The 57,522-nt window shown below is 53.5% G+C and carries 52 protein-coding genes and 1 riboswitch; of the genes, 22 read left to right on the top strand and 30 right to left on the bottom strand.

Going from position 1 to position 57,522, the window contains the following annotated elements; all coding sequences use genetic code 11:
* Positions 1-187 precede the first annotated feature (187 nt).
* Together lexA and L2097_RS23250 are read right to left on the bottom strand one after the other, a co-directional pair.
* Complete coding sequence (lexA, locus tag L2097_RS23255; protein WP_047372190.1) at positions 188-802, bottom strand: transcriptional repressor LexA; 615 nt, start codon at positions 800-802, stop codon at positions 188-190.
* Between the two features lie 108 nt (positions 803-910).
* Complete coding sequence (locus L2097_RS23250) at positions 911-1,279, bottom strand: diacylglycerol kinase (RefSeq protein WP_047372191.1); 369 nt, start codon at positions 1,277-1,279, stop codon at positions 911-913.
* 130 nt (positions 1,280-1,409) lie between these two features.
* Between L2097_RS23250 and plsB the strand changes: the two genes are divergently transcribed.
* A complete protein-coding gene (gene plsB / locus L2097_RS23245; RefSeq protein ID WP_047372192.1) occupies positions 1,410-3,830 on the top strand; it encodes a glycerol-3-phosphate 1-O-acyltransferase PlsB in 2,421 nt (806 codons plus the stop codon).
* Between the two features lie 115 nt (positions 3,831-3,945).
* Here the strand turns inward: plsB and ubiA are convergent, their stop codons facing one another.
* From ubiA to malK, 5 genes are all read right to left on the bottom strand, one after another.
* On the bottom strand, positions 3,946-4,815 hold the full coding sequence (gene ubiA, locus L2097_RS23240) for a 4-hydroxybenzoate octaprenyltransferase (protein WP_047372193.1): 870 nt from the start codon (positions 4,813-4,815) through the stop codon (positions 3,946-3,948).
* A gap of 12 nt (positions 4,816-4,827) precedes the next feature.
* On the bottom strand, positions 4,828-5,325 hold the full coding sequence (gene ubiC, locus L2097_RS23235) for a chorismate lyase (protein WP_047372194.1): 498 nt from the start codon (positions 5,323-5,325) through the stop codon (positions 4,828-4,830).
* Positions 5,326-5,504: 179 nt separating this feature from the next.
* On the bottom strand, positions 5,505-6,470 hold the full coding sequence (gene malM, locus L2097_RS23230; RefSeq protein WP_047372195.1) for a maltose operon protein MalM: 966 nt from the start codon (positions 6,468-6,470) through the stop codon (positions 5,505-5,507).
* A gap of 108 nt (positions 6,471-6,578) precedes the next feature.
* Positions 6,579-7,889 (bottom strand): maltoporin, encoded by a 1,311-nt coding sequence (locus L2097_RS23225; protein WP_047372196.1) that lies wholly within the window; start codon positions 7,887-7,889, stop codon positions 6,579-6,581.
* A gap of 248 nt (positions 7,890-8,137) precedes the next feature.
* A complete protein-coding gene (gene malK, locus L2097_RS23220; protein WP_047372197.1) occupies positions 8,138-9,247 on the bottom strand; it encodes a maltose/maltodextrin ABC transporter ATP-binding protein MalK in 1,110 nt (369 codons plus the stop codon).
* A 369-nt stretch (positions 9,248-9,616) separates the two neighbouring features.
* Between malK and malE the strand changes: the two genes are divergently transcribed.
* From malE to malG, 3 genes are all read left to right on the top strand, one after another.
* Positions 9,617-10,807, top strand: coding sequence for a maltose/maltodextrin ABC transporter substrate-binding protein MalE (malE, locus tag L2097_RS23215; protein WP_047372198.1), 1,191 nt, complete (start codon positions 9,617-9,619; stop codon positions 10,805-10,807).
* A gap of 121 nt (positions 10,808-10,928) precedes the next feature.
* Positions 10,929-12,473: a maltose ABC transporter permease MalF gene (gene malF / locus L2097_RS23210; RefSeq protein ID WP_047372199.1), complete on the top strand. Its 1,545-nt coding sequence runs from the start codon at positions 10,929-10,931 to the stop codon at positions 12,471-12,473.
* 14 nt (positions 12,474-12,487) lie between these two features.
* A complete protein-coding gene (malG, locus tag L2097_RS23205; RefSeq protein WP_047373420.1) occupies positions 12,488-13,378 on the top strand; it encodes a maltose ABC transporter permease MalG in 891 nt (296 codons plus the stop codon).
* Positions 13,379-13,716: 338 nt separating this feature from the next.
* On the opposite strand, the gene psiE is transcribed toward malG, so the two are convergent.
* Positions 13,717-14,130, bottom strand: a complete 414-nt coding sequence (gene psiE, locus L2097_RS23200) for a phosphate-starvation-inducible protein PsiE (protein WP_250353778.1) — start codon at positions 14,128-14,130, stop codon at positions 13,717-13,719.
* A 145-nt stretch (positions 14,131-14,275) separates the two neighbouring features.
* Between psiE and L2097_RS23195 the strand changes: the two genes are divergently transcribed.
* Positions 14,276-14,788 (top strand): GNAT family N-acetyltransferase, encoded by a 513-nt coding sequence (locus L2097_RS23195; RefSeq protein WP_250353762.1) that lies wholly within the window; start codon positions 14,276-14,278, stop codon positions 14,786-14,788.
* Positions 14,789-14,797: 9 nt separating this feature from the next.
* On the top strand, positions 14,798-15,256 hold the full coding sequence (locus L2097_RS23190; protein ID WP_047372201.1) for an acyltransferase: 459 nt from the start codon (positions 14,798-14,800) through the stop codon (positions 15,254-15,256).
* On the opposite strand, the gene L2097_RS23185 is transcribed toward L2097_RS23190, so the two are convergent.
* From L2097_RS23185 to pgi, 6 genes are all read right to left on the bottom strand, one after another.
* Positions 15,251-15,682, bottom strand: coding sequence for a hypothetical protein (locus L2097_RS23185; protein ID WP_250353761.1), 432 nt, complete (start codon positions 15,680-15,682; stop codon positions 15,251-15,253). The two genes, L2097_RS23190 and L2097_RS23185, sit on opposite strands and share 6 nt — an antisense overlap.
* A gap of 119 nt (positions 15,683-15,801) precedes the next feature.
* The gene (locus L2097_RS23180; protein WP_047372202.1) at positions 15,802-17,898 is read right to left on the bottom strand and encodes a YjbH domain-containing protein; all 2,097 of its coding nucleotides are present in this window, start codon (positions 17,896-17,898) and stop codon (positions 15,802-15,804) included.
* Positions 17,898-18,638 (bottom strand): capsule biosynthesis GfcC D2 domain-containing protein, encoded by a 741-nt coding sequence (locus tag L2097_RS23175; protein WP_250353760.1) that lies wholly within the window; start codon positions 18,636-18,638, stop codon positions 17,898-17,900. Before L2097_RS23175 ends, L2097_RS23180 begins: the two co-directional genes overlap by 1 nt.
* Positions 18,635-19,273, bottom strand: a complete 639-nt coding sequence (locus L2097_RS23170) for a YjbF family lipoprotein (RefSeq protein ID WP_085005896.1) — start codon at positions 19,271-19,273, stop codon at positions 18,635-18,637. Before L2097_RS23170 ends, L2097_RS23175 begins: the two co-directional genes overlap by 4 nt.
* Before the next feature lie 65 nt (positions 19,274-19,338).
* Positions 19,339-19,581 carry an exopolysaccharide production protein YjbE gene (gene yjbE, locus L2097_RS23165; protein WP_047372205.1) on the bottom strand — a complete coding sequence of 81 codons (243 nt, stop codon included), beginning with the start codon at positions 19,579-19,581 and terminating at the stop codon, positions 19,339-19,341.
* A gap of 388 nt (positions 19,582-19,969) precedes the next feature.
* Positions 19,970-21,616, bottom strand: a complete 1,647-nt coding sequence (gene pgi, locus L2097_RS23160) for a glucose-6-phosphate isomerase (RefSeq protein ID WP_047372206.1) — start codon at positions 21,614-21,616, stop codon at positions 19,970-19,972.
* A 243-nt stretch (positions 21,617-21,859) separates the two neighbouring features.
* Positions 21,860-22,055: riboswitch (Lysine riboswitch) on the top strand.
* Positions 22,056-22,169: 114 nt separating this feature from the next.
* Between pgi and lysC the strand changes: the two genes are divergently transcribed.
* Positions 22,170-23,531 (top strand): lysine-sensitive aspartokinase 3, encoded by a 1,362-nt coding sequence (lysC, locus tag L2097_RS23155; protein ID WP_103280835.1) that lies wholly within the window; start codon positions 22,170-22,172, stop codon positions 23,529-23,531.
* 161 nt (positions 23,532-23,692) lie between these two features.
* Here lysC and L2097_RS23150 read toward each other — a convergent pair whose 3' ends face one another.
* Genes L2097_RS23150 through L2097_RS23140 form a run of 3 tightly spaced genes read right to left on the bottom strand, consistent with a single transcriptional unit; the run spans position 23,693 to position 26,844 of the window.
* Positions 23,693-24,484, bottom strand: coding sequence for a nucleotidyltransferase domain-containing protein (locus L2097_RS23150; protein ID WP_047372208.1), 792 nt, complete (start codon positions 24,482-24,484; stop codon positions 23,693-23,695).
* 4 nt (positions 24,485-24,488) lie between these two features.
* Positions 24,489-25,715 (bottom strand): RtcB family protein, encoded by a 1,227-nt coding sequence (locus L2097_RS23145; protein ID WP_250353759.1) that lies wholly within the window; start codon positions 25,713-25,715, stop codon positions 24,489-24,491.
* A gap of 4 nt (positions 25,716-25,719) precedes the next feature.
* Entirely contained in the window at positions 25,720-26,844 is a 1,125-nt protein-coding gene (locus L2097_RS23140) for a slipin family protein (protein WP_250353758.1), read from the bottom strand.
* Positions 26,845-27,302: 458 nt separating this feature from the next.
* Between L2097_RS23140 and rtcR the strand changes: the two genes are divergently transcribed.
* The 3 genes from rtcR (at position 27,303) to L2097_RS23125 (ending at position 30,360) form a co-directional block, all read left to right on the top strand.
* On the top strand, positions 27,303-28,883 hold the full coding sequence (gene rtcR / locus L2097_RS23135) for an RNA repair transcriptional activator RtcR (RefSeq protein WP_250353757.1): 1,581 nt from the start codon (positions 27,303-27,305) through the stop codon (positions 28,881-28,883).
* 122 nt (positions 28,884-29,005) lie between these two features.
* A complete protein-coding gene (panS, locus tag L2097_RS23130; RefSeq protein WP_047372212.1) occupies positions 29,006-29,947 on the top strand; it encodes a ketopantoate/pantoate/pantothenate transporter PanS in 942 nt (313 codons plus the stop codon).
* A gap of 140 nt (positions 29,948-30,087) precedes the next feature.
* Positions 30,088-30,360, top strand: coding sequence for a YjbD family protein (locus L2097_RS23125; protein WP_250353756.1), 273 nt, complete (start codon positions 30,088-30,090; stop codon positions 30,358-30,360).
* Here L2097_RS23125 and rluF read toward each other — a convergent pair.
* On the bottom strand, positions 30,357-31,235 hold the full coding sequence (gene rluF, locus L2097_RS23120) for a 23S rRNA pseudouridine(2604) synthase RluF (protein WP_250353755.1): 879 nt from the start codon (positions 31,233-31,235) through the stop codon (positions 30,357-30,359). The two genes, L2097_RS23125 and rluF, sit on opposite strands and share 4 nt — an antisense overlap.
* A 347-nt stretch (positions 31,236-31,582) precedes the next feature.
* Between rluF and L2097_RS23115 the strand changes: the two genes are divergently transcribed.
* The 8 genes from L2097_RS23115 to L2097_RS23080 all read left to right on the top strand — a co-directional run bounded on the left by L2097_RS23115 (position 31,583) and on the right by L2097_RS23080 (position 38,229).
* Positions 31,583-32,530, top strand: coding sequence for a sugar-binding transcriptional regulator (locus L2097_RS23115; RefSeq protein WP_250353754.1), 948 nt, complete (start codon positions 31,583-31,585; stop codon positions 32,528-32,530).
* Between the two features lie 67 nt (positions 32,531-32,597).
* Positions 32,598-33,404 (top strand): SDR family oxidoreductase, encoded by an 807-nt coding sequence (locus L2097_RS23110; RefSeq protein WP_047372216.1) that lies wholly within the window; start codon positions 32,598-32,600, stop codon positions 33,402-33,404.
* Between the two features lie 9 nt (positions 33,405-33,413).
* Complete coding sequence (locus tag L2097_RS23105) at positions 33,414-33,821, top strand: mannose/fructose/sorbose PTS transporter subunit IIA (protein ID WP_047372217.1); 408 nt, start codon at positions 33,414-33,416, stop codon at positions 33,819-33,821.
* Positions 33,821-34,315 carry a PTS sugar transporter subunit IIB gene (locus tag L2097_RS23100; RefSeq protein WP_047372218.1) on the top strand — a complete coding sequence of 165 codons (495 nt, stop codon included), beginning with the start codon at positions 33,821-33,823 and terminating at the stop codon, positions 34,313-34,315. The genes L2097_RS23105 and L2097_RS23100 overlap by 1 nt, the downstream gene beginning before the upstream one ends.
* A gap of 61 nt (positions 34,316-34,376) precedes the next feature.
* A complete protein-coding gene (locus tag L2097_RS23095; protein WP_085005904.1) occupies positions 34,377-35,177 on the top strand; it encodes a PTS mannose/fructose/sorbose transporter subunit IIC in 801 nt (266 codons plus the stop codon).
* 11 nt (positions 35,178-35,188) lie between these two features.
* Entirely contained in the window at positions 35,189-36,013 is an 825-nt protein-coding gene (locus tag L2097_RS23090) for a PTS system mannose/fructose/sorbose family transporter subunit IID (protein ID WP_085005905.1), read from the top strand.
* Positions 36,014-36,194: 181 nt separating this feature from the next.
* Entirely contained in the window at positions 36,195-37,424 is a 1,230-nt protein-coding gene (sorE, locus tag L2097_RS23085) for an L-sorbose 1-phosphate reductase (RefSeq protein WP_250353753.1), read from the top strand.
* A complete protein-coding gene (locus L2097_RS23080) occupies positions 37,417-38,229 on the top strand; it encodes a shikimate 5-dehydrogenase (protein WP_250353752.1) in 813 nt (270 codons plus the stop codon). The genes sorE and L2097_RS23080 overlap by 8 nt, the downstream gene beginning before the upstream one ends.
* Before the next feature lie 29 nt (positions 38,230-38,258).
* Here L2097_RS23080 and L2097_RS23075 read toward each other — a convergent pair whose 3' ends face one another.
* The 4 genes from L2097_RS23075 to L2097_RS23060 all read right to left on the bottom strand — a co-directional run bounded on the left by L2097_RS23075 (position 38,259) and on the right by L2097_RS23060 (position 41,206).
* On the bottom strand, positions 38,259-38,576 hold the full coding sequence (locus L2097_RS23075) for a CcdB family protein (RefSeq protein WP_250353751.1): 318 nt from the start codon (positions 38,574-38,576) through the stop codon (positions 38,259-38,261).
* Entirely contained in the window at positions 38,576-38,869 is a 294-nt protein-coding gene (locus tag L2097_RS23070; protein WP_250353750.1) for a type II toxin-antitoxin system CcdA family antitoxin, read from the bottom strand. Before L2097_RS23070 ends, L2097_RS23075 begins: the two co-directional genes overlap by 1 nt.
* Before the next feature lie 99 nt (positions 38,870-38,968).
* Positions 38,969-40,600 (bottom strand): Na/Pi cotransporter family protein, encoded by a 1,632-nt coding sequence (locus L2097_RS23065; protein WP_047372225.1) that lies wholly within the window; start codon positions 40,598-40,600, stop codon positions 38,969-38,971.
* 159 nt (positions 40,601-40,759) lie between these two features.
* Complete coding sequence (locus tag L2097_RS23060; protein ID WP_250353749.1) at positions 40,760-41,206, bottom strand: hypothetical protein; 447 nt, start codon at positions 41,204-41,206, stop codon at positions 40,760-40,762.
* 298 nt (positions 41,207-41,504) lie between these two features.
* Here L2097_RS23060 and L2097_RS23055 point away from each other — a divergent pair, with 298 nt between their 5' ends.
* Entirely contained in the window at positions 41,505-41,945 is a 441-nt protein-coding gene (locus tag L2097_RS23055) for a helix-turn-helix domain-containing protein (protein WP_047372227.1), read from the top strand.
* Positions 41,946-42,027: 82 nt separating this feature from the next.
* Here L2097_RS23055 and L2097_RS23050 read toward each other — a convergent pair whose 3' ends face one another.
* The 3 genes from L2097_RS23050 to metH form a co-directional block, all read right to left on the bottom strand.
* The gene (locus tag L2097_RS23050) at positions 42,028-43,395 is read right to left on the bottom strand and encodes an L-serine ammonia-lyase (protein WP_047372228.1); all 1,368 of its coding nucleotides are present in this window, start codon (positions 43,393-43,395) and stop codon (positions 42,028-42,030) included.
* Positions 43,396-43,458: 63 nt separating this feature from the next.
* Positions 43,459-44,742 carry an HAAAP family serine/threonine permease gene (locus tag L2097_RS23045; protein ID WP_047372229.1) on the bottom strand — a complete coding sequence of 428 codons (1,284 nt, stop codon included), beginning with the start codon at positions 44,740-44,742 and terminating at the stop codon, positions 43,459-43,461.
* A 408-nt stretch (positions 44,743-45,150) separates the two neighbouring features.
* Complete coding sequence (gene metH, locus L2097_RS23040) at positions 45,151-48,834, bottom strand: methionine synthase (protein ID WP_250353748.1); 3,684 nt, start codon at positions 48,832-48,834, stop codon at positions 45,151-45,153.
* Between the two features lie 193 nt (positions 48,835-49,027).
* Between metH and iclR the strand changes: the two genes are divergently transcribed.
* Positions 49,028-49,861 (top strand): glyoxylate bypass operon transcriptional repressor IclR, encoded by an 834-nt coding sequence (gene iclR, locus L2097_RS23035; protein WP_110295224.1) that lies wholly within the window; start codon positions 49,028-49,030, stop codon positions 49,859-49,861.
* A 1-nt stretch (position 49,862) separates the two neighbouring features.
* Positions 49,863-50,267, top strand: coding sequence for an ASCH domain-containing protein (locus L2097_RS23030; RefSeq protein ID WP_120785469.1), 405 nt, complete (start codon positions 49,863-49,865; stop codon positions 50,265-50,267).
* Positions 50,268-50,281: 14 nt separating this feature from the next.
* On the opposite strand, the gene aceK is transcribed toward L2097_RS23030, so the two are convergent.
* The 4 genes from aceK to metA all read right to left on the bottom strand — a co-directional run bounded on the left by aceK (position 50,282) and on the right by metA (position 56,384).
* Positions 50,282-52,024, bottom strand: a complete 1,743-nt coding sequence (aceK, locus tag L2097_RS23025) for a bifunctional isocitrate dehydrogenase kinase/phosphatase (protein ID WP_085005912.1) — start codon at positions 52,022-52,024, stop codon at positions 50,282-50,284.
* Positions 52,025-52,125: 101 nt separating this feature from the next.
* Positions 52,126-53,430: an isocitrate lyase gene (aceA, locus tag L2097_RS23020; protein ID WP_103245891.1), complete on the bottom strand. Its 1,305-nt coding sequence runs from the start codon at positions 53,428-53,430 to the stop codon at positions 52,126-52,128.
* Between the two features lie 157 nt (positions 53,431-53,587).
* Positions 53,588-55,189, bottom strand: a complete 1,602-nt coding sequence (gene aceB / locus L2097_RS23015; RefSeq protein WP_047372234.1) for a malate synthase A — start codon at positions 55,187-55,189, stop codon at positions 53,588-53,590.
* A gap of 265 nt (positions 55,190-55,454) precedes the next feature.
* Positions 55,455-56,384 carry a homoserine O-acetyltransferase MetA gene (metA, locus tag L2097_RS23010; RefSeq protein WP_047372235.1) on the bottom strand — a complete coding sequence of 310 codons (930 nt, stop codon included), beginning with the start codon at positions 56,382-56,384 and terminating at the stop codon, positions 55,455-55,457.
* A 155-nt stretch (positions 56,385-56,539) separates the two neighbouring features.
* On the opposite strand from metA, the gene L2097_RS23005 reads away from it, so the two are divergent.
* The gene (locus tag L2097_RS23005) at positions 56,540-56,980 is read left to right on the top strand and encodes an acetyltransferase (protein WP_079498821.1); all 441 of its coding nucleotides are present in this window, start codon (positions 56,540-56,542) and stop codon (positions 56,978-56,980) included.
* Positions 56,981-57,001: 21 nt separating this feature from the next.
* On the opposite strand, the gene L2097_RS23000 is transcribed toward L2097_RS23005, so the two are convergent.
* Positions 57,002-57,385, bottom strand: a complete 384-nt coding sequence (locus L2097_RS23000; protein WP_047372237.1) for a YjaA family stress response protein — start codon at positions 57,383-57,385, stop codon at positions 57,002-57,004.
* Positions 57,386-57,522: the final 137 nt, after the last annotated feature.

Here is a 57,522-nt window from a genome sequence, read left to right as displayed (position 1 = left end):
ATTATTGTAGTTAAGGATAGCGACCATGAATCTTTATTCGGAATTTTTAACCATCAGAAGGAAAATTGCCGGACAGATATGCAGACCAAACCTAAGCGAGATCAGGAGGATAAGGGAGAAGTTAAAGCTTTGTCAGGAAAGGAAAGCAACCGTGACAGCAGATCAGCCGCCACGGCTCAGAAAGGTATTACAGCCATTCACCATTGCGGATAACGCCAACCGCAAGGCCTTCAATGGTGAAGTTGTGCTCACGCAGGTTAACCACAATTGGGGAAAACTCACTGTTTTCAGGCAGTAACTGCACCGTATTACCCTGTTTTTTCAGGCGCTTGACCGTAACTTCATCGTCAATACGCGCAACAACAACCTGCCCGTTACGAACATCCTGAGTTTTATGGACAGCCAGCAGGTCGCCATCCATGATGCCGATATCTTTCATCGACATACCGCTTACGCGGAGCAGGAAGTCAGCGTTAGGTTTGAAGAGAGAAGGATCGACCTGATAGTGTCCCTCGATATGCTGTTGCGCCAGCAAAGGTTCGCCAGCAGCGACACGCCCGATAAGCGGCAGCCCGATATCCTCTTCTTCTTCAAGCAACAGACGAATACCACGAGACGCACCCGATACAATCTCAATAACGCCCTTACGCGCAAGCGCTTTCAGGTGTTCCTCTGCCGCGTTTGGGGAACGGAACCCCAACTGTTGCGCGATCTCCGCACGCGTCGGCGGCATACCTGTCTGGTTGATTCGATCGCGAATAAGATCGAACACCTCTTGCTGCCTGGCCGTTAAAGCTTTCATTCCGCCCCCTGGGTGTATATACAGTTATGCTGTGAGTATATACAGTTAAAGGTGATTTTGAAACCAAAATTAAGCAAAAAACGCGGACTTAACGCATTTCTGGAAGCCTTATCGAAAATAGCCCCACAGCAGAGAAACCCAGGTAAACAGTGCCAGAAGAATGGCCATTAATACTGCCGCAGACCCCATGTCCTTCGCACGTCCTGAGAGTTCATGAAATTCAGATCCAATACGGTCAACCACCGCTTCAATCGCACTATTGAGGATTTCCACTATCATCACCAGCACAACAGAACCAATCAACAGAACACGCGTAATCGCGTCAACATCCACAAACGACGCAATGATGATGGCAATAATGACCGCAACACCTTCCTGACGAAAAGCAGCTTCGTTAATCCACGCTGCGCGCACCCCTTTCCATGAATAGCCTGCCGCTTTAATGATGCGGGTAATTCCAGTGGTATTGTTGGCCATGAAAAACAACCTTTTTATGTAATGAACGTCAATGTCTATGTAAGCTTATAGAGGTAGAAAAGAAATTCTGCGGACTTTCTGATATTCTTGCCGCGCAATGGCATTATTAACCAGAGGCTTTACATCGTTTATGTCCGGCTGGCCACGAATTTACTACAAATTACTAAATTTACCATTAAGCGTCCTGGTAAAAAGCAAGTCTATCCCGGCGGAACCCGCCCAGGAATTAGGACTCGATACGTCACGCCCTATTATGTACGTTTTGCCTTATAATTCGAAGGCAGACTTGCTTACCTTGCGCGCTCAGTGTCTGGCACACGATTTGCCCGACCCCCTCGAACCGCTTGAAATCGACGGAGCGGAGCTGCCGCGTTATATCTTTATTCACGGCGGGCCGCGCGTCTTTACCTGGTACACGCCTAAAGAAGAGTCGATCAAGCTGTTCCATGACTATCTCGATCTGCACCGCAGCCATCCCGATCTGGATGTTCAGATGGTGCCTGTATCGATGATGTTCGGCCGTTCTCCAGGTCGCGAAAAGGGTGAAGTCAACCCGCCGCTGCGTATGCTAAACGGTATTCAGAAATTTTTCGCGATCTCATGGCTTGGCCGCGACAGCTTTGTGCGTTTCTCGCCGCCGGTTTCGCTGCGTCGTATGGCAACCGAGCACGGGACAGACAAAACCATTGCGCAAAAACTGGCACGCGTAGCGCGTATGCACTTCGCCCGCCAGCGCCTGGCCGCAGTGGGGCCGCGTTTGCCGGCCCGTCAGGACCTGTTTAATAAGCTGCTCTCCTCCAAAGCCATCGCCCGCGCCGTCGAAGACGAAGCGCGCAGCAAGAAAATCTCCCATGATAAAGCCCAACAAAACGCAATTGCGCTGATGGAAGAGATTGCGGCGAACTTCTCGTATGAGATGATCCGTCTGTCAGACCGTATCCTCGGCTTTACCTGGAACCGTCTGTATCAGGGCATTAATGTACATAACGCGGAACGTGTTCGTCAGCTCGCCCATGATGGTCATGAAATTGTCTATGTGCCCTGCCATCGCAGCCATATGGACTATTTGTTGCTCTCCTACGTGCTCTATCATCAGGGGCTGGTACCGCCGCATATCGCTGCCGGCATCAACCTGAACTTCTGGCCGGCGGGTCCCATTTTCCGTCGTCTGGGCGCGTTCTTTATTCGCCGTACTTTTAAAGGGAACAAGCTCTATTCGACGGTTTTCCGCGAGTATTTGGGTGAATTGTTTAACCGCGGCTATTCAGTGGAATACTTTGTGGAGGGTGGGCGTTCTCGTACCGGCCGTCTGTTGGATCCAAAGACCGGCACGCTCTCAATGACGATTCAGGCCATGCTTCGTGGGGGCACGCGTCCGATCACGCTGGTGCCCATCTACATTGGCTATGAGCACGTCATGGAAGTGGGCACCTACGCCAAAGAGCTGCGCGGCGCGACGAAAGAGAAAGAAGGTTTTGCCCAGATGGTACGCGGTTTAAGCAAGCTGCGTAATCTCGGTCAGGGCTACGTCAACTTTGGCGAGCCCATTCCGCTGATGAACTATCTGAATCATCGCGTGCCGGAATGGCGCGAATCCATCGATCCCATCGAGGCTGTCCGTCCTGCCTGGCTGACGCCGACGGTGAATGCTATTGCTGCTGATCTGATGGTGCGTATTAATAATGCCGGTGCGGCAAACGCCATGAACCTCTGTTGTACTGCGCTTCTGGCCTCACGTCAGCGTTCACTGACCCGTGAACAGCTCACCGAGCAACTGGACTGTTACCTCAACCTGATGCGCAATGTGCCCTATGCTGCCGACACAACGGTGCCCACCGTCAGTGCGGACGCGCTTATTGAGCACGCCCTGCAGATGAACAAGTTTGAGGTTGAGAAAGACACGATTGGCGACATCATCATTCTGCCGCGCGAGCAGGCGGTGCTGATGACGTACTATCGCAACAACATTGCGCATATGCTGATGTTGCCATCGCTGATGGCGGCCATTATTACCCAGCATCGTCATATCTCTCAGGACGAAATGCTGCGCCATGTTGAACTGCTCTACCCGATGCTGAAAGCCGAGCTGTTCTTGCGCTGGGAAAAAGAGGAACTGGCCGGCGTACTGGAGAGCCTCGCACAGGAATTACTGCGCCAGGGGCTGATCACCATGAAAGATGGCCAGCTCTATATCAATCCGGTACATTCCCGTACTCTGCAACTGCTGGCGGCTGGCGCGCGCGAAACGCTGCAACGTTATGCCATCACGTTCTGGTTGCTGAGCGCAAATCCGGCGATGAACCGCAGTACGCTGGAGAAAGAGAGCCGTACGCTGGCGCAACGTCTGTCAGTGCTGCACGGCATCAATGCGCCGGAATTCTTCGACAAGGCGGTTTTCAGTACTCTGGTGCTGACGCTGCGTGATGAAGGGTATATCAGCGATACCGGCGATGCCGAGCCCGAGCAGACGCTGGCGGTGTATCAACTGTTAGCAGAGCTGATTACTTCTGATGTGCGTTTGACTATCGAGAGCGCAACGCAGGCGGAGTGAGTAAAGCGCCGCATCCGGGAGTAACTTCCCTGATGCGCTTCGCTTATCGGGGCTACTCTGGGCTATACGCTTACAGTAGCCCCGATAAGGCAACGCCACATCCGGCAAAATCGCATTACGCCAGGTAGCTTGTCGCCAGGCCGATAAACAGTACCAGCCCCACATAGTTATTATTCATAAACGCTTTAAAACAAGCGTCGCGATCGCGATTCACAATGAGCTTCTGCTGATAAACAAACAGCGCACCCGCGATAATGACCGACCCGTAGAAGTGCCAGCCTAAGCCATTGAGCGCGCCAATCGCCACCATCAACGCCAGTACCGCCACCTGCAATATGCCAATGATCAACTTATCGTGGCGCCCAAACAGAATGGCGGTCGACTTGATACCAATTTTCAGGTCATCGTCGCGATCAACCATGGCGTACTGCGTATCGTAGGCGACCGCCCACAGAATATTGGCGAGAAACATTATCCAGCAACTCAGCGGCACGGATTCGCTTACCGCGGCAAATGCCATCGGGATCGACCAGCCAAACGCCGCCCCCAGCACCACCTGCGGCAAATGGGTATACCGCTTCATAAACGGATATACCCAGGCAAGCAGAAGCGCCGCAACGGAGAGCAGAATGGTCATGGCGTTAAGCGTCAACACCAGCGCAAATGCCAGCACCACCAATACCACAAACAGTATCCGCGCTTCGTTTTCCGTGACCGCCCCGCTGGGCAGCGGACGATTGGCAGTGCGTTTTACATGGCCGTCGAATTTACGGTCCGCATAGTCATTTACCACACAGCCTGCCGCACGCATCAGCCAGACCCCTGCCACAAAAACCATCAGGATCCACAGGGGAGGAACACCAGGCGTTGCCACCCACAGCGCCCACAGCGTTGGCCAGAGCAACAACAACGCGCCAATGGGCTTGTCCGTGCGCATGAGTCGATGATAGGCCAGCAGCTTATCCTGCGAGAGACTCCACTCCATTCTTTTTTCCTCTTAGTACAGCGGTGACGCAGGCAAAAACAGTTCAGTCAGCAGGAGAGGTTTCCCTCCCAGGCGCAGGCGGGAGCGTCTTCCCCACAGCGCGTCATAGCGACCAACTTCAATAAAATCTCGTGTCAGCGTAGATGATGTAAAGAGATAACGCCCAAGCGGCGTGGTACCCAGCTTCTGCAGCGCAAGTTCCGGCCCGGTCAGCGTAGACTCTGGCACCACGGTTCGTCCGGCAAGCCAGGGTTCGCCGTCAGCGCACAACAGGATCTCCCGCAGCCAGTACCTCGCGTCGTCAGGCAGCAAGTGGCGCTCGCCATCGAGCATATCGGACGTCACAAATCCTTCCTGGATAAGCGTCACGGATACCTGTTTACCCTGTTGCTCAAAACGTTTCGTCATGGAATCTTCCAGCAACAGCCAATCCAGTTGCTGCGGGTCGAGCGCGGGAAGTGCGTCAAAATAGCGCAGCGCACGCAATTGCGTAAGCGCGGGGTGTGACATGCCTTACTCTCCAATACATAACGTCACATTATTGTATCGCAGAACAGGCTGTTCCGGCGGGGAAACTTCATTCAGTTTTCATAAGCGCAACAGATATGCAACAGCGTCGTTGCGCCAGAAAAAAGGGTGCGTCAGGCGACGCACCAGTTGTTGCAAACATCAGCATTGCGGGGAGACGGTCACCCCTTGCCTTTTACACTGCTGATAAAGGTTTTCCGGGCGGATGTGGACCCGAGACGCTCAGCTTCATTCAGTAACTTCAGGGCCTTATCGATATCCCCTTTTGCGGCGGCCTGTTTAATGGCCTGGTTGAAATAGCTTTCAGTATCATTCAGCATCGGCTCACTTTTCGCGGCGGATGCAGGCGCAGAGGCCGGTGCGGCAGCCACAGCAGCAGGTGCAGCTGCCGGTGCGCTATAGGCCGTGGCAGGCGCGGCAGTGTTACCTACCGTCACGGGCCCTGGTCCGGATGAACCGAACAGCGGGCCTACCAGCACGCTGGAACCGCTACTGGTTTTCACTTTCAGTTTCACCACACCCTCAGTAACGTGACGGGCTATCGGATCGGGGATATCCGGTACCGCGTTACCCGTTCCTTTGGCGTAGGATTTGGCCGGGTCCATCAGTTTGGTGGTCTGGCGCAGATCGTTCTCGGTAGTGAAGACCAGCAGATAGATCTTTTGCTGGCCCAGCGCAGGCGTCAGGCGCATCACCCCTTCCAGCCTGTCGGCACTCATCACTCCCGGCTCCTGATACGTAAAGAAGCTGCTGGGGAAGTAAGCGGCAGGTGACATGTTCTGGTCAAGAACCAACACATTGGGCGCAAAAACGCTGGTTTGTTTATTCACTTCACTGCTGAGCGTGAGCGTCAGTTCACCGATGTTAGCCGGGACACTGTATGCGGCCACCGGGCCGCTGATACCCGCCACATTCAGGCGTTGGCCCATGGTGGCAAGTTCGGTCGTTTGTGTTTTGCTTTGATCGACAGGCGTCCAGCTCAGTTGCTGGAGTGCGGAGGCCGGAATGGCCGGGGCCGCCGTGGTATTTTGCGGGACAATGTTAACATCAGCGAAGCTAACCCCAGGCGCTGCGGCGAGTAAACCCGCGGTCAGGCACAGGGCGACGAAACTTTTTTTCATTTTCATTGTTATCACCTTCTTTACGAGAGACAGCTAACGCCCGGCAATAGCGCACTGTCTCGAAGAATTGAGGGGCTTGCGCCCCTCTTGTTTCGGTACGTCAGGTGGTGAGAATTACCACCAGATTTCCATCTGGGCGCCGAAGCTCCATTCGTCGTTATCACCACGGCTGAAGGTTTTCGCGGAAGTATCGCGATACGCTAAGCCAGAGGTGTAAGCGGCACCGGAATCGCTGTTGGCATAGCCCCATTTCTCATCCCACTTCGCGTAGGTTGCGAAAACACGAATCGCCGGACGAGACCAGATGCTGTCGCCAGCCTGCCACTGTTGAGCAAGGGTGATTTTGTACTGGTTGTTGGTTTCGCTGGTGCGCTGGGATTTGACGTTGTCATAACCCACTTCCAGCAGGGTGCTCATGATCGGCGTCCATTTGTACATAGGACGTACGCCCACGGTCCACCATTTGGTACCGTTGTTGTCGTCACGGTTGATATCCTGGTACATACCGACATACATCAGGTCCCAGCTTTCAGCGAGGTTGATTGCACCGTGATCCAGCACGCGCCACAGTGAACCGTTGTTGTTGATGCTGCCGCCCTGCGGAATACCTTTACCGTTAGAGGTCATGGAGTCTGTTGCGTACTGCAGAACAAACTTGTTGTAACCCTTCATCATGCTCTGGGTATGTTCAGCGGTGAACATCCAGCCATCTTTCGATGCGCCCGGTGCCAGGTCATATTTGTCCGGCAGGTTGGTGTGACCGTAATCCACACCGAACTCCAGCGTACCGCCAGGGTTGACAGCCATTTGCGCTAAACGCACGTCGAAGACATCATTCGGCACCAGGTTGTCATACACGCGATTACCCAGCGAGTCACGGTCAGCAAAAGTACCGGAACCGCCCGCTTCAGATGAACGGGTTGCCGCTAAAGAGAGTTTACCGAAGCCAACGTCAACGTTTTCAAGACCGGCACCAGGACCAGAGATATCCCAGTAGTAGAAGTCGATCATGTGAACGTCATGACGTTGATAGAAGCGTTTACCTGCCCAGATGGTGGAGCCCGGCAGCGCGTCGATCAGGTTTTTACCCTGAACGTTGGCTTCACGGAACGCAGGGCTGGTCGCTTCCCAGTCATTCCGTTGGGCAACGGAGTAGGCTACGTTGGTATCGAAGTAGAAGCTCTTGTCGCCTTCTTTCCACACTTCCTGGCCCAGTTTCAGTTCGGCGTAGGTTTCGCATTCGTTACCAAGACGATACTTACTTTGAGCACCGGTGGCCTGGAAGCACTGTTGCTCGCCGCCGCTGCCGGTCCAGCCAATACCCGAACGGGCATAGCCTTTAAAATCGACAGCGCCCGCCTGGGCAGACAAAATGCCCGCGGCGATGGCGATTGCCAGTGGGACTTTGCGCAGAGTAGTCATCATTCTATCTCCTGAGATCATTGCTTTTCTTTAAACGCGCCGCCCTTCGGACTGCCTCTTCGTTGGCTGCACTCCTTCACCCCCCGGTCACGTACTCGCCGTACGATCCCGACAATGAAGGAAGGACATCCCTGTCCCTCACCGAAGGCAGCCTTCGGCTGTTCAAATTCGTTCCTGACGAATTTGTCATTCGCTTACCGCGTCGATGCCGTCGCGAATGGTTTAGCGTTTTGCTTTTTTAATGGGAGACCTTAAACGCCCGGCTCTTTATGCAACCGACGACAGGCGGTGCCATCTTCACGGAAAAGATGACAGCGCTCCGGTGGCAGACCGATAGCGAATGTGGCCCCCTCTTCTACCAACACCACGTCATTCTGGCGGTAGACCAGGTTTTGACGGATGGCGGGGATCTGGATGTGAATTTGTGTTTCGTGACCGAGCTGTTCAACGACCTGAACCTCACCTTCCAGGGTGACATCGGCGATGTCGCTGGGCAGCAAGTGTTCAGGGCGAATACCGAGTGACATATTGCTGCCGACCTGCACATTGGCGCTGTCGACAGGCAGCCAGACCTGCTGGCGGTTAGGCAACTCGACCTGGACTTGTTCAATGGCGGTAGCGGTAACCTTCACCGGCAGGAAATTCATTTTTGGCGAACCAATAAACCCGGCGACAAAGCGGTCTGATGGGTAGTGGTAAAGCTCAAGCGGTTTGCCCACTTGAGCGACGCGACCAGCGTCCAGCACCACAATTTTGTCGGCCAGCGTCATCGCTTCCACCTGATCATGGGTGACGTAAATCATCGTGCGACCCAGACGCTTATGCAGGCGTGAAATCTCGATACGCATCTGTACACGCAGTGCGGCATCAAGGTTGGATAACGGTTCATCCAGCAGAAAAACGCGCGGTTCCGCCACCAGCGTACGGCCAATCGCCACACGCTGACGCTGACCGCCAGACAAGGCTTTCGGTTTACGCTCCAGTAAATGCGCCAGTTGCAGGACTTCTGCTACCTGCGTTACTCGCTGGTTAATGACCTCTTTTTTCGCCCCGGCCAGCTTTAAGCCAAATGACATGTTCTCCGCCACGGAAAGGTGGGGATAGAGTGCGTAAGACTGAAACACCATGCCCACGCCGCGCTCGGCGGGCGGGATATCGTTCATGCGGGCATCGCCAATAAACAAATCGCCGCTGGTAATGGTTTCCAGACCCGCAATCATGCGCAGCAGCGTCGACTTCCCACAGCCTGACGGACCGACAAACACCACGAACTCTCCTTCGTGGATGTCGAGATTGATGTCTTTTGACACCACCACATCGCCCCAGGCTTTCGTTACATTCCGCAGCTGTACGCTCGCCATGCCCTTCTCCCTTCGTTACAACCTGTCACTTACAGAAACATTCAAGATGGGCTGACTATGGGCTATTGATAACGCTGGCGAATCCTCCACCCCCTCGCTTTTTTATGGGGGAGGAGACGGGAGGATGAGAGGGACGAGTCTGCCCCGGGGCGCCGGAGGCCAGGGCGATTTTCGTGACGCAGGCGGCAAAAATCGGTGGTTTTTTATGTGCGCTGACACACATAAAGAAACTTTATGTAACAGAGATCACACAAATACCCCCGGGGGCGTAGGTTTGAGGAGGATGAGAAGCGCTTGCCAACAAAGGAGACTACACCCCGTTAGACCACCAAACATATCCACGAGCACATCACCTAAAGGACGGGATATATGAAATTCAAAACAGGCGCACGCATCCTCGCATTGTCCGCACTGACGACGATGATGTTCTCCGCTTCTGCCCTCGCAAAGATTGAAGAAGGTAAGCTGGTTATCTGGATCAACGGCGACAAAGGCTATAACGGCCTGGCCGAAGTGGGTAAAAAATTCGAGAAAGATACCGGTATTAAGGTCACCGTTGAGCACCCGGATAAGCTGGAAGAGAAATTCCCGCAAGTTGCGGCCACCGGTGATGGCCCGGACATTATTTTCTGGGCCCATGACCGTTTTGGCGGCTACGCGCAGTCTGGCCTGCTGGCAGAAGTGACCCCGGATAAAGCCTTCCAGGACAAGTTATTCCCGTTCACCTGGGATGCAGTGCGTTATAACGGCAAGTTGATCGCCTACCCGGTCGCCGTGGAATCCCTCTCACTGATTTACAACAAAGATCTGGTGCCGAACCCACCTAAAACCTGGGAAGAGATCCCCGCGCTGGATAAAGAGCTGAAAGCGAAAGGTAAGAGCGCGCTGATGTTCAACCTGCAAGAACCGTACTTCACCTGGCCGCTGATTGCTGCTGATGGCGGTTATGCCTTCAAGTTTGAAAACGGTAAATATGACGTGAAAGACGTCGGCGTGGACAGCGCAGGCGCGAAAGCAGGTCTGGGTTTCCTGGTCAAACTCATCAAAGACAAACATATGAATGCGGATACGGATTACTCCATCGCCGAAGCCGCGTTTAACAAAGGCGAGACTGCGCTGACCATCAACGGTCCATGGGCGTGGGGCAACATTGATAAGAGCAAAATCAACTACGGCGTAACCTCTTTGCCAACTTTTAAAGGCAAAGCGTCCAAACCGTTCGTTGGCGTGCTGAGCGCCGGTATTAACGCCGCCAGCCCGAACAAAGAACTGGCAAAAGAGTTTCTGGAAAACTACCTGATTACCGATCAGGGCCTGGAAGAAGTGAATAAAGACAAACCGCTCGGTGCAGTAGCGCTGAAATCCTTCCAGGAGCAGTTAGCGAAAGACCCACGTATTGCGGCAACGATGGATAACGCCCAGAAAGGCGAAATCATGCCGAACATCCCGCAGATGGCCGCCTTCTGGTACGCCACCCGCACCGCGGTTATCAACGCTGTGAGCGGTCGTCAGACTGTCGATGCCGCGCTGAAAGACGCACAGGGCCGTATTACGAAGTAAGTCAGGCTGTTCCCCCCTCATCCCGGCCTTCTCCCTCAACGGAGAAGGAGAAAACCACCACCTCTCCCTCAGGGAGAGGGTTGGGGTGAGGGTTGTTTAATTGTTGTAGAGGAAGATCCCCATGGATGTCATTAAAAAGAAGCACTGGTGGCAAAGCGACGCGCTGAAATGGTCAGTGATAGGTCTGCTAGGCTTACTGGTGGGATACCTTGTAGTTTTAATGTACGCACAAGGGGAATACCTTTTCGCCATCACGACGCTGATCCTGAGCTCGGCTGGCCTGTACATCTTCGCTAACCGTAAAACCTACGCCTGGCGTTATGTTTATCCGGGCCTGGCAGGGATGGGGCTGTTTGTCCTGTTCCCGTTGATTTGTACCATCGCCATTGCGTTTACTAACTACAGTAGTACCCACCAGCTCACGCAAGAACGCGCGCAGCAGGTGCTGATGGACCGCTCTTATCAGGCGGGCAAAACCTATAACTTTACCCTTTTCCCGTCAGAGGGAAGCTGGCGACTGGCGCTGACCGACGGTGAAAGCGGCAAAAACTTTCTTTCGGACGCCTTTAAACTCGGGGGCGAGCAAAAAATCGTCTTAAAAGAGACGGATGCCCTACCTGCGGGTGAACGTGGCACCCTGCGTGACGTCACACAAAACCGCACCGCGCTCAACCAGCTGACCGCCGTGTTGCCAGATAACAGCAATGTTGTGATGAGTTCGCTGCGTCAGTTCTCAGGTACCACGCCGCTGTACAGCATGGCGGAGGACGGCACGCTCACCAACAAGCAGAGTGGTGTGAAATACCGTCCTAATAACAGTCTGGGTTTCTACCAGGCGGTTAACGCCGATAACAGCTGGGGTGATGAAAAGCTCAGTCCGGGATACACCGTGACCATTGGCTGGGATAACTTCATGCGCGTCTTTACCGATGAAGGTATCCAGAAACCGTTTATTGAGATTTTCGTCTGGACGGTGGTCTTCTCGCTGCTAACCGTCGTGTTGACCGTTGCCGTCGGCATGGTGCTGGCCTGTCTGGTGCAGTGGGAATCGCTGAAAGGCAAGGCCATCTACCGCGTCCTGCTGATTCTGCCTTACGCCGTACCGTCGTTTATCTCGATTCTGATCTTCAAGGGGCTGTTTAACCAGAGCTTCGGTGAGATCAACATGATGCTGAGCGCGCTGTTTGGCATCAAACCGGCGTGGTTTAGCGACCCGACCACGGCACGTTCGATGATCATTATCGTCAACACCTGGCTCGGTTATCCGTACATGATGATTCTGTGCATGGGGCTGCTGAAAGCGATTCCGGACGATTTGTATGAAGCCTCGGCAATGGATGGCGCCGGGCCGTTCCAGAACTTTTTCCGCATCACTTTGCCGCTGCTGATCAAGCCGCTCACGCCGCTGATGATTGCCAGTTTCGCCTTTAACTTTAATAACTTCGTGTTGATTCAGTTGTTGACTAACGGTGGCCCGGATCGTATCGGCACCACCACGCCTGCGGGCTACACCGACCTGTTGGTCAGCTACACCTACCGCATTGCCTTTGAAGGTGGCGGTGGGCAAGATTTTGGCCTCGCCGCCGCTATCGCCACGCTGATTTTCTTGCTGGTTGGCGTGCTTGCCATCGTCAATCTGAAAGCCACACGCATGAAATTTGATTAAGGAGGGCGATGATTATGGCTATGGTCCAGGCGAAATCGCAAAAGTTAAGGTTATTCGTTACCCATTTATTATTGCTGGTGTTCATCGCCGCAATCATGTTCCCGCTGCTGATGGTGGTCACTATCTCTCTGCGCGAAGGTAATTTCGCCACCGGGAGTCTGATTCCGGAAAGCATCTCGTGGGAGCACTGGAAACTGGCGCTGGGCTTTAGCGTGGAGCACGCCGATGGTCGCGTAACGCCTCCCCCCTTCCCGGTGCTGCTGTGGTTGTGGAACTCCATCAAGATCGCCGCGATTACCGCCATTGGTGTGGTAGCGCTCTCGACGACCTGCGCCTATGCCTTTGCCCGTATGCGCTTTCCCGGCAAAGCGACGCTGTTGAAAGGGATGCTGATTTTCCAGATGTTCCCGGCGGTATTGTCGCTGGTTGCCCTGTACGCCCTGTTTGACCGTCTGGGCCAGTACCTTCCGTTTATCGGCCTGAACACCCACGGCGGGGTTATTTTCGCCTATATGGGCGGCATCGCCCTGCACGTCTGGACGATTAAAGGTTATTTCGAAACCATCGACAACTCGCTGGAGGAAGCGGCTGCGCTGGATGGCGCGACGCCGTGGCAGGCATTCCGTCTGGTACTGTTACCGCTGTCGGTGCCGATTCTGGCGGTAGTGTTCATCCTGTCGTTTATCGCTGCAATCACCGAAGTACCCGTAGCATCGTTGCTACTGCGCGATGTCAACAGCTACACCCTGGCCGTTGGCATGCAGCAATATCTCAACCCGCAAAACTATCTGTGGGGCGACTTTGCGGCAGCAGCGGTGCTGTCAGCCATTCCGATTACGGTTGTCTTTCTGCTTGCGCAGCGCTGGCTGGTTAACGGCCTCACCGCGGGCGGTGTAAAAGGTTAATTTTTATCGTCATACTCTAAATAATTCGCGTGGCAGGAAGGCGGCAAATGAGAGAGTCCCCGGGAGCTTACTGGAGTAAGTGACCGAGGTGAACGAGTGTAGCCAACGCATCTGCAACGTGAAGTATGACGAGTATATATGCCACTGTAGTCCTCATTGGAATATTGACCCGAAACTCTAAATAATTCGGGTTGCAGGAAGGCGGCAAGAGAGAGCATCCCCGGGAGCTTACTGAAGTAAGTGACTGGGGTAAACGAGCGCCGCCAACGCACCTGCAACACGAAGTATGACGAGTTAACTTGTGACTGTTGTTAGGCGCTCCCCGGAGCGCCATTTTTTTACTCGCGTTTCAGTCGCTTAGAGTTACACAGCCAAAGAGTGATCACTAACAGCAGGATCGCGCCCGAATAAATCAGCACATCCATCGGGGATTTATGATCGACGATGATCAGCCGCACAATCGCGGTGATCCCAATGTAGATAAAATAACGTAGCGGGAAGTGAAAACCGGACTGAAAGTACTTCACAATCAGTGCGATAAATTCAAAGTAGAGAAAGTAAACCACCAGCCCTTCCACCAGCGCATACTTGCTGGTTTGTTCAGGCGCGAAAAGGACATCCGCCAGATGCAGCGTCTCCTTACCCAGAAAGACAACCAGAATCATGCCAAGACTCAACAAACCCAGATTCAGCACGGTCTGGAGAACGGTGGAGATAAACTCAACGCGTGGACGAACAGTTAGCGATGGCATTGTCATACCGGCACCTCATTCTCTGTGGCGAGCTTTCTGTATAACGCAAAAATGTGATCCAGATCTAGATTTTTTGCTTATATTTTGTGCTTTCTCGTGATGACATATCCCCCTGCAAGCATGCAAACAGGGAGTGACAAATCTAATGCTTACAATCTGTAAGGCGCAGGTTGATGATGCCGAACGGCTCCATGATATGGCGTACGCCAGCTACACCTATCATTTCGCCCATTTGTGGCAGGAAAAAGATGAACTGGCGAATTTTCTCGCACAGGAATATGCGCTGCCCGTTTTGCAGCAGAGTGTGCAGGACAAGCGATGCTGCTGGCTGATCGCTCTTTCTGACGGTATCCCGGTCGGCTTTGCCAAATTTAGCTGGCATGCTGCCGCTGGCCCCCAGGGCCCGTCAGGGACGCTACTGCATAAACTCTATTTTTTGCCGCAGGCGACCGGCAAAGGTTATGGGGAACAGGTTATCCAGGAGGTCATCCGTCGCGCGCGGGCGCATGGTGAACATTTTCTTTGGCTGGAAGTGCTGGATGCCAACCCGCAGGCCCGTCGATTCTATGAACGCCATGGTTTTCAACATCTGCGTGATACCGTCTTCAGTACCGCCTCGCAGCAGAGCACGCTGCATATTCTGGGCAAGGCCATTTAAGGAGCTGTGATGAGTGCGAATATTCGGCAGGCGACCATCCGTAACGTGATATGCGGCGAAAACGTGGTGATTTATGACCCGGTGAACCTGTATGACTGTGAACTGGCAGAAGACGTTTTCATCGGACCTTTTGTTGAAATTCAGGGACATTCGAAAATCGGTAAGGGCAGCAAAATCCAGTCTCACAGTTTTATCTGTGAATACGTGACCATTGGCGAGCGCTGTTTTATCGGCCATGGCGTGATGTTCGCTAATGATATGTTCCGGGAAGGCAAACCCAACCCGGACAGGGAAAGCTGGGGCAGGATCGTGGTGGGTAATGACGTGTCGATTGGCAGCGGCGCCACTATTCTGGCGGTGACCCTTTGCGATGGCGTGGTGATTGGCGCTGGTAGCGTGGTTACAAAATCGATTACCGAGAAAGGGGTTTACGCAGGCAATCCGGCGAGGCTGTTGCGGCGATTATAGCCCCCCGGTGGCGCTGCGCTTACCGGGGCTACACGCCCAGTCGTTGCCCGCATAAGGCGTTTGTGCCGCATCCAGGAATCCCCCGGTGGCGCTGCGCTTACCGGGGCAACACACCCAGTCGTAGCCTGGATAAGGCGTTTGCGCCGCATCCGGGAATCCCCCGGTGGCGCTGCGCTTGCCGGGGCTACACACCCGGTCGTAGCCCGCATAAGGCGTTTGCGCCGCATCCGGGAATCCCCCGGTGGCGCTGCGCTTACCGGGGCTACACACCCGGTCGTAGCCCGCATAAGGCGTTTGTGCCGCATCCGGGAATCCCCCGGTGGCGCTGCGCTTACCGGGGCTACACACCCGGTCGTAGCCCGGATAAGGCGTTTGCGCCGCATCCGGGAATCCCCCGGTGGCGCTGCGCTTACCGGGACTATACACCCAGTCGTAGCCGCATAAGGCGTTTGTGCCGCATCCGGGAATCCCCCGGTGGCGCTGCGCTTACCGGGGCTATACACCCAGTCGTAGCCCGGATAAGGCGTTTGCGCCGCATCCGGGAATTAACGGAAATTCAAACTTTTATCGCTGGTCATACTGTAAAGATCAAACTTACGTCCCAGCATTTGTCCGCCATCACGCGTCAGCGGCGTCCAGCCCACGGCCGCACGACTGCGGGTGGCGCCGGAAGTGAAGAGATCCATAGGAATAGAGACATACACCCCTTTGGTAAAATCTCCCTCCCCGTACTCTTTCGGCGACACGTTGGTGATAGTGGCATACGTCCCGACAACCACCCCGCTGTCGAAATGTTTAGCCACTTCCAGGGTGCCGCCTTTATCACCCGCCAGATATTGCCCGACACTCGCTTTGATCAGCACATCCTGGGCGAACGGGGGTGTCCAGTAGGCCGTTAAGTGCCCGGTTTTAACGCTATAATCCGTAAACTTCATCATGTCCTGCGCGCTGCGCCAGTCACGCTGTTTCACGTAGTTGGCGTCAATACCGAAGGCCCAGTTGCTGTCAACCGGACGCCATAACACCTCCGCACCCGCGCCACCGTACATCGTTTCCAGATAACCGGCGTACACCTGACCATAGAAATTGTTGCCCATGTACTGGAAGTAGTTGGCCTGCAGGTTGTTCACGTAGACATCATTTTGCACATACTCACGCACGCGGGTACGCACACGTGGCAGTTTTGAATCCGGCGGCGGATTGGTGTAATTAAATTTGTCGTAGTTGTTAGCGATGTTGGCGAACAGGCTGCCGGTTGTCAGCAGATGATCGCTCAGCCACCAGTCTGCGGTCGCCATCGCCCCAAGCTGGTACATGTAGAAACTTTCCGGACCACCAACGGACTGGTTTAACACCGGGTCGATGTGGAAATCAAAGCTCGACTTCTCGATATACCAGCCCTGTTCCGGCGAATCCGGCACAATCGGCTCAACGCGCTGTTGCACCAGTTGCGTTTCCTGACCCAGCGGTTCGCCTTCAAGGTGACGCTGCAGGCTGGCAACATCGGTTTCGGTGGTGACCTGCGGCATATTCAGACGGTTTTCCGTCACGCGGATCGTGCGGATACCCTCCGGCAAATCGTTCATGATGATGCGATTTGCGCGTATCACGCCTTCCTGGGAGTCACGGTATTTCACCTGTTCTCCGGTCACGTAGAGCGTGTCGCCTTTCACCTGAATTTGTGGATTGGCAAACCCGGCATTGTACTTGAGCAAGGTCAATTGATTGGCCACGACGGAGTGCTGAAGAATGGCATCCTGGGGCTGCGGCTGATACTTCGGACGTGAGTTATCGTTGTAGTTCGGACGCAACTCATTGAAATTATTGCGCAGGGTAAAACCAAACATCACGGTATTCCCACGCTCATAGCTCAGGTTAACGTCGGCCCAGTCCGTCACCCGATAAATCGCGCCGATGTTAAACTTACTCTTTTGCGGTAGCTTACCGGCAAAGTCCTGCTGATAGTTATTGCCTTCATATTCCAGTTTCAGACGCAGCGGTTGCCAGGGCGTCTGGTATTCCACCCCGCCGAAAAGCGCGGTCGGGCCATGGAACATCTGGCTGGCATCCACAGAGCCCGCCTGGTTATAGCTGTTATCGCGATAGCAGAATTTTTGTTTATAGGTACAAAGCGGGTTTTTGATATTGCCAGAGGTGCCCAGATATCCCCAGCCAAGCCCGAGAGAGAAATCAAAGGGGCCCCAGGCTTTGTTTGCCACAATGTACTCACCGTCAAACAGGCCGGTACCACCGATATCGCGCGCGCCAACCGCCACCTGCGGCAGCCAGTATCCCTCTTCCCATAAACGTACTTTCAGATCGAAAGCTTTATCTTTGTACGACTGATCTCCGGAGAAGGCCTCCACGCTGCTGTATTTGCGGGTTCGAACATCGGTATAACGCAGTGTGGTTTCCAGCCACGGGAAAAGCTGCATTGAGCCTGAGTAGTAGCGGTACTGGTCGTTATCGCGATAATTGAGGCTGATTTCCCCCGCAGGCGCCATACGGGCTGTAGGCGTTTGCAACAGCCCTGCGCCACCAAAATCCGATTGCGAGGGCCCAACAGGTGCCGGATACGTTTCAGCCTGGCAGGCGGCACTCACACTTAGCGCCAGGACACTGATGACAAACGATTTTTTCATTATTCTTCCGGTATCCGATGCGTCAGTAAGCGAAGAATGTCAGCGTTCAGCACTTCGTAGCGATCGCCCCATAACGCTGGAGCGAAGCCGACAAAAATCACGCTGCCTGGCATAGGTTCAACATGGCGTCGGTTCCAGTACGCCACCGGCACTTTCTCTGTCCGACCATTGGGATAAATCAGCCAGGCATCGCTTTTTTCCGCCCCGCTCAGCAAACTCATCTCATCGAGGTAACTCACCACATCACGCCCTGGCGTAAAGGGCTTTTTACCCGGTTGGCTCACCAGCCCCACCACGGTGACAGTCGTGGGTCGGGGTCCCACCCACAAGCTGTACTCGCCCTCCAGCGGAGGGTTAGCACGCGTTTTGATGCGCACATAATCCGGGTCGAGATTGATTTGTTGCCGCCCCGTCACACGCAACGCCTGAACCTGTCGATACAGGCTGTTTATCGCTGCCGCATCATCGCCCTCTTCCTCGGCGGCCAGCGCGCTAAGGCGGCCCAGTAACGCCTGCTGGCGCTGCTCTTCAAGAGCCGTGGCCTGCCGCTCGCTGATGACGGCTCCGGGCCACCAGCTTTGTGCCAGACGGGGCTGCCCGACAACATCAATCAGACGCGCCGCGTTGGTGAGTATTTTGGGTTTACTGTCGCCTGCGATATAGACATTGACGTTGCCCGCCGCCTGCGCCAGCGAAGAGGCGCAGCAGAGTAAAAACGCGCTAGCGGATAAGAGCCTCATGATTTCGCCGCCTTGATAAGCGTGGTTCTGACCGGGAACCAGTTCGCCCCCAGGTACTGTTCCGACTGACGAATTAATCCGTCTTCGTCCACCCAGTAACGGTTACGCCAGTGGGTCTGGTCCGTCGTAATCTCTTCATCAAGAATGCGAACATGGGTGGATTCGTTGCCCAGCGTGACCGAGTCCGAACCATTCCAGTGGAAGACCGAGCGTGCCGTCGCGTAACGCACCTGTTTGTGCTCCGTCCAGCCCATCGTGCGGGTCCAGCTCGCGCCATCAATAATTTGATTCGGGTTGGCTAACGGGTCTGCCGCCAGGTTATTCACCTCCAGCAGGTTGTCGCCGTTGGTCAGGGTTTTCACAATGCGATAATGCCGGGTAACGAAAATGGCCTGATCCTGTGTTGCCCACTTCTGCAGCCCGTCTTCTGAGAAGGCGAGCACCACGAAGAGCTGCGGTCCGCCATTGAGCTGCACATACTGGCTGGCGTAGGGCATATTCTGGATTTCGTCCTCGGTTAACTGGACGCCGGGCGTGCCGAACACGCTGTTCCACAGTGAATGGCCCAGCCCTTTGGTGGTGGATGAACAGGCCTGAATCAGCAGGCAAATCAGGATGATTGCGGGTCGCTTCACGACTCTTCTCCAGAGGGGGACGAAATAACCACACCGAAGTGTGGTTATGATTAAAGTACTCGCCGTTATTGAGTACTGGTGGTCGTGGTGGTCGTGGTTCCGGTATTGGAGCCATCACCGCCACCGGTTGCCGCAAGGGCAACACCCACCGCAGAACTTACGGTGCTGACGCTGGTTGCTGAGGAGCTACCCGCAGAAACAGTCGTCGCTGCCGACCCTGCCGCGTCACCCACTTCAATCGGTGCCGCAAAAGCAGAAGTCGCCGCAAGCGCGGTAATGGCAAAAATGCCATACAGTGCTTTTTTCATATCAATTTCCCTTCATTGAATGAATGGAGATTTGCCTGAAAATAAACAGGCGAGAACGAGTATACACAACTAAAGCAGGCTATTTGCCGAATGGGAAACGCAGCGGGAAGTTTTAAGAAAATTGGATAAAATCGATAAATTGCAGATATTAATTTAAAATAAAAATATTGTATTTCATACAGTTACAAATATTTCAGCAATAGAGAAGTATACGTAACATCTGAAAATAACACTGAGGAATTAACTGGATATTCTGTTTTTTCAGAATAACCTCATAATGAAGAATTATGTCGACGACGGAACAACAAGAATTATCCGATAATAAAATGCCGACGTTATGTCGGCATTTTAATTTACCTATTTCGTTCACCCTTATCGCTGAACGATATTAACGCCAGGCTTTATAAAGATTAATCAGGCCATTCGTGGAACTGTCATGGCTGCTGACTTCTTTATCATCACCCAGCTCCGGCAGGATGCGGTTAGCCAGCTGTTTGCCAAGCTCAACGCCCCACTGGTCGAAGGTAAAGATGTTGAGGATCGCGCCCTGGGTAAAGATTTTATGCTCATACAGCGCGATCAACGCCCCCAGGCTGAACGGGGTAATTTCGCGCAGCAGGATGGAGTTGGTCGGACGGTTGCCTTCAAACACTTTAAACGGCACCACGTGTTCCAGCGTCTTCGGATCTTTACCCTGGTCCGCATATTCTTGCTCAACCACGTCGCGGGATTTACCGAACGCTAATGCTTCGGTCTGGGCGAAGAAGTTAGACAGCAGTTTCGGATGGTGATCGGACAGCGGGTTGTGGGTAATCGCCGGAGCGATAAAGTCGCAAGGAACCATTTTGGTGCCCTGGTGAATCAGCTGGTAGAACGCGTGCTGACCGTTGGTACCCGGCTCACCCCAGATAATGGGGCCCGTCTGGTAATCCACCGCGTTGCCGTTACGGTCAACGTATTTCCCGTTGGATTCCATGTTGCCCTGCTGGAAGTAGGCGGCAAAGCGGTGCATGTACTGGTCGTATGGCAGAATCGCTTCGGTTTCGGCCCCGAAGAAGTTGTTGTACCAGATACCGATCAGCGCCAGCAGTACCGGCAGATTTTTCTCAGGTGCGGTGGTGGAGAAGTGTTTATCCATCGCATGCGCGCCGGAAAGCAGTTCAACAAAGTTGTCGAAGCCCACGGACAGAATGATAGACAGGCCGATGGCAGACCACAGAGAGTAACGGCCGCCGACCCAGTCCCAGAACTCAAACATGTTCGCCGTGTCGATACCAAACTCGCCCACCGCTTTACCGTTGGTCGAGAGCGCGGCGAAGTGTTTCGCCACATGTTTGTTATCACCCGCGGTCGCCAGGAACCAGTCACGCGCACTGTGGGCGTTGGTCATGGTTTCCTGAGTGGTGAAGGTCTTGGACGCCACCAGGAACAGCGTGGTTTCCGGATTTACTTTCTTGAGCACTTCGGCGATATGGGTACCATCGACGTTAGAAACGAAGTGCATGTTAAGGTGATTTTTGTATGGGCGCAGCGCTTCGGTCACCATGAACGGGCCGAGGTCAGAACCGCCGATACCGATGTTAACCACGTCGGTAATCGCTTTACCGGTATAGCCTTTCCAGCTACCCGAAATGATCGCTTCGGAGAACGCTTTCATTTTTTCCAGCACGGCGTTGACTTCCGGCATCACATCTTTGCCGTCAACAATAATCGGGGTATTGCTACGGTTACGCAGCGCCACGTGCAGCACGGCGCGATCTTCGGTACGGTTGATTTTCTCACCGGAGAACATGGACTTGATCGCATCGGCCAGAGCGGTCTCTTTGGCCAGATCCTGCAGTTTGCTCAGGGTCTCTTCGGTGATGCGGTTTTTGGAGAAATCCACCAGCATTAAATCATCGAAGGTCGCGGAGAATTTAGAGAAACGATCGGCATCTTTCGCGAACAGATCCGCGATAGTAACGTCTTTCATTTCATCAAAGTGTTTCTGTAATGCCTGCCAGGCAGCGGTCTGCGTTGGGTTGATGTTTTTCATTAGCAATACTCTTCTGATTTGAGAATTGTGACTGCGGTCGATTGTAGCGCCTGCGAATGAAAATTGTGATGGTTTTTGTGTCGCTGTCCAGCAGCGTCGCTAAAACGACCCTTTTTACGCGATAAATACGTCCAACATAAGGCGTTTTTCTAATCGATTCGTCTGCATGAAAAATCCGCATAATCGTAACATTGACAGCGATGCCGCTAGCCTTTATTTATTAGGGCGCTACCTGCGCGCGCGCGGGCCAGAAGAGGAGCGTTACCCAGGTACGGTGTTGGAAGAGCCATTCTGAAGAAAACACCTGAGGGGGAGTAACGCCGAGGTGGTGAATTGCATGGCGGCATTCATCATCGGCTACAGGGGCTGAATCCCTTGAGTTGTCACCAGAAACGTTCGCAGTCGGGCGTTTCACAAGTGGTGGAGCACTTCTGGGTGTAATCGTAGTTGTCTTTTGCTCTGCGCCTACCCCTTTTCGCTCTTCCCTTGTGCCATGGCTGAATAATTTTGTCTGACGTTATACGCCAGGCTTCCCTGACACGAGGTTATAACAATGAGTCACTCCGTTTCCCCGCTCGTCGTCGCCAAATTCGGCGGTACCAGCGTGGCAAATTTTGATGCAATGAACCACAGTGCGGACGTGGTGCTTTCCGATGCGAGCGTACGTCTGGTCGTGCTTTCTGCCTCTGCCGGTGTTACCAATTTGCTGGTTGCGCTTGCCGAAGGGCTGGAGGCGACTGAGCGTTTCGTTAAGCTCGATGCGATTCGCAAAATTCAGTTCGATATTCTGGAACGTCTGGCCAATCCAAACGTCATTCGCGAAGAGATCGAACGTCTGCTGGAAAATATCACCACTCTGGCAGAAGCCGCTTCACTGGCCACCTCCAATGCATTAACCGATGAACTGGTCAGCCACGGCGAACTGATGTCCACCCTGTTGTTTGTTGAAATCCTGCGTGAACGCAATGTGCAGGCGCAGTGGTTTGACGTGCGTAAAGTGATGCGTACCAGCGATCGCTTTGGCCGTGCTGAGCCGGACGTAGCCGCGCTCGCAGAGCTGGCGACTCAGCAACTCGCCCCACGTCTTGCCGACGGCATCGTCATTACCCAGGGCTTTATTGGCAGTGAAGCGAAAGGTCGCACCACCACACTGGGCCGTGGCGGCAGCGACTACACCGCCGCGCTGCTCGGCGAAGCGTTGCATGCGACCCGCGTCGATATCTGGACCGATGTCCCCGGCATCTATACCACCGACCCGCGCGTGGTGCCTGCCGCCAAGCGCATTGACGAGATTGCCTTTGAAGAAGCCGCTGAAATGGCGACCTTCGGGGCGAAAGTTCTGCATCCGGCGACCTTGTTGCCAGCCGTTCGTAGCGATATCCCGGTCTTTGTCGGTTCCAGCAAAGACCCGAAAGCAGGCGGCACACTGGTGTGTAACAAAACCAGCAACCCGCCGCTATTCCGCGCGCTGGCGCTACGTCGCAAACAGACCCTGTTGACACTACACAGCCTGAACATGTTGCATTCTCGTGGCTTCCTGGCGGAAGTGTTCGGCATTCTGGCGCGCCACAGTATTTCGGTTGACCTGATCACCACGTCGGAGGTGAGCGTGGCGCTGACCCTGGATACCACCGGCTCCACGTCGACGGGCGATACACTGCTCACGCAGGGTCTGCTGACCGAGCTCTCTTCTCTGTGCCGTGTGGAAGTGGAAGAGAATCTTGCGCTGGTGGCGATCATTGGTAATGACCTGTCCAAAGCCTGCGGTGTTGGCAAAGAGGTCTTCGGCGTGTTGGATCCGTTCAACATTCGCATGATTTGCTACGGCGCATCCAGCCACAACCTGTGTTTCCTGGTGCCGGGCGCCGAAGCAGAGCAGGTTGTGCAGAAGCTGCATCATAATTTGTTCGAGTGATCGCAGGCGTTGTTTCCCCGGTGACGCTGCGCTTACCGGGGCTACGGGCTGTAGCCCGGACAAAGCGTTTACGCCGCCATCCGGGGTAACCGTAATTTAGCAACCAGCCGTAGCCCGGATAAGGCGTTTACGCCGCATCCGGGAAGCCTTGCTTGCCCAACCTACATCTGCCCCATGACCGTCCGGTACAGCAACGCGTCCAACGTTCTGACGTCGCCTTCCCGGCTTTCCGGTAACGTGGGGGGAAGGGTTCCCCTTTCGATCTCGTCCGCGATAAACGCGTGTAAGCGTGGCAGACGCGCGCCGTATTGCGCTTCCCCTGCACGCTGCTTACGTGCCAGTAAATCATCGATTTCCAGACGCAATTGCGCATCCAGTTCGCTTCCGGCCAACAGTTCGGCAAAGCGCATCGGCGGTACGCCTTTTCCCGCTTCCACCCAACGCACCGCCAGTAACGGGCGCAGCACATAAAAGTATTTCTTTAATCGCACCTTATCGCCCTGCAAATACTGATGGAAGTTTCTGCGGGCCATGGAGTAGTAATGCCAGCGCGCCCGCACGGCAGAAAACCATTTCGGCATCTCCGCCTTAAGCGCACCGACGGTGGCATCGTCTTGCTGATAGACCACTGGCGAATCCAGCCACTCGATCAGCGTTGGGTTTGCGCTTTTTAGCAAACCTAACGCTTTACGCCACTCCCAGCCGCTCACGTCCAGCTCATCATCGATGGGCAGTTCAATCACATCACGCGGCGCCTCTACACGCAGATACCACTGCGGCGGATGCACATATAAAAAACGCACATCATAGTCGCTGTCCGGCGAGGCAAAACCCCAGCCACGGCTGCCGGATTCGCAGGCATACAGCACTCTGACGCCGTAACGCTGCTCTACTTCTTTTAATTGCTGCCGCACGCGTTCACGCATCGCGGCATCCACGCCGTTCTCCGTCATTTTTTTATCCTTTTACACAGACCACCTGACGTAAGGTGTGAACAATTTCAACCAGCGACGCCTGCGCCGCCATCACCGCGTCGATATCTTTATAGGCCATCGGAATTTCATCAATAACGTCGCTGTCTTTACGACACTCAACGTGAGCGGTCGCCCGAATCTGGTCATCAACCGTAAAGCGCTTTTTCGCTGCCGTACGACTCATCGTGCGCCCTGCGCCGTGGCTACAAGAACAGAAGCTCTCTTCATTTCCCAATCCACGTACGATAAAGCTTTTCGCCCCCATCGAACCGGGAATAATCCCCATCTGGCCCTTCTGCGCCGAGACCGCGCCTTTACGCGTCACCAGCACCTCTTCGCCAAAATGGGTCTCTTTTTGCACGTAGTTATGGTGGCAATTCACCGCCTCCTGCTGGGTCATGAACGGTTTTGTCACGATACGCGACAGCGCCGCCAGCACGCGCGACATCATCACTTCCCGGTTATGACGGGCAAAGTCCTGGGCCCACGACACGGCTTCCATATAGTCGTCATAGTGCTTACTCCCCTCCCTGAAATAGGCCAGGTTTTTATCCGGCAGGTTGGCAATATGCTGCTGCATGTCCTGTTGGGCCAGCGTGATAAACAGCGTACCAATGGCATTACCCACACCGCGCGAACCGCTATGTAACATCACCCATACACGTTGCTGTTCATCCAGGCAGACCTCAATAAAATGGTTGCCCGTACCCAGCGTTCCCAGGTGCTGATAATTATTGGTTTTCAATAGCTGCGGATAGTTATCCGTCAAGCGCTTAAACCGTGCCGCCAGCATTGTCCAGTGGTTATCCACTTCCTGCGGGGGCGTCTCCCACGCCCCTTTATCCCGGCCGGAACGTGTACTGGTGCGCCCATGCGGCACCGCCTGTTCGATTGCGCTGCGAAGCCCGCTCAGGTTATCCGGTAAATCGCTTGCCACCAGCGAGGTGCGCACGGCGATCATCCCACAACCAATATCCACGCCAACCGCCGCCGGGATAATGGCCCCTTTGGTCGGGATCACACTGCCGATGGTGGAACCTTTACCGAGATGTACATCGGGCATTACCGCCAGATGCTGAAAAATAAACGGCATCTTCGCGGTATTCTGCAACTGTTCACGCGCCTCTGGCTCTACCGGCACCCCGTGAGTCCACATTTTTATCGGCGCACTGTCCTGCGCCATCAGCAGTTGAAATTCGTTATGCTGCATTTGATTATCCTTTAATGCTCACCAGTCCATTCAGGACGTTATCGAGGCCACCGAATACCGAGATTTTATCGATACGTTCAGCCACTTTTTCCAGCGTTTCCAGCTCTTTTAGGCGCAGCGCTACCGGGTTGTTTTCCATGACTTTCGCGGTATTAAGCAATGAGCGGGTTGCCGCTGTCTCTTCACGCCGACGAATCACGTTCGCCTGCGCCGATTTTTCCGCTTCCACCAGCTTCGCCAGAATGGTTTTCATATCGCCCGGCAACACGATGTCCCGCACACCCAGCGACGCGACATCCATGCCAAAGGGAGCCATGCGTGTTTTTACCTGAGCACTGACTACCTCATCGATGATTTGCTTGTCTTCAAGCAGTTCGTCCAGCGTCCGGGTTCCCACCGCTTCACGCAGGGCAAACTGCAGTTCGCGATACAGGTGATCCAGCGGTTTGGTTAACTGGCTAAATGCCTGTAACACATCGCTGTATTGCCAGTTCGCCCCCAGGTTGATGCGCAGGTTCACTTTGTCTTTGGTCAGGATTTCCTGGCCGGACACTTCCATCAATTGCAAACGCGTATCGACAACGTCTGCATCAACCAGATGGTTCACTTTCCAGTAAGCGCTCAATCCCGGTGGCAACAAAGGTTGTGTTACACCATCGATTTTTACTACACCGACGTGCCATGCCGCGACATTAACCGCCAGTATGGCATCCCGGCCTTTAACGGCTGCGCCGCTACGTAGCTGCAATACGGCATTCATGATGCTCTCAGGTACACGCACATCCCGGGTATCGATCAACACCACGCTCAGGCTACCGTCCTGCCAGAACAGGCGGCGTGATGCTGGCGGGATAATTTCCACCAGGATGCCGTCACGGTAGAGCGCAGCCACCTCATGCCCGGTGGTATCGACGCTCAGGCAGTACGCCTCGACCCACTCAGGTCTGAAACGGCGCAGATAATTCGCCAGTTCTGCCGACACATCGCTGCCATTGAGCTCAACGACCATGACCTCTTGCTTATTAAACCAGGAAAGGCGGTGCTCTCCTGCCTCAAGAATTTTTGTGTAATCGCCTGCTTTTACCAGCAGGCCCACTTGTCCCTGGCGGAGAGTGATTTTTTTATTCATTTGATCTTCCTTAAATTTTCACGTACCGGCGCGAATGCAGGATCGGAGCCGGAGGGAAACAGACCACCACTGCCAGCCTGTTTTGCCTGCGACCCGGAGCCCTTATCGGCACCGGTTCATTGCCATCGCTAACCACCCGACGGCGCGTTTACGAACACAACCAGTGTTCACCGGAAAGGTGAGTTGGGAATCGAACCCTCATGGTGTCTCTCGGCTGACAGAACGCCCCGCGGATAACGTCTTACCGTTCCGGGTGCGCTGGCGGGGCAAAATCCCCTGCGTGCTCAACGTCGTGACATATCAGGTATTGCCAGAAGCGTGCCAGGTTGGAAGAAGTGGAAGATTAAATTTTAATTTACTGATATTTAACAAATTAAATTTTCATCTCTTTGTTCACTTGCTGGTATCCCGGTAATTTCTTTATATTTATTTATCGTTATTTATCTTTAAGGATAAAAATGCAAAAGCGCAGAGTGGTGATAGGCGTACTGGGAACAGTGTTGGATAAACGCGGCAAGCGGGCAAATCGCTTTCGTAAATGGCGGCCAACCGTTGGGTTATGCCAGCAGCCGGACTTTCCGGTTGATCGGCTGGAGTTGCTCCATCAGCCGCGCGATGAAGGCATGGCCCAACAGCTGGCGGAAGATATCGCACTACTTTCACCGCAAACCACCGTACGCCCTCATCCGGTAAATATTCGCGATCCGTGGGATTTTGAAGAGGTGTATGCCGCGTTCCTCGATTTCGCCAGCCACTATGATTTCGATACAGAAAACGAAGAGTATCTGGTGCATATCACCACCGGCACGCACGTGGCGCAGATCTGCTGGTTTTTGCTGACAGAGGCTCGCTATCTGCCCGCCAGCCTGCTGCAAACCAGCCCGGCGCCGAAAGGGGCTTCGGAGGAAGATATTGCCGCCGGCGTTTGCTCGGTTATCGATCTCGATTTAAGCCGCTATGCAACCTTAACCAGCCGCTTTCAACGCGAACAGCAACAGTCGGTTTCGCTGCTCAAAGCCGGTATCGATACACGCAACACAACGTTTAATAAGCTTATCGATCAAATTGAACGGGTAGCCTTGCGCTCCACGGCACCGATTCTGTTGACCGGGCCCACCGGGGCGGGCAAATCCTTCCTGGCAAAACGTATTTTCCAGCTTCGCCAGTCGCGCCATCGTGTGGCGGGCAAACTGGTGGCGGTAAACTGCGCCACGTTGCGAGGCGATAACGCCATGTCGACATTGTTTGGCCATGTGAAAGGGGCATTTACCGGGGCGCTAACGCCACGAATGGGGCTGCTGCGCGAAGCCGATGGCGGGGTGCTTTTTCTGGATGAAATTGCGGAGCTGGGCCTGGATGAGCAAGCGATGCTGCTGAAAGCCATTGAAGAAAAAACGTTCTTCCCATTTGGCTCGGATAAAGAGGTCCACAGTGATTTTCAGCTTATTGCCGGTACACACCGCGACATGCGCCAGTGGGTGGAGGAAGGGAAATTCCGTGAGGATCTCTATGCGCGTATCAATATGTGGACGTTTGCCCTGCCGGGACTTGCTGAAAGACGGGAAGATATTGCGCCGAATATTGAATTCGAACTCCAGCGCTTTAGCGCCGAAACCCAGACTCAGATCCGTTTCGACAAAGACGCGCGTGAACGTTATCTGGCATTTGCCTGTTCCGGACAGGCACAGTGGCGCGGTAACTTTCGTGAACTGAGTTCCTCGATTGCCCGTATGGCGACGCTGGCCGAACAGGGACGTATCACTCTGGCTAATGCCGAAGAAGAAATTGCCCGTTTGCAGCACGCCTGGCAGACACCATCTTCACTCCCCCCTTTAGCAGAGGAAATCGATCTGTTTGAGCAACGCCAACTGGAAACGGTACTGGAGGTTTGTCGACGTCACCGCTCGCTTTCCGACGCCGGGCGCGAATTGTTTGCCGTTTCGCGCTTAAAAAAGGCTAATCCGAATGATGCTGACCGTCTGCGCAAATACCTCGCGCGCTTCGGGCTGAGCTGGGAAAACATCCGCCCTGCTACATGAATCCTCTTCATCTTAATTTGTTTGAATAAAATTTTCTCACGCGATAAACAGTACTGACGGCCGGGCTCGACCCCGGCCTTTTTTATAACAAAACACAACACCACGCGTTAAAGGAAAACACTATGCTCGCTGTACTCACCCGGCTGTTCCCGTTATGGGCGCTGCTGCTCTCTGTACTTGCTTATTACACGCCCTCTACCTTCACGCCCATTGGCCCGTGGGTCACCACCCTACTCATGTTGATTATGTTCGGCATGGGCGTGCACCTGAAAATTGACGATTTTAAACGTGTACTTTCCCGCCCGGCCCCGGTTGCCGCAGGCATTTTCCTGCACTACCTGGTGATGCCGCTTGCCGCCTGGCTACTGGCGATGATTTTCAAAATGCCGCCGGATCTTTCTGCCGGGATGGTGCTGGTCGGTAGCGTGGCCAGTGGTACGGCTTCCAACGTCATGATCTACCTGGCGAAAGGCGACGTGGCGCTCTCAGTGACCATTTCGTCTGTCTCAACGTTGGTTGGCGTAGTCGCCACACCGCTGCTGACGCGCCTCTATGTTGATGCCCACATTCAGGTGGATGTGATGGGTATGCTGCTGAGCATATTGCAGATTGTGGTGATTCCGATTGGACTGGGTTTGATTATTCACCACCTGTTCCCGCGCGTAGTGAAGGTGGTGGAGCCGTATCTGCCCGCGTTTTCGATGGTCTGTATCCTGGCGATCATCAGCGCCGTGGTGGCGGGTTCCGCTTCACACATTGCGTCGGTGGGGCTGGTGGTGATTGTCGCAGTGATGTTGCACAACAGTATCGGTCTGCTGGGTGGTTACTGGGGTGGGCGTCTGTTCGGTTTCGACGAATCCACCTGCCGCACACTGGCTATCGAAGTGGGGATGCAGAACTCCGGCCTTGCTGCCGCACTCGGTAAACTCTACTTCTCGCCGCTGGCTGCCCTGCCAGGCGCGCTGTTCTCGGTCTGGCATAATCTGTCCGGCTCGCTGCTGGCGGGTTACTGGTCCGGTAAGCCTATTGCAGACAAACCACGCGAAACAGTAAAAGAAAACTGACAGGCCGTATCAGGTTTAGCTTTGACGTTCCCCCGGTGGCGCTAACGCTTACCGGGGCTACGAGTCAGTACGGTTTATTTATTGTGAGACAACACGCCTGTACCGTACACTGAAACCATCGGCTTACTGAGGGCACCGACATGGCACTCCCCCGCATTACCCAAAAAGAGATGACCGAGCGCGAGCAGCGTGAACTGAAAACCTTGCTCGACCGCGCGCGTATTGCGCACGGACGGGTTCTGACCAACGCCGAAACCAACAGCGTGAAAAAAGAGTACATCGATAAATTAATGGTTGAGCGTGAAGCGGAGGCAAAAAAAGCCCGCCAGATAAAGAAAAAGCAGGCTTACAAACCGGATGAAGCGGCCACCTTTTCCTGGGCGGCCAATACGTCGACACGCGGCAGGCGTTAACGCCCTTTCTTCTTGCGCCCCGGCTGGGTAAAGCGTTTCCGCGACGCCATTTCCGCCGGGGTTTTTGCCATATTTTTCGCCCCACTGGCGACGGGCTTCTTCGCGGCGGTCGTCGCCGTTTTCGGTTTACTTTTTGTCTTTGGCTTCGCCTCGGACGAGGAATTCTCGATAAGCTTAAACAGCGTGATCAATTCGTCATCGGTCAGATCGCGCCATTCCCCGAGCGGCAGGCCAGCCAGCCCGACATTCATAATCCGGGTACGCTCAAGCTTCGTGACTTCATAGCCAAAATGTTCACACATGCGGCGAATCTGTCGGTTCAGCCCCTGAATCAGGGTGATACGAAAGACAAACGGCGCCTCTTTTTTGACTTTGCACTTCTTCGTGACCGTTCCCAGAATCGGCACGCCTGCGCCCATACCACGCACAAATTCGTCCGTGACGGGTTTATCCACCGTCACCAGATACTCTTTTTCGTGATCATTGCCGGCACGCAAAATCTTGTTCACCAGATCCCCGTGGTTGGTGAGGAAGATCAGCCCCTGGGAGTCTTTATCGAGACGACCAATCGGGAAAACGCGTTTGCTGTGGTTAACAAAATCGACAATGTTGTCTTTTTCGCTGTCTTCCGTGGTACTGACAACGCCCACGGGTTTATTCAGCGCGATAAAGACCAGATCCTCGGCCTCGCGCGGCTCAATCAACTGACCGTTTACCTTTACGACGTCGCCAGGCTTAACCTGATCGCCAATGGTGGCACGTTTACCGTTAATGAAAACATTGCCTTGTTCGATATAGCGATCGGCTTCGCGGCGCGAGCAAATTCCGCTTTCGCTGATGTATTTGTTTAATCGGGTTGATGAGTCTGGCAGCATAAATTCTCCTGTAAAAGCGAAATATATCTTATCAGAAGGTTACGAAAATCTGCGCTTTCTCGCATCCCGGCGCTAAATGTGATCCACAGCGTCTTTCTACACAAAAGTGATGGCTTATCGCACATGCAATTTTGTGTGGCGAACAAAAGTAGAATCAACCACTTAGACTCCATTGCACAAACGTGCTGACACTCGCTGTGCGCATAATCATTTGTGCAAGATATTCCCTCACGCCAACGCAGTGAAAGAGAACAAAATTCCTTTGAATATGCCCCTGCATGCGGTTATATCAAATCAAGGAACATAAATCGTGGTTTGCACAAATGTGCAAAGGTCGGAAGAGAGCAATGGAAAACAGTGATGATATCCGCCTGATCGTAAAAATTGCCCAGCTTTACTATGAGCAGGATATGACACAGGCGCAAATCGCCCGTGAACTGGGAATTTACCGCACGACCATCAGTCGGTTGCTTAAACGCGGGCGCGAACAAGGGATCGTCACCATCGCCATCAATTACGACTACAACGAGAATTTGTGGCTGGAGCAGCAGTTAAAACAGAAATTTGACCTTAAAGAGGTGGTCGTCGCCGCAAGTGATGCCGAGCAGGAAGAGGAACAACTCAATGTGATAGGTCAGCACGGTGCGCAATTGCTTGAGCGCCTGTTGGAACCGGGCGATATCATCGGATTTTCATGGGGTCGCGCGGTTCGGGCGCTGGTTGAAGGATTATCTCCCGCAAGCCAGTCCAGACAGTTGATTTGCGTACCGATTATCGGCGGGCCTTCTGGCAAACTCGAAAGTCGCTATCACGTGAACACGCTGACCTACAGCGCGGCGGCCCGGCTTAAAGGGGAATCTCATCTGGCGGATTTCCCGGCACTGCTGGATAACGAACTGATCCGTAACGGTATTATGCAGTCTCAGCACTTTAAAACTATTTCGGCGTACTGGGACAATTTGGATGTCGCGCTGGTTGGTATCGGTTCTCCTGCTATCCGTGACGGTGCGAACTGGCATGCGTTTTATGGCAGCGAAGAGAGTGATGATCTGAATGCCCGCCATGTAGCCGGTGATATCTGTTCACGCTTTTTCGATATTAACGGCGCGTCCGTTGAAACCAATATGAGCCCGAAAACGCTCTCTATTGAGATGCAACGTTTAAAACAGGCACGTTATTCCATAGGCGTGGCGATGGGCGAGGCGAAATACAGCGGTATCCTCGGCGCATTGCACGGTAAATATATTAATTGTCTGGTGACCAATCGCGAAACTGCTGAATTATTGTTGAAGTAAATTTCTAGCCCCGAGACAGCGCATTATTTTGCGCGGGGATCCCCTTTTCCAAAATCAGGAGTATGGTATGCAAACGTGGTTAAATCTGCAGGATAAAATTATTCTCGTCACCGGCGGTGCATCAGGTATTGGCCTGGCGATTGTCGAGGAGTTATTAGCCCAGGGCGCCAATGTCCAGATGGCAGATATTCATGGCGGCGAAGGGAAACACGAAGGAAATAGCCATTATCATTTCTGGCCAACGGATATTTCCAGTACCGGAGATGTCACGAATACGGTTAGCGAAATTATTCAGCGCTTCGGTCGTATTGACGGCCTGGTCAATAATGCTGGCGTCAATTTCCCTCGCCTGCTCGTGGATGAAAAAGCCCCGGCTGGAAAATATGAATTAAACGAAGCCGCCTTTGAAAAAATGGTCAATATCAACCAGAAAGGGGTGTTCTTAATGTCCCAGGCGGTGGCACGCCAGATGGTTAAACAGCATGACGGCGTCATTGTGAATGTCTCATCAGAAAGCGGACTGGAAGGTTCAGAAGGCCAAAGCTGCTACGCCGCCACCAAGGCCGCACTCAACAGTTTTACCCGCTCCTGGTCGAAAGAGTTGGGCAAGCATGGCATCCGCGTGGTGGGTATCGCACCGGGTATTCTGGAAAAAACCGGGCTACGCACGCCGGAGTACGAAGAAGCGCTGGCCTGGACGCGCAATATCACTGTGGAACAGCTGCGTGACGGCTATACAAAGAACGCGATTCCGATTGGACGCTCGGGTCGCTTATCCGAAGTTGCTGATTTTGTTTGTTATCTCCTGTCTGAGCGTGCCAGCTACATTACCGGAGTAACCACTAACATTGCGGGCGGTAAAACGCGCGGTTAAGGAGGCGAAATGGTCAATACAATCTTTTGCGCCCACGGCAGACTGGCCTGCGCGATGCTGGAATCGGTACAGATGGTTTACGGCGATGTGAACGTGGCTGCCGTGGAATTTGTCCCCGGAGAAAACGCCAGCGACATCGCCGGGAAACTACAAAAGTTAGTGAATGCATACATACATAATGAGTGGTTGATTGCCGTCGATTTACAGTGCGGCAGCCCGTGGAATGCCGCCGCCACGCTGGCGATGCACAATCCGCAGCTGCGCGTGATAAGCGGCCTCTCTCTGCCCCTGGCGCTTGAACTGGTCGACAACCAGGCAAGCATGAACGTCGATGAACTCTGTGCGCACCTGACGACAATCGCCCGTCAGACATGCGTGGTCTGGCAAAAACGGGAAACCGCCGAAGAGGATTTCTGATGAATATTACGCTGGCTCGTATTGATGACCGCCTTATCCACGGTCAGGTGACCACCGTCTGGTCAAAAGTCGCGAATGCGCAACGCATTATTATCTGCAATGACGAGGTATATAACGACGAAGTCCGTCGCACGCTATTACGCCAGGCAGCACCGCCGGGGATGAAAGTGAATGTGGTGAATATTGAAAAGGCCATCGCGGTATTTCATAACCCACAATATCAGGATGAAACTGTTTTTTACTTATTTACCCGACCGCAGGATGCATTAGCGATGGTGAAACAAGGGGTGAAAATTGCCACCTTAAATATTGGCGGCATGGCCTGGCGCCCCGGCAAAACGCAATTAACGAAGGCCGTATCACTGGATGAAGAGGATATTTCTGCCTTTCGCGAATTGGATAAACTCGGCGTGAAATTAGATTTACGCGTCGTGGCCTCCGATCCATCGGTGAATATCCTCGATAAAATAAAAGATATCTCCGTAACAGAATAAATAAAAGCGCCTGTGTTTATGCCGTAACAGGTAGGAACAAACACACCTTAAAGGTCTAATTATGGAAATCAGTACCCTACAAATCATAGCCATCTTTATATTTTCCTGTATTGCCGGAATGGGCAGCGTGCTGGATGAATTCCAGACCCACCGTCCGTTAATTGCCTGTACGGTTATCGGCCTTATTCTCGGTGATTTAAAAACCGGGATTATGCTCGGCGGTACGCTGGAGCTGATCGCACTCGGCTGGATGAACGTGGGGGCGGCACAATCACCCGACTCGGCGCTCGCCAGCATTATCTCTGCCATTCTGGTCATTGTCGGTCACCAGAGCATTGCTACCGGGATCGCTATCGCCCTGCCCGTCGCGGCGGCAGGCCAGGTCCTGACGGTCTTCGCTCGTACCATCACCGTCGTGTTCCAGCACGCGGCGGATAAAGCAGCGGAAGAGGCCCGTTTTCGCACCATCGACTTGCTACATGTCTCAGCACTCGGCGTTCAGGCACTGCGTGTTGCCATTCCGGCGCTCGTCGTGTCGCTGTTTGTCAGCGCCGACATGGTCAGCAACATGCTGAGCGCCATCCCGGAATTCGTCACACGTGGTTTGCAGATTGCCGGCGGCTTTATCGTGGTGGTGGGCTACGCCATGGTGCTGCGCATGATGGGCGTGAAATACCTGATGCCCTTCTTCTTCCTCGGGTTCCTTGCCGGTGGTTACCTCGACTTTAGCTTGCTGGCCTTTGGTGGCGTCGGCGTGATCATCGCGCTGGTTTATATCCAGCTCAATCCACAGTGGCGCAAGGCGGAACCTCAGTCTGCCGCAACCTCTCCTTCTACCGCCCTTGACCAGCTTGACGACTAACGGTGCACATTATGGAAGCGAAAAAACTTACCCGTTCCGACCTGTTCAGCATGTTTGTCCGCTCGAACCTGCAGCAGGCGTCATTCAATTTCGAACGTATTCATGGCCTGGGTTTTTGCTACGACATGATCCCTGCCATCAAGCGCCTCTATCCACTGAAAGAGGATCAGGTCGCGGCACTCAAACGCCACCTGGTGTTCTTCAACACCACCCCAGCCGTGTGCGGCCCGGTGCTGGGCGTGACGGCGGCGATGGAAGAGGCGCGAGCCAACGGCGCGGAAATTGACGATGGCGCCATCAACGGCATCAAAGTCGGTCTAATGGGGCCGCTGGCGGGCGTTGGCGATCCGCTGGTCTGGGGGACATTACGTCCAATTACCGCCGCGCTGGGTGCCTCATTAGCCTTGTCAGGCAACCTGCTTGGGCCCCTACTATTCTTCTTTATTTTCAACGCGGTACGTCTTGCCATGAAGTGGTATGGCCTGCAGCTTGGCTTCCGAAAAGGGGTCAACATCGTTAGCGACATGGGCGGCAACCTGCTGCAGAAACTGACCGAAGGAGCATCAATTCTCGGTCTCTTTGTGATGGGCGTGCTGGTCACCAAATGGACGAGTATCCACGTGCCACTGGTGGTCTCACAAACCCCTGGCGCCGACGGTACCACGGTCACCATGACGGTGCAAAACATCCTCGATCAGCTGTGCCCAGGCCTGCTGGCGCTGGGGCTGACGCTGCTGATGGTCCGCCTGCTCAACAAGAAAATTAACCCGGTATGGCTGATCTTCGCCCTGTTTGGGCTGGGGATTGTCGGCAACGCGCTGGGCTTCCTGTCCTGATTTTTCGCCCCGGCGTGAATGCCGGGTTCCCTTAACAAATTGGCCCCGCAAGATTTCGGGTGTCCGCAAGGCGGCAACTGAGTGCATCCCCGGGCGCGTAGATCCACTACGTGACCAGGGGACGCGAAAGAAGCCAACACCGCTGACGTTCGAAAGATAAAGGGGATGAGGTGGTTTAGTGATGAAAACAACAGCTCTACGCCTGTACGGCAAACGCGATTTGCGCCTGGAAAGCTTTGAACTCCCTGAGATGCAGGACGATGAAATCCTGGCGACGGTCGTCACCGACAGCCTGTGCCTTTCCTCCTGGAAAGAGGCTAATCAGGGCGAAAACCACAAAAAAGTGCCGGATGATGTAGCGACAAACCCCATTATCATCGGCCATGAATTTTGCGGCGACATTCTGGCCGTCGGGAAAAAATGGCAGCATAAGTTCCAGCCTGGACAGCGCTATGTGATTCAGGCAAACCTGCAACTGCCGGATCGCCCGGATTGCCCCGGTTATTCTTTCCCGTGGGTCGGCGGCGAAGCGACGCACGTGGTGATTCCCAACGACGTGATGGCACAAGATTGTTTGCTGGCTTATGAGGGCGAAACCTATTTTGAAGGTTCCCTGGTCGAACCGCTCTCCTGTGTAATTGGCGCGTTCAATGCCAACTATCATTTGCAGGAAGGGACCTACAATCACAAGATGGGCATCCGCCCGCAGGGTCGCACACTGATCCTCGGCGGCACCGGGCCGATGGGGCTGCTGGCTATAGACTACGCGCTGCACGGCCCGGTTAACCCGTCGCTGCTGGTTGTCACCGATACCAATAACGACAAACTCAGCTATGCCCGCACGCATTACCCTTCTGAGCCGCAAACGCTGATTCACTATCTGCACGCGAAGGATGCCTCATTTGATACGTTAATGACCCTGAGCGGTGGTCACGGCTTCGACGATATTTTTGTCTTCGTGCCGAATGAACAACTGGTCACCCTCGCCTCGTCATTACTTGCCCCTGATGGCTGCATGAATTTCTTTGCTGGTCCGCAGGATAAACAGTTCAGCGCGCCGGTGAATTTCTATGATGTGCATTACGCCTTTACCCATTATGTGGGCACCTCTGGCGGTAACACCGACGACATGCGTGCGGCGGTAAAACTGATCGAAGAGAAGAAAGTGCAGGCTGCCAAAGTGGTCACACATATTCTTGGGCTGAATGCCGCAGGTGAAACCACGCTGGAACTGCCTGCCGTCGGCGGGGGCAAAAAGCTGGTCTATACCGGGAAATACCTGCCGCTGACCGCGCTGAGCAAAATGGACGATCCTGAGCTTGCCGCCATCCTTAAGCGCCATAAAGGCATCTGGTCCGGGGAGGCCGAGCAGTACCTGCTGGCTCACGCTCAGGAGATTGCTCATGATTAACCACGACACGCTGCTGTGTATGTCACTTGCCGGTCGTCCCGGCAACTTCGGCACCCATTTTCATAATTATCTGTATGAAAAATTAGGGCTAAATTTTATCTATAAAGCGTTTACTACCCAGGATATTGAGGCGGCGGTGAAAGGCGTGCGCGCACTGGGGATTCGCGGCTGTGCGGTCTCAATGCCTTTCAAAGAGAGCTGCATGCCGTTTCTTGATGCGATCGATCCCTCGGCGAAAGTGATTGATTCAGTGAATACCATCGTCAATGAAGAAGGACGATTAACGGGTTACAACACCGACTACATTGCGGTAAAAAGCCTGATTACCAGCCACCAGCTTGATACCCAGGCACGGGTGATGATTCGCGGCAGCGGCGGGATGGGTAAAGCGGTGATCGCGGCCTTTCGCGACGCGGGATTCCGTGACGTAATCATTGCCGCCCGTAACCACGAGAGTGGCACGGCGCTGGCCCGTCAATACGGCTTTCAGTGGCAGCCGCACCCGGAGGGGATCCGTACCGATATCCTGGTGAATGTCACGCCGGTCGGCATGGCAGGCGGCAAAGAGAGCGAGGCCCTGTCATTTAGCGAAGCGATGGTGAACCACGCCAGCGTGGTCTTTGACGTGGTCGCCCTGCCGCCAGAAACCCCGGTGATTCGTCTGGCGCAGCAGCGTGGCAAAAAGACAATCAGCGGCGCAGAAGTGATTGCGCTGCAGGCCGTCGAACAGTTCGCGATGTACACCGGCGTGCGCCCGGATGCGGCGCTTATCGCCGAAGCATCGGCCTTTGCCAGAGCGGGTTGATGGCATTCGAAGAGCACCAGGGAAGGTGCTCAATATCCATTAATCAGGAAATCAATAGCATCACGCAATACTGCTCTCGCACTCGTCAAATCTGCAACACGTTCACCCAGCTCTTTTACTGATATGCCAGCCATCATGTACATTATGACGACATAAGGTTTGTCATTGATTTCCACGACGGGGCATATTTTCGCTGGCGGCGACATACCGGCAAGGTGAGTAAGTTCAACCACGGGTGCAACAAGAACGTGCTTAAGCACATTAGCAACGGGATGCTGGAGATTAATCAAAAAAGGGTAGACGTTTTTCCCACTGCCATTGTTTTCAAAAGCGTGAAACTGCTCCATTAGAATGACCGTTGAAAATCGCTAAATGAACCATTTTCATCTACCCACTGATTAATGGCATCAATGGATTTCTGGTTCTCACGCAGCCATTCATCACGTTTATTTTCACGAAATTTTTCAAGCAGCGCCTCGGTTAACACTGCTGACAGATTGAGGTTGAGCTCGCGCGCCTGGCTAAGAATGTCGGGCGACAGCGAAACATTCACCGATTTTTTTACGTTCGATGCACTGCGCATGAGAACCCCCATAGTAATGCGCATGAATTGTCTAAGATTAGCGTAGTGAACGAGCATTTTCTATTTCTCCATCCGTGGTTATCGAGTGCCTAACGTAGAGTATTTTCCAGGACAGCGTCACGCGCCACATATCCATTGTGCGAGGCGTTTTCCACTTTAATACTCATCCCTTTCATCATCTTCATCCGGCTGCTCCAGCACGCTGTAAGCCACCGAGCAGAACAGCGAGTTAAGGCGTTTCATATCGCCCAACAGCCCCAGGTGCAGCGAGCTGGTTTCAATACTTTGTACGTTCTGCTGATGCAGCCGGTCAACATGGGCATGGGAGTAGCGACGGTTGAGAATACGGAAACGATGCTTACTGCGACGCAGACGGCGCGCGCTGGTGACATCGGCAGAGAAAAAGACCGACATTGCCAGTTTCAAATTGCTGAGTAACTGTTCATGTAACGTATCGAGCTCTTTCAATCCTTCAACGGAAAAGGCCCGCCGCACCGCCAGTGATTTATCGGCGATTTCACTGCCCATACGCTCTACAATGTCAGAGGCCTGTTCCAGGTTAAGAGACATCTCGATAATCTCAGCCCAGCGTTTTGACTCCTCTTCCGCCAGCTCTTCTTTTGGCATACGTGCCAGATAGAGCTTGATGGCGGTATACAGCACATTAATGTCATCGGCGAGCTTGCGCAGGTCTTTTTCCTCCCTGGGCGCACCGTGCATCACTTTATGTAACCCTTCCAGCATCAGCTCCATCGCGTCGCCCATCCGTAGTGTTTCCCGGGCCGCATTGGCCAGCGCAAGCGTTGGCGTATCCAGCGCTGAACTGTCGAGATGCTTCGGTTTCAGGCGCGCATCCAGCTCCGGTTCATCGCGGATTAACCGTTCACAGAAGGTCGCCATCACGCCCACAAAAGGCACCATTGCCAGGCAGCGAATCAGGTTGTAGAAGACGTGGAAGTAGATGACCAGCTCGGCTTTGGGCAGCGGCAGTTTGCCCATCACATCGGCCAGTACGTGCACAAACGGCAGAATAATCAGGCTCCCCACCAGCTTAAACAGCAAACTGCCCAGCGCCACGCGGCGTGCTGCGGCGTTGGCGGCACTGTTGTTGAGCATCGCCAGCAGGCCGGAGCCGAGGTTGGCGCCAATTACCAGACAGAGCGCCACCGGGAAGGAGATGATCCCCGCCGTGGTCAGCGTGGCGGTCAGTAACACTGCCGCCAGACTTGAATAGCTGATGATAGCGAACACCGCGCCAATCAGGGCATCCAGCATGATGTCGCCCGTCAGCGAGGCGAAGATCACCTGAACGCCATCGGCCTGAGTAATCGGGGTCACCGCCTGAACAATCAGCTCAAGCGCCAGCAAAATCAGGCCAAGGCCGATGCTGACACGCCCCAACTGGCCTTCGCGCGTTTGTTTGCGCCCCAGGAAAAAAATCACGCCGATGAATATCAGCAAGGGAGATAACCACGACAGGTCGAAGGTGAGAACACGCGCCATCAGCGCAGTCCCCACGTCAGCGCCCAGCACGATCACCAGCGCAGGCGCGAGCGCTACCAGGTCCTGGGCAACGAACGACGTTACCAGCATGGTGGTGGCATTGCTGCTTTGTACCAGTGCGGTCACGCCAATCCCGGCGCTAAAAGCGAGGGACTTCTTTTCAATACTGCGACTGAGTACCGTGCGCAGCCGCGCGCCAAAAACACGCATGACACCGGTACGTACGATATGCGTGCCCCATACCAGGAGGGCAACAGAAGAGAGTAAGTGAAGCAAAATTAACACGTGTTCAGGTTCTCCTTATCGTTGTCGATTCCTTTCGTTTTCCCCTTTCCCGGTTTTATCCTGCGAGTCGGGGAGAAAAGGCTCTGTCAGTTCAGAGCAAGGATTATTAAATCTAAGTATAAAGACTTACGCGCCATAAAGAGACATGTGGATTCAACATTACGTTAACAATGCCCGTTTTCTCAGCCACAGCAACGAACCGATCTTAAGCGTTTCGGAAATGACGAACAAAATAAGGGCAACGAACGCATCATCAATTCGCATGACCTGCAGGAGCAGCGGAAAAAGGGCGACCGAGCAGGTGAGCGATAAAATACGCATCATTTCCTGCAACCCAATGAGCAGGAAACGTATTTTCTTTTTGATGAGAAAGGCATATGCCGAAAAACACAGTGATAACAACAACCCTGAATGGATAAAAAAGAGGGATTGCAGAAAAATACGGTCAGCCCCTCTGACTTCCATTAACGTCAGTTGGGTGTAGAAAAGCTGGATATCGGACCAGATCGGTACGTGACCCATTTTTAGGGAATAGAAAAGATAGCTTCCGATGGCCAGAAGATCCATCGTTCCCCAGAACGTAAATATTTTATCTTTATAACTCATATCATTACTGCTTCCCTGTTATGCATAGCGCTTTTTATCAGTATAAAGGCAAAGATGTAATAAAGAGATAAACAAAACAGAGTAAACTGCATTATCAATACCAGAATGAATAATAAAATGGCCGACTGGCACGACTTTCATATTCAGCGGATTGTCTTTAATTATCGTTTCTTCTGTAGAAACTTTGTTAACGAAAAAACAATGTTGTTACTCTCGCAAAAGAGAAATTATCCGCTTTATTTATAAATTAATATGCTAAATAATCTGCCATGAGTTATTACGCAGTAGGGGAATAAAGATGCGTTTCAGTACTATGTCCGACAGTGAAATTATTTCTGAATTGTGCCGCAGAATTAAAGAAACGCGTATGCAGCTCGGGCTATCGCAGATTGAACTGGCCGAGCGCGCACAAGTCGGCGCTGCAACCATCAAACGCGTTGAATTAGGCGAATCTGTGACCCTGAGTACGCTTATCGGTATTTTGCGCGGTCTGGATCGTCTGCATCAACTGGAGTCGGTTTTATTCGATTCGCACATTCGCACCTTTAACGCGCAAATCAATGCCGCAACCCCTTCCCGCATCCGTATCCGGAAAAAAGCGCACCAGCCAAAAGAAAAATTCACCGCCGCAACGCAGACCAGCGACACTAACGCCACCATCAACGAATGGTATACCTCATCGGCTTCTCACAGTGTGGTCTGGTCTTTCCTGCCGCCTGACACAGAGAAAAAAGGGTAATTCGTTTTGGGAGATGTCCCGGTAAGTTTGCACCGCCGGAGAAAGAAAAACCGCCTGCAAGCAGGCGGTTTTTTGAGGGAACTCAGGATTCACATACCGCGACTTTAATCGCCAGACCGCCTCGTGCGGTTTCACGGTATTTGGCGTTCATGTCTTTACCTGTCTCAAACATCGTTTCGATGACTTTATCCAGTGAGACCTTCGGATCGCTGGTGCGGTACATCGCCATGCTCGCCGAGTTAATCGCCTTCACTGCCGCAATCGCGTTACGCTCAATGCACGGAACCTGAACCTGACCGGCGACCGGATCGCAGGTCAGCCCAAGGTTATGTTCCATGCCGATTTCCGCCGCGATGCACACTTTCTCCGGACTACCGCCCAGAAGCTCGGCCAGGCCGGCGGAGGCCATCGAACAGGCCACGCCCACTTCCCCCTGACAACCGACTTCCGCCCCGGAAATAGAAGCATTCATTTTATACAGAATGCCAATCGCGCCCGCCGTCAGGTAGTAGCGCATATAGATTTCCGGCGTCACCGCCTTGATAAAGCGATCGTAATAGGCCAGTACTGCCGGGATGATACCGCAGGCGCCATTGGTCGGGGCTGTGACCACGCGTCCACCTGCCGCGTTCTCTTCGCCGACCGCCATGGCGAACATATTGACCCAGTCCATTGCGCTTAACGGCGTAATAGACTGGCTTTGCGGCGCCAGCACACGATGCAGCGCAGAGGCACGACGCGGTACTTTCAACGGCCCGGGCAAAATGCCTTCCGTGTTCATACCACGGTTAATGGCATTTCTCATGGTCTCCCAGATTTTCGCCATATTTTGCTCAACGTTCTCCCTGCCGTGGCGGGCGATCTCATTTTTCATCATCACCGCAGAAATCGACAGGCAGTTGTCGTGGCAATGCGCCAGCAGGTTGCGGGCAGAATAGAACGGGAACGGAAGATCGACATCCGCGTCCTGGCTCTTGCCAAAGTTTTCTTCCGTGACGATAAAACCGCCACCGATAGAATAATAGGTCTGGAAGTGGACGATTTTGCCATCGCAAAACGCCGTTATGCTCATGCCGTTTTCATGCAGCGGCAGAAACTCATTGTGAAAACGCATGCATTCCGCCACCGGGAACTCAATTTCCCGCTGACCTTCTTCAATAAACAGACGATGCATGGTGTTTACGTCGCGAATAATGCCGGGAATGGCGTCAATGTCGACGGTATCCGGCAAATACCCGGACAGCCCAAGAATAATCGCGATATCGGTGTGGTGGCCTTTACCTGTTAATGACAGGGAACCGTACACATCCACCACCAGACGAGTCACTTTATGCAGCAGGCCTTTTTCCTGCAGGGTATCAACAAAATGTTTTCCTGCTTTCATCGGCCCAACAGTGTGTGAGCTGGACGGCCCGATGCTGATTTTGAAAATATCGAAAACGCTAATCATGTGGCACCCATGCGGTTACAAAGCAAAACGGATGCGCCGCCTGTGACAGGCGGCGCTGAAAACTTAGCTGAACAAAGAGAAGAAGATGGCGGAGATGGCAATCAGACCCATCAGCACCACAAACGCGTTACTGATATGACCGCTGTACTTGCGCATAGCCGGTACTTTGTTGATGGCATACATCGGCATCAGGAACAGAATCATCGCGATAACCGGGCCACCCAGTGTTTCAATCATGCCCAGGATGCTCGGGTTGAGGGTCGCAACAATCCAGGTGGTCACCAGCATAAACAGCGCAGTGATCTTGTTCAGTTTGTTGATTTCAATGGATTTGCCTTTGCTACGCAGAGACTTAATCACCATGCCGTTGAAACCTTCACGCGCACCAAGGTAGTGACCGAGGAAAGATTTGGTAATGGCGATCATGGCGATAATCGGCGCCATCCAGGCAATCACCGGCGCGTTAAAATGGTTTGCCAGATAGGAGAGAATGGAGATGTTTTGTGCTTTCGCTTCCGCCAGGTTTTCCGGGGACAGGCTCAGTACGCAACTGAACACAAAGAACATCACGGTCAGCACCATCATGATATGTGCAAAGCCCAGGATACGGGAACATTTGCGTTCGGCATCCTGACCGTACTCTTCGCGTTTAGCCACTGCGAAAGAGGAGATAATCGGCGAGTGGTTAAAGGAGAAAACCATGACCGGAATTGCCAGCCACAGGGTCATCCACAAACCGTGACCAGACGGCGCCGCGTTGCTCAGTGAAAGTGTATCCAGGACCGCACCGTTCCATTGCGGAATCAAATACAGCGCCAGCATCATCAGCGCAACAACGAACGGGAATACCAGTACGCTCATCGCTTTAACAATCATTTTTTCGCCAAAGCGGACAATGCCCATCATGCCGATAATTAGAATCAGCGATAAAATGGCGCGCGGCGGTGAAACCAGGCCAAGCTGGTGAGTAATAAAGCTGTCGACGGTGTTGGTAATGGCGACGCTATAAACCAGCAGAATCGGATAAATAGCGAAGAAGTAGAGCAACGTAATGAGTTTACCCGCGCCGATACCGAAATGTTCTTCAACCACTTCGGTGATATCTTCACCTGGATTTTTACCCGATAATACGAAACGGGTTAAACCACGGTGAGCGAAAAATGTCATCGGGAATGCGAGAATTGCCATGATGATTAACGGAATTAAACCACCAACCCCGGCGTTAATCGGCAGGAAAAGCACCCCTGCGCCAATCGCAGTACCGTACAGACCCAGCATCCACACGGTATCACTTTTTCTCCAGCCGCTGCTTTCGCGAGCGACGAGGGTATTTTGAACGGTTTCCATAATATGGCCTCAGTAATATAGATTAGAGCCAGGTTTATTTAGCTCTGATTCAGGTAATAAAAGCGCTGTGTTTATTTGGCTATTTTATTAAATGCAACTATGCTGAGTTACTAACAGCGATCACATAACCTGATTTATTGAGGGACTTTTAAAGTATCAAAAATAACACCGGAATTTTAATATATTTTTAAGGTATCACTTTTAATACGTTATTATTTTACCGCACGATCTCAACTGCCTATACAGTTATATATTTTAAGACCAGAGATAACAAACTATATTTGTCATACGATTAATAAAAAATAATCAAAAAATATTTCCGCGAGTTAAATATGTCAGCAGTAAGCGTATGACGGACATAAAAAAACCGGCCTGCTAACAGGCCGGTAGAGAGAGGACAGGCTGAGATTAGTCCGCGTCATAGCCCAGATTCGGCGCCAGCCAGCGTTCCACTTCCGCCACGCTCATCCCCTTACGTAGTGCGTAGTCTTCAACCTGGTCGCGCTGAATCTGCGCCACGGCGAAATACTTGCTGTCAGGGTGGCTAAAGTACCAGCCGGAAACCGAGGCACCCGGCCACATAGCGAAGGATTCCGTCAGCTTCATACCGGTATGGGTCTCCACATCCAGCAACTGCCAGATGGTGCCCTTTTCCGTATGCTCCGGACAGGCCGGGTACCCCGGTGCCGGGCGAATCCCCTGATAGTTTTCGCGGATCAACTCTTCGTTGCTGAGGTTCTCATTGGCCGCATAGCCCCAATAGACCTTACGTACACGCTCATGCAGGTATTCCGCGAAGGCCTCCGCCAGACGGTCCGCCACCGCTTTCACCATGATTTTGTTGTAATCATCATGCTGCGCGTCGTAGGCCTCTGCCAGCGCGTCTTCTTCAAGACCACCGGTAACGGCAAACGCACCAATGTAATCTTCTTTACCGCTCAACTTCGGCGCGACAAAATCGGCCAGACAGTAGTTAGCAAAGCCGACTTTCTCGGTCTGCTGACGCAGATGACGACTTACCGCGAGCACCTGAGTACGGGTTTCATCGCGATAGATCTCAACATCGTCGCCGACGCGGTTCGCCGGGAACAAGCCCACTACACCGCGCGGGTTCAGCGCTTTTGTCGCACTCAACTGGTCAAGCATATCATTGGCATCTTTGAACAGGCGTTGTGCCTCCTCTCCGACAATCTCATCTTCGAGAATGCGCGGATATTTGCCGGCCAGCGACCAGGTCATAAAAAACGGCGTCCAGTCGATATAGTTACGCAGGGTTTCGATGCCTGCTTCCACTTCCTGCACGCCCAGGCGATGCGCCACCGGCGGGGTGTAGCTCTGCCAGTCGAATGCGAGATCGTTTTCGCGGGCGGCCTCCAGCGTCACTGGCGGGGTGCGCGGCTTTTTACGTCCGTGCTGGATACGCACGGTTTCGTACTCTTTGCGCGTGCGCGCCACAAAATCGTCGCGCTGAGTGTCGGAAAGCAGCGCGGAGACCACGCCCACGGTACGTGAGGCGTTTTGCACATAAACCGTCGGACCGCTGTAATTCTGTTCGATTTTTACCGCCGTGTGCGCTTTCGATGTTGTCGCGCCGCCAATCAGCAGCGGGATGGTAAAGCCCTGACGCTCCATCTCTTTCGCTACGTTGACCATTTCATCCAGCGACGGGGTGATCAGGCCAGACAGGCCAATCAGGTCGGCGTTCACTTCACGAGCGGTTTTGAGGATTTTGTCCGTCGGCACCATGACGCCCAGGTCGACGATTTCGTAGTTATTACACTGCAAGACCACGCCGACAATATTTTTACCGATGTCATGGACGTCGCCTTTAACGGTGGCGATAACCATTTTGCCGTTGCTGGAGCCTTTCTCTTTGCTGGCTTCAATAAACGGCTCAAGGTAGGCCACCGCCTGTTTCATAACGCGTGCGGATTTCACCACCTGCGGCAGGAACATTTTGCCCTCGCCGAACAGGTCGCCGACCACATTCATACCGTCCATCAGAGGCCCTTCAATCACCTCAATCGGGCGGGCCGCCTGCTGACGGGCTTCTTCGGTATCCTCTTCGATAAATTCGGTGATGCCTTTAACCAGCGAATATTCCAGGCGTTTCTTCACATCCCAACTGCGCCATTCCGCCTGCTGGGCGTTGGCGGTATCGTCGGTTTTGCTGCCACGGTATTTTTCCGCCAGATCGAGCAAGCGTTCTGTACTGTCATCGCGGCGGTTAAGAATCACATCTTCCACCGCATCGCGCAGTTCTGTCGGCAGGTCGTCGTAAATCGCCAGTTGTCCGGCGTTGACGATCCCCATGTCCATGCCATTACGGATGGCGTAATAAAGAAAGACTGCATGAATCGCTTCACGAACCGGGTCATTACCACGGAACGAGAATGAGACGTTGGAGACGCCGCCGGAAATCAGTGCATGGGGCAGCTCGCGTTTGATATCTTCACAGGCACCGATAAAGTCCTGCGCGTAGTTGTTGTGCTCTTCAATACCGGTGGCGACCGCGAAGATGTTCGGGTCAAAAATAATATCTTCCGGCGGGAAGCCTACCTCTTTGGTCAGAATGTTGTACGCCCGGCGGCAAATGTCGATTTTGCGCTCGCGGGTATCCGCCTGCCCGACTTCATCAAAGGCCATCACCACCACGGCCGCGCCATAGCGACGAACCAGCTTCGCGTGATGGATAAAGGCCTCTACCCCTTCTTTCATCGAGATGGAGTTAACGATGCCTTTACCCTGAATGCATTTCAGCCCTTTTTCGATAACGTCCCATTTCGAGGAGTCGATCATAATGGGCACACGGGCAATGTCCGGTTCGCCAGCAATCAGGTTAAGAAAACGCACCATCGCCGCTTCAGCGTCGAGCATCCCCTCATCCATATTGATATCGATGATTTGCGCGCCGTTTTCTACCTGCTGACGCGCCACATCCAGCGCTTCGTTGTACTTTTCTTCTTTGATCAGACGCTTGAATTTTGCCGAACCGGTAACGTTGGTACGTTCACCTACGTTAACAAACAGGCTGTCATCACCAATATTCAGCGGCTCCAGGCCCGCCAGACGGCAGGCGACCGGAATTTCCGGCAACTGGCGCGGGGGCAGGCCTGCGACGGCATCGCTCATCGCTTTAATATGATCAGGTGTGGTGCCACAGCAGCCGCCAACCACGTTCAGAAAGCCGGACTCTGCCCATTCGCGAATTTGTGCGGCCATGGTGTTGGCATCGAGATCGTATTCGCCAAAGGCGTTTGGTAAACCCGCATTCGGGTGCGCGGTGACGTAGCATTCGGCAATGCGCGAAAGCTCCTGAACATACTGGCGCAGCTCGTCCGGCCCCAATGCGCAGTTCAGGCCGAAGGTGAGCGCATCGGCATGGCGCAATGAGTTATAGAAGGCTTCCGTGGTTTGCCCGGAAAGCGTACGCCCGGAAGCATCGGTAATGGTGCCGGAAATCATGATCGGCAGTTCGACGCCCAGCGCCTCAAACTCAGCTTTCACCGCGAAAATAGCGGCTTTTGCGTTCAGGGTATCGAATACCGTTTCGATCAAAATCAGGTCACTGCCACCTTCCACCAGCGCTTTGGTCGATTCGCGATAGGCGGTGACCAGTTGATCAAAGGTGATATTACGGAACGCGGGATCGTTAACATCCGGCGATATCGAGGCTGTACGGTTGGTTGGCCCAAGGACACCGGCGACATAGCGCGGTTTATCCGGTGTGCGGGCAGTCCATTCATCGGCACACGCACGAGCGAGTCTGGCGGCCGCGAAGTTGATCTCCGCTGACAGGGATTCCATCTGGTAATCCGCCATCGCGATCGTTGTGGAGTTAAAGGTGTTGGTCTCAATAATATCCGCGCCCGCTGCAAAATAAGCGGAATGGATAGCGGCAATCACCTCCGGCTTTGTAATCACCAGCAGGTCATTGTTACCTTTGAGGTCGCAGGGCCAGTCAGCGAATCGCTCGCCGCGAAAATCCTGCTCACTGAGACGCTGATTCTGGATCATGGTGCCCATGCCCCCGTCCAGAACCAAAATTCGTTCTTTTAACTGCTGCTGCAGTTGCTCAACTTTGCTGCTCACACGTGCTCCCGACAACGCTCAACCAGGCCAAAAGGCCAGCAGGACATACTGGCACAAACTGACAGAGCGGAAAAGGCACACAGGGGTAACATGAGAGATGTTCATTTGAACTCATCCGATCAGTCCGCGTCAGTGTTGCATTATAATTAAATAAAACGAAAATGATTTCCACGATACAGAAAAGGAGTCAGCCATGGTTGCCACTGTCCCCGCTAAACGCGGCAGAAAACCCGCCGCCCCCGCCGCTCAGGCTACCGGGCAAGTCCAGTCTCTGACGCGTGGACTCAAACTGCTTGAGTCAATCGCCGAATCCCACGGTAGCGTTGCGCTCACCGAGCTGGCGCAACAGGCCGGCCTGCCCAACTCCACCACCCACCGTCTGCTCACGACCATGCAACAGCTTGGCTTTGTACGACAGGTAGGCGAACTCGGTCACTGGTCCGTTGGCGCCCACGCGTTTATCGTCGGCAGCAGCTTTTTGCAAAGCCGCAATCTGATGGCGATTGTCCATCCGATCCTGCGCAAGTTGATGGAGGATTCCGGCGAGACAGTCAACCTGGCGGTGCTCGACCAAAGCGATCATCAGGCCATAATTATAGACCAGGTGCAGTGTACCCAATTGATGCGCATGTCCGCGCCCATTGGCGGGAAGCTACCGATGCACGCTTCCGGCGCGGGTAAGGCGTTCCTCGCGTATTTAAACGATGACCAGGTCTCCGGCCTGCTGCACCGCAAAGGGCTGCATGCTTACACCCATGCTACGCTGGTATCCCCGGTACACCTGAAAGAAGATCTCGCTCAGACGCGCAAGCGCGGTTACTCCTTTGATGATGAAGAACATGCCCTTGGCCTGCGCTGCGTCGCCGCCTGCATTTATGATGAACATGGCGTACCGTTTGCCGCGATTTCAATTTCCGGGCCGATTTCCCGTATCACCGATGATCGGGTCACTGAGCTGGGCGCGCTGGCGATCAAAGGGGCCAAAGAGGTGACGATCGCCTGGGGTGGGATGCGACAAAATGGCTGATTTGAAATCATACTGGCAGGATAAATACCCTTCTGCTTTTTGCTGGTCGTTCGGTGATTCACCGGAACTGGCCGATGAGCTGGCGGCCCTGGTCGTCGCAGGGAAAAAGCGCGGAACCTGCGGCTCGCTTGCCAGCTATCAGCAAGAACAACCGCCCGTGACGCCTGGTACATATCACATTGTGCTGGACGGCAAAGGTAAAGCGGTATGCGTGATTCGAACCCTGGCGCTCAGGCTCATCCGTTTTAACGAAATGAGCCCCGAGCTCGCGGCGCTGGAAGGTGAAGGTGATTTGAGCCTGGCTTACTGGCAATCGGCGCATCAGGCCTTCTTTGAACGTGAAGGCACATGGACCGCGGATATGGAGCTGATTTTTGAGGAATTTGCCGTCGTCGAGGTGGCCTGAATCAGGATGACGGTTTACCCCGCCTGCTGCAGGTTGCCGTAGCGAACGCAAAAGCGCTGGCGGCGACGGTAGGCATAAACGTCTTCCACATGGCCGTTTTTGATTCGTGCCTGCAGGCCTCGCCAGTAATCAGCACGCAGCAGATCGGCATGCATCTCTTCAAACAGGGGGCCAATTTCCGGATCGGCGCACAACCAGTGGCGGAACTCTTCCGGGAAAACATCCCCTGGCGCAACGCTGTACCAGGGTTCGGCACTCAATTCATCTTCCGGATAACGCGGCGGCGGTATATCACGGAAATTTACCTCCGTCATATAACAGATCTCGTCATAATCGTAGAACACCACGCGCCCGTGACGGGTCACGCCGAAGTTTTTAAACAGCATATCGCCGGGAAAAATATTCGCCGCAGCAAGCTGACGGATAGCGTTACCATACTCTTCCACCGCATCGCGCAACTGCGAACCGCGTACCCGCTCAAACCAGATATTGAGCGGCACCATCCGGCGCTCGATATAGAGATGGCTGATTGAAATACGATCCCCAAGGTCAGTGATTTTCTGCGGTGCCTCCTGGAGCAATAGCGCCATTAACGCCGGATCAATCTGCCGCTTTTCCAGAACAAAGTGTTCAAACTCCTGCGTATCCGCCATTCGCCCGACGCGATCATGCTCCTTCACCAGCTGATAGCAGGCGCGCACATGCGCCGCGCTCATCTCTTTTTGTGGCGGAAATTTATCTTTGATGATCTTAAAGACCCGATCGAAGCCCGGCAGCGTGAAGACCAGCATCACCATGCCGCGAATGCCCGGCGCCTCAACAAACTGTTCGTCCGAGGCATGAATATAGTTCAGGTATTCGCGATAGCTTTCCGTCTTACCGTGTTTCTGACAGCCAATGGCCATATAGAGTTCGGCGGTGGTTTTTCCCGGCAGGATCTCCCGTAGCCACTCGACGGTGGCCGCGGGAAGCGGGGCATATACCATAAAATAGGAGCGAGCAAAGCCGAAGACAATACTCGCTTCCGCGTGCGAGGTCAGGCAGGTATCGACAAACAACTCGCCTTCGTCTGTACGATGAATCGGCAACAGGAAGGGAAGCGTGCCCGCAGGGGTGATCAATTTACCCACTAACCACGCCGCTTTATTACGGTAAAACAGCTCGTTTGCGGCCTGCAGATGAGACTGACGCAGCGTATCTGCGCCAAACGTCTCTGTCAGGTGAGTAATGATATAACCCACATCCCGTGCTTTATCCTGCCAGGGCAGGCGAAGCGGCAAATCGGATAAGACCTTGGTTAACAGGGATTCCCAGCCACGCTCTGGCCAAAAGTCTTTTGCCAGCGGGCGCGGAATGGTGCGAAAGCGCCGTTCTGGCTGAGAGCTAAAAATAAACAGACGCTCGGGGCTAAGCGCGCGGTGATCGAACAAGCGACAGTAGACGGAGTTAAAAAAACTCTCCGCAATTTCGAAGCGCGGATAATCCGGCAAAAGGTGGGTGTAATGCGCTTTCACCCGCAGCAAAAATTCGGCATCCGGTCGCTGGCTGTCGGTGATGCAGCGTAACTGTTCCACAACCAGCCCAACATGATGATCATAAAGATGGATACGCTGCTTCATCGCCTGCTGAACGGCATGCCAGTCGGCCAGTTCGAAACGCTGCTGTGCGCCAGCAGTGACTTCCAGAAAGCGTCCGTATTGCGCGTCGAAACCTTGCAGGATGGTTTGTGCAATCAGTAATTCCAGACCACGTGACATAGATTCCCCCTCGCCCTCTCCCCGACAGGAAGAGGGCGAAAAACAGACCTGCGCCAAACCGCCCCCTCTCCCCTCAGGGGAGAGGGGTGAGGGGGAAAAGATTAGAACTGTGCTTCTTCAGTTGACCCGGTTAACGCGGTAACAGAGGACGCCCCGCCCTGAATGATGGTGGTCACTTTATCGAAGTAGCCCGTGCCCACCTCCTGCTGGTGAGAAACGAAGGTGTAGCCCTCTTTGGCGGCGGCAAACTCCGGCTGCTGTACTTTTTCAACGTAGTGCCGCATCCCTTCACCCTGCGCATAGGCGTGTGCAAGGTCGAACATGTTGAACCACATGCTGTGAATGCCCGCCAGGGTAATAAACTGATATTTGTAGCCCATCTCCGACAACTGCTGCTGGAAACTGGCAATGGTTTTGTCGTCCAGGTTTTTCTGCCAGTTGAAGGACGGTGAGCAGTTATACGCCAACAGTTTGCCCGGGAATTTCGCATGAATTGCATCGGCAAAGCGTTTCGCCAGCGCCAGATCGGGTGTTGAGGTTTCACACCATACCAGGTCGGCGTACGGCGCATACGCCAGACCACGGCTAATGGCCTGTTCGATCCCGGCGCGGGTACGGTAGAATCCTTCGCTGGTACGCTCGCCAGTGATGAACTCGCTGTCATAGGGGTCGCAATCGGAGGTAATCAGGTCCGCGGCATCCGCATCAGTACGGGCAATTACCAGCGTCGGTACGCCCATGACATCCGCCGCCAGACGCGCGGCCACCAGTTTTTGAATCGCCTCTTGCGTCGGGACCAGCACTTTCCCCCCCATATGACCGCATTTTTTCACCGACGCCAGCTGATCTTCGAAGTGAACGGCCGCTGCACCGGCTTCAATCATCGATTTCATCAGTTCAAAGGCATTCAGTACGCCGCCAAAACCAGCTTCGGCATCCGCCACGATCGGCAGGAAATAATCGGTGTAACGCGGATCGTTCGGTTCAATACCCGCTGACCATTGGATCTGATCCGCACGGCGGAAGGTGTTGTTGATCCGATCGACCACAGCCGGAACGGAGTTGGCCGGGTAGAGCGATTGATCCGGATACATGCTGGAGGCCAGGTTCGCATCTGCCGCCACCTGCCAACCCGACAGATAAATCGCTTCGATGCCTGCTTTTGCCTGTTGCAATGCCTGCCCGCCCGTCAGTGCGCCAAGGCTGTTGATATAGCCTTTTTTCGCCTCACCATGCAGCAGACGCCACATTTTCGCTGCGCCCATCTGCGCCAGCGTGCATTCCGGGTTCACCGAGCCACGTAATTTCACCACCTCTTCCGCGCTATAAGGACGCGTGATGCCTTCCCAGCGAGGGTTAGTCCATTCTTTTTTCAGTTCTTCGATTTGTTGGGTACGGGTTTTCATGTGCAGATGCTCCATATTATCGTCCTGGCTTCCCAGGCGTTATTGGTGAAGACAGTTTGGTCACGGGAAGCCGCGCAAAAACCGGAGCGTACTTAGCGTACGTGAGGATTTTGAGCACTGCCCGGGGCCAAAATGGCAAACAAAATAGCCTGGGTCATTACGCCAGCAGGCGGTAACCTGGCAACGTCAGGAAGTCGATTAACTCATCTGAGGTGGTGATCTGTTCCATCAGGCGCGCAGCATCGTCGAAACGCCCGCTACTAAAGCGGTGCTCGCCCAGCTCTTCCTGAATGACCAGCATCTCTTCGGCCAGCATTTGACGGAACAAGGCCTTCGTAACCGGCTTGCCGTTGCTGAGCGTTTTCTCGTGATGGATCCACTGCCAGATTGATGTGCGCGAGATTTCAGCCGTTGCCGCATCTTCCATCAGGCCGTAAATCGGTACGCAGCCGTTGCCGGAGATCCAGGCTTCGATGTACTGGACAGCCACGCGAATATTGGCGCGCATCCCCTCTTCTGTGCGTTCGCCATCGCAGGCCGCCAGCAGTTGATCTGCCGTAGTGGGCGCATCATTTTCGCGAGTAACCGTCAGCTGATTTTTGTTATCGCCGAGTACCTCGTTAAAGACAGCCATGGCGGTATCTGCCAGTCCCGGATGCGCAATCCATGTACCGTCATGGCCATTGTTGGCTTCCAGCAGCTTGTCCGCTTTTACTTTGTTGAGTACCTGGTTGTTCCGTTCAGCATCTTTACTGGGAATAAAGGCCGCCATGCCACCCATTGCAAACGCACCACGACGGTGACAGGTTTTAATCAGCAGCCGTGAATAGGCACTCAGGAACGGTTTATCCATCGTTACCACCTGACGATCGGGCAGCACACGGTCAGGGTGATTTTTTAATGTCTTGATATAGCTAAAGATGTAATCCCAACGGCCACAGTTCAGACCAACAATGTGATCGCGCAGCGCATAGAGGATTTCATCCATCTGGAAGACGGCAGGCAGTGTCTCAATCAACAGGGTGGCCTTGATGGTGCCGCGCGGCAGATCGAAGCGGTCTTCGGCATAGCAAAATACTTCGCTCCACCATGCCGCTTCCTGCCACGCCTGCGTCTTGGGCAGATAAAAGTAAGGACCGCTGCCTTTTGCCAGCAACGCTTTATGGTTGTGGAAGAAATAGAGCGCAAAGTCGAACAGACTGCCGGGGATGGCTTCGCCACGCCAGGTGACATGTTTTTCTGGCAGGTGCAGACCACGGACACGGCAAATCAGCACCGCCGGATCGGGTTTGAGTTGGTAGATTTTTCCGGCTTCGTTGGTATAGCTGATAGTGCCATTCACTGCATCACGCAGGTTAATTTGCCCATCAATCACTTTATCCCAGTCCGGTGAAAGGGAGTCTTCGAAATCCGCCATAAAAACTTTCACGTTGGCATTGAGCGCATTGATCACCATCTTGCGCTCAACCGGCCCGGTAATCTCAACACGTCGATCCTGCAAATCCTGTGGAATACCGCGAATCGTCCAGTCACCCTCACGAATGGAATTGGTTTCCGAAATAAAATCAGGCAGCTTACCGTTGTCGATATCCTGCTGCTGTTGCATACGCGTGGCCAGTAACTTATTGCGCTGTGGCGTAAAGCGTGTCACCAACTCAGAAAGGAATTCGACCGCTTCCGGGGTCAGAATTTGCTTTTCCATTTCGCCATGAGGCTTATTAAAAGCCAATCCGCCTGTCGTCGTTGCCTGTTGTGTCATTGTGCTGCTCCTCATCGTTGATCCGCGTACACTCCCCAACGCGAACGAAAGATCGTTGTATGGTTTTCGTTCAGCACAATTAAGACTACTCATTTAATTTTCAAAATCAAAAACAATTTCCATTTTAATTTAAAAATACACTTAACCTGTTGATAACAATAAATTTAAAATTTAATTACTTGATGGAGGGAGTTTCAGGTATGAAAAAGACACCCGAAGGTGCCTGAAAAGGGATGCTGAAACGCTTTAGGATCTTGCTGAAACGTTAATCCAGCGTTGGGTTCATGTGGCTCAGATCGAACGGCGTAATCTGGTAAACGTAGTAGTTCAGCCAGTTGGTAAATAGCAGATTGCCATGACTACGCCATGTCGCATGTGGCTTGTTCCGGGGATCGTTTTTCGGGAAATAGTTATACGGGATGTCCGGTGACAGCCCGGCCTCAACATCACGGAAATATTCCCCCGCCAGGGTATTGGCGTCGTACTCAGGATGACCAGTAACAAAGGCGATACGCTTATCTTTACTGGCAAACAGATAGGCATCGCCCTGCTCGGTCTCAGCCAGGATTTCCAGGTCGGTATAGTCACGAATCAGTGCCGCCGGGAAATCAGCATAGCGTGAGTGCGGCGCGAGGAAAGTATCATCAAAACCACGCGTCAGCAGGGCATGTGGATGCAAAATGTGATGCTCGTAGACACCGGACAGCTTTTCACTGCGGGTTTGCTTCGGGATACCGTAAAGGATGTTGAGTGCGGCTTGTACCGCCCAACAGACAAATAGCGTGGAGGTGACATGATCTTTTGCCCACTCCAGTACCTGTTTGATCTGCGGCCAGTAGGCAACGTCGTTAAATTCGACCAGACCCAGGGGCGCACCGGTTACGATCAAACCATCGAAATTCTCTTCGCTGATTTCATCAAAGTTGCAGTAGAAGTTGTTGAGATGTTCCGTCGGCGTATTGCGTGATTCACGGGCGTCAATACGCAGTAACTTGATATCCACCTGCAGTGGCGAGTTGGAGAGTAACCGCAAAAATTGGTTCTCTGTCTCTATCTTCTTTGGCATCAGGTTGAGGATAAGCACCTTGAGCGGACGAATTTCCTGACCTGTAGCACGCGATGTCGTCATCACAAAGACATTTTCATCACGCAAGAAATTGACGGCTGGTAGCTCGTCCTGCACCCGAATCGGCATAACTTATATCCTCACTGCATACGTTTAAACGTTTAGACATCCAGATAGCTGACAATACCCAGGAATAGGCGTGTTGTCGAGTCTGCATGTTCAAGGTGAGAAAGTTTCACGAAAGTGTTTGCGTTAGAATATAAGCACGCATAACAGGAGACAATATGGTTATTAGTATTCGTCGTTCGCGACCTGAGGAAGGAGAGAGGCTGATCGCTATCTGGTGCCGCTCGGTCGATGCGACACATGATTTTTTGTCCAGAGACTATCGGGCAGAACTGGAGGAGCAGGTGAGTGCATTTTTACCGACAGCGCCGCTTTGGGTTGCCGTCAATAAACAGGATGAACCTGTTGGGTTTATGCTACTCACCGATAAGCATATGGATGCACTGTTTATTGATCCTGACGTTCGCGGCAGCGGCGTAGGGAAACGACTGGTTGAACACGCTCTGTTGTTGGCTCCCAACTTAACGACCAACGTTAATGAGCAAAACGAGCAGGCCATTGGGTTCTACCTTAAGCTGGGATTTATGGTAACCGGGCGAAGCGAAAAGGATGATTCCGGCAGGCCATATCCACTGCTGCATTTACGCTATCAACAGTAATGTTCACCGCTTAACTCTTTTTTACCGCTCCGCAATCAGCGCCATCACAGCGTCATCGCTCAGGGGTGTTGATTGCGCGTGCGTTATCAAGCGGCGATAACGCATTCGCGTCGCACCTGCGACGACTTCCTGCAGGATACGTTCTTCGACCTGCGATAATCCACCCTCGTTCATTTCCAGCGCGCTGATAACAATGTCAAAGCGGTCTGTGCGCAGCAGTTTCCTGAACCATGAACGGGGTCGGATCTGTTCGATCAGGTCCCACAGAACTTTTTCGGCCTTGAAAAAATCAGCAATAAGCAGGCGTTGATTACTAAAGGCACCGCTTCCTGATACATCCTGCTTACGCTCAATGTTGCGAACGGTGATATGATTTTTGCGAACCTGGATATAAAGAACAGACATGAAAAATTCCTTTTATCATGCGAAGAAAACGCAAAAAGGCCATCCTTTCGGATGGCCTCTTCACTTGTTTGATGCCTGGCAGTTCCCTACTCTCACATGGGGAGACCCCACACTACCATCGGCGCTACGGCGTTTCA

It is taken from the genome of Citrobacter sp. MNAZ 1397 (assembly GCF_023613995.1).
Taxonomy (GTDB): Bacteria; Pseudomonadota; Gammaproteobacteria; order Enterobacterales; family Enterobacteriaceae; genus Phytobacter; species Phytobacter ursingii.
Note: the sequence above shows the minus strand (reverse complement) of the source record. Positions and strands in the feature narration are given on the sequence as shown.

What these genes read in the sequence shown, in the direction of transcription:
- L2097_RS23225 (WP_047372196.1), bottom strand. Translation starts at nt 7,889, where the DNA reads ATGATGACTACTCTGCGCAAAGTCCCACTGGCAATCGCCATCGCCGCG.
- L2097_RS23125 (WP_250353756.1), top strand. Translation starts at nt 30,088, where the DNA reads ATGGCACTCCCCCGCATTACCCAAAAAGAGATGACCGAGCGCGAGCAG.
- psiE (WP_250353778.1), bottom strand. Translation starts at nt 14,130, where the DNA reads ATGCCATCGCTAACTGTTCGTCCACGCGTTGAGTTTATCTCCACCGTT.
- L2097_RS23145 (WP_250353759.1), bottom strand. Translation starts at nt 25,715, where the DNA reads ATGCAGCATAACGAATTTCAACTGCTGATGGCGCAGGACAGTGCGCCG.
- plsB (WP_047372192.1), top strand. Translation starts at nt 1,410, where the DNA reads ATGTCCGGCTGGCCACGAATTTACTACAAATTACTAAATTTACCATTA.
- L2097_RS23140 (WP_250353758.1), bottom strand. Translation starts at nt 26,844, where the DNA reads ATGAATAAAAAAATCACTCTCCGCCAGGGACAAGTGGGCCTGCTGGTA.
- L2097_RS23250 (WP_047372191.1), bottom strand. Translation starts at nt 1,279, where the DNA reads ATGGCCAACAATACCACTGGAATTACCCGCATCATTAAAGCGGCAGGC.
- L2097_RS23190 (WP_047372201.1), top strand. Translation starts at nt 14,798, where the DNA reads ATGAGTGCGAATATTCGGCAGGCGACCATCCGTAACGTGATATGCGGC.
- L2097_RS23105 (WP_047372217.1), top strand. Translation starts at nt 33,414, where the DNA reads ATGGTCAATACAATCTTTTGCGCCCACGGCAGACTGGCCTGCGCGATG.
- L2097_RS23180 (WP_047372202.1), bottom strand. Translation starts at nt 17,898, where the DNA reads ATGAAAAAATCGTTTGTCATCAGTGTCCTGGCGCTAAGTGTGAGTGCC.
- metA (WP_047372235.1), bottom strand. Translation starts at nt 56,384, where the DNA reads ATGCCGATTCGGGTGCAGGACGAGCTACCAGCCGTCAATTTCTTGCGT.
- L2097_RS23045 (WP_047372229.1), bottom strand. Translation starts at nt 44,742, where the DNA reads ATGGAAACCGTTCAAAATACCCTCGTCGCTCGCGAAAGCAGCGGCTGG.
- aceK (WP_085005912.1), bottom strand. Translation starts at nt 52,024, where the DNA reads ATGTCACGTGGTCTGGAATTACTGATTGCACAAACCATCCTGCAAGGT.
- lexA (WP_047372190.1), bottom strand. Translation starts at nt 802, where the DNA reads ATGAAAGCTTTAACGGCCAGGCAGCAAGAGGTGTTCGATCTTATTCGC.
- L2097_RS23100 (WP_047372218.1), top strand. Translation starts at nt 33,821, where the DNA reads ATGAATATTACGCTGGCTCGTATTGATGACCGCCTTATCCACGGTCAG.
- rtcR (WP_250353757.1), top strand. Translation starts at nt 27,303, where the DNA reads ATGCAAAAGCGCAGAGTGGTGATAGGCGTACTGGGAACAGTGTTGGAT.
- lysC (WP_103280835.1), top strand. Translation starts at nt 22,170, where the DNA reads ATGAGTCACTCCGTTTCCCCGCTCGTCGTCGCCAAATTCGGCGGTACC.
- L2097_RS23055 (WP_047372227.1), top strand. Translation starts at nt 41,505, where the DNA reads ATGCGTTTCAGTACTATGTCCGACAGTGAAATTATTTCTGAATTGTGC.
- L2097_RS23095 (WP_085005904.1), top strand. Translation starts at nt 34,377, where the DNA reads ATGGAAATCAGTACCCTACAAATCATAGCCATCTTTATATTTTCCTGT.
- L2097_RS23080 (WP_250353752.1), top strand. Translation starts at nt 37,417, where the DNA reads ATGATTAACCACGACACGCTGCTGTGTATGTCACTTGCCGGTCGTCCC.
- malG (WP_047373420.1), top strand. Translation starts at nt 12,488, where the DNA reads ATGGCTATGGTCCAGGCGAAATCGCAAAAGTTAAGGTTATTCGTTACC.
- aceA (WP_103245891.1), bottom strand. Translation starts at nt 53,430, where the DNA reads ATGAAAACCCGTACCCAACAAATCGAAGAACTGAAAAAAGAATGGACT.
- L2097_RS23110 (WP_047372216.1), top strand. Translation starts at nt 32,598, where the DNA reads ATGCAAACGTGGTTAAATCTGCAGGATAAAATTATTCTCGTCACCGGC.
- ubiC (WP_047372194.1), bottom strand. Translation starts at nt 5,325, where the DNA reads ATGTCACACCCCGCGCTTACGCAATTGCGTGCGCTGCGCTATTTTGAC.
- L2097_RS23195 (WP_250353762.1), top strand. Translation starts at nt 14,276, where the DNA reads ATGCTTACAATCTGTAAGGCGCAGGTTGATGATGCCGAACGGCTCCAT.
- malF (WP_047372199.1), top strand. Translation starts at nt 10,929, where the DNA reads ATGGATGTCATTAAAAAGAAGCACTGGTGGCAAAGCGACGCGCTGAAA.
- pgi (WP_047372206.1), bottom strand. Translation starts at nt 21,616, where the DNA reads ATGAAAAACATCAACCCAACGCAGACCGCTGCCTGGCAGGCATTACAG.
- malM (WP_047372195.1), bottom strand. Translation starts at nt 6,470, where the DNA reads ATGAAAATGAAAAAAAGTTTCGTCGCCCTGTGCCTGACCGCGGGTTTA.
- sorE (WP_250353753.1), top strand. Translation starts at nt 36,195, where the DNA reads ATGAAAACAACAGCTCTACGCCTGTACGGCAAACGCGATTTGCGCCTG.
- malK (WP_047372197.1), bottom strand. Translation starts at nt 9,247, where the DNA reads ATGGCGAGCGTACAGCTGCGGAATGTAACGAAAGCCTGGGGCGATGTG.
- L2097_RS23090 (WP_085005905.1), top strand. Translation starts at nt 35,189, where the DNA reads ATGGAAGCGAAAAAACTTACCCGTTCCGACCTGTTCAGCATGTTTGTC.
- L2097_RS23150 (WP_047372208.1), bottom strand. Translation starts at nt 24,484, where the DNA reads ATGACGGAGAACGGCGTGGATGCCGCGATGCGTGAACGCGTGCGGCAG.
- L2097_RS23000 (WP_047372237.1), bottom strand. Translation starts at nt 57,385, where the DNA reads ATGTCTGTTCTTTATATCCAGGTTCGCAAAAATCATATCACCGTTCGC.
- yjbE (WP_047372205.1), bottom strand. Translation starts at nt 19,581, where the DNA reads ATGAAAAAAGCACTGTATGGCATTTTTGCCATTACCGCGCTTGCGGCG.
- L2097_RS23075 (WP_250353751.1), bottom strand. Translation starts at nt 38,576, where the DNA reads ATGGAGCAGTTTCACGCTTTTGAAAACAATGGCAGTGGGAAAAACGTC.
- panS (WP_047372212.1), top strand. Translation starts at nt 29,006, where the DNA reads ATGCTCGCTGTACTCACCCGGCTGTTCCCGTTATGGGCGCTGCTGCTC.
- L2097_RS23070 (WP_250353750.1), bottom strand. Translation starts at nt 38,869, where the DNA reads ATGCTCGTTCACTACGCTAATCTTAGACAATTCATGCGCATTACTATG.
- iclR (WP_110295224.1), top strand. Translation starts at nt 49,028, where the DNA reads ATGGTTGCCACTGTCCCCGCTAAACGCGGCAGAAAACCCGCCGCCCCC.
- L2097_RS23050 (WP_047372228.1), bottom strand. Translation starts at nt 43,395, where the DNA reads ATGATTAGCGTTTTCGATATTTTCAAAATCAGCATCGGGCCGTCCAGC.
- L2097_RS23175 (WP_250353760.1), bottom strand. Translation starts at nt 18,638, where the DNA reads ATGAGGCTCTTATCCGCTAGCGCGTTTTTACTCTGCTGCGCCTCTTCG.
- malE (WP_047372198.1), top strand. Translation starts at nt 9,617, where the DNA reads ATGAAATTCAAAACAGGCGCACGCATCCTCGCATTGTCCGCACTGACG.
- ubiA (WP_047372193.1), bottom strand. Translation starts at nt 4,815, where the DNA reads ATGGAGTGGAGTCTCTCGCAGGATAAGCTGCTGGCCTATCATCGACTC.
- L2097_RS23060 (WP_250353749.1), bottom strand. Translation starts at nt 41,206, where the DNA reads ATGAGTTATAAAGATAAAATATTTACGTTCTGGGGAACGATGGATCTT.
- L2097_RS23005 (WP_079498821.1), top strand. Translation starts at nt 56,540, where the DNA reads ATGGTTATTAGTATTCGTCGTTCGCGACCTGAGGAAGGAGAGAGGCTG.
- aceB (WP_047372234.1), bottom strand. Translation starts at nt 55,189, where the DNA reads ATGACACAACAGGCAACGACGACAGGCGGATTGGCTTTTAATAAGCCT.
- rluF (WP_250353755.1), bottom strand. Translation starts at nt 31,235, where the DNA reads ATGCTGCCAGACTCATCAACCCGATTAAACAAATACATCAGCGAAAGC.
- L2097_RS23115 (WP_250353754.1), top strand. Translation starts at nt 31,583, where the DNA reads ATGGAAAACAGTGATGATATCCGCCTGATCGTAAAAATTGCCCAGCTT.